Source organism: Kitasatospora sp. NPDC048298, from assembly GCF_043201465.1.
In the GTDB taxonomy this organism is placed as follows: domain Bacteria; phylum Actinomycetota; class Actinomycetes; order Streptomycetales; family Streptomycetaceae; genus Kitasatospora.
Map to the genome: position 1 here is coordinate 1 of NZ_JBICYZ010000061.1, position 55972 is coordinate 55972.

The window sequence follows — 55972 nt, forward strand, 5'->3', positions numbered from 1 at the left end:
AGCTTCACAGGCCCCTGGGCCGTCCGGTCCTTGCGGATCTCGAAGTCCAATGCATCCCCTGAACTGGGGTGTTGCAACGACTCCTAGAACCCAAGCCCCCGGAGCGGGCCCTTCGCGTTTCCCCGGGGCGCCCCGAGGTGTTGTTCTGGAGGTGAGAATAACCTGTGGCGCGCGGGCGCGGCGGTCCCGTAGCGTCGCCGCCATGAGCAGCAGACTGCACGAAGTGGCACGGGTGAACGAGGGGATCGCCGAGCGGGGGAGCTACCGGACGACCGGGGGCGAACTCGTTCAGGTGGGGGATGAGTTGGCGGCGGCGAAGGCCGGCACGGTGTCGTACGCGCCGGAGGGCCTGGCGGCGCTGCTGGCCGCGGGGGGCGCCGGCCCCGGGCCGGCGGCCGGGCGGATCGAGGTGACGGCCGAGGGGAGCATCCAGGCCGCCCGCCGGCTGGTCGCGGCCGGGGCGGGGCCGGTCGGGGTGCTGAACTTCGCCTCCGCGCGCAACCCCGGCGGCGGCTACCTGCGCGGCGCCCGCGCCCAGGAGGAGGACCTGTGCCGCGGCGCGCTGCTGTACAGCTGCCTGCTGGAGGCGCCGGACTACTACGAGGCGCACCGGGCCTCGACCGACCTCCGGTACAGCCACCGGGTGATCGTCTCACCGGCGGTGCCGGTGATCCGGGACGGGCGTGGCGAGCTGCTGGCACAGCCGTACCCGGTCACCTTCCTGACCTCGCCCGCGCCCAACGCCGGTCAGCTGGAACGACGTTCGCCGGGTGCGGACGTCCGGGACGTGCTCGCCGAGCGGGCCGTGCGGGTGCTCGCGGCGGCCGCCCGGCACGAGGTGCGCACGCTGGTGCTCGGCGCGTGGGGCTGCGGGGTGTTCCGCAACGACCCGGTGCAGGTCGCCGAGGCCTTCGAGGGGGCGCTGGCCCGGTACGGGGCGGCCTTCGAGCAGGTGGTGTTCGCGGTCTGGGACCGCTCGCCGGTCTCCGCGAACCGGGCCGCCTTCGAGGCCCGGTTCGGCGCGGCGGTCCGGTAGCCGGCCGCGCCCGCGGGCCGGGCCGGCCACCCCCGGCGGCGGCCTGCTTCCGGCGGGCTACTTCCGGCCGGCTGCTTCCGGAAGGTTGCTTCCGGTGGGCTACTTCCGGCGGGCCGAGAGCGCCGTCGCGGCCGTGGAGGCCGCCGCGACCACGCCGGTCACGGCGAAGACGGACGGCCAGGCGCCGATCCGCTTGGCCAGCGGGTGCGAGCCGCCGAAGGCGGCCACGTACAGGCCGGTCAGCGCCGCCGCGGTGCCCGTGCCCGAGCTGCGGCGCCACTGCGCGGCCGCCCCGGCGCCGGCCACCGCCAGCACCGCGCCGCCCAGTTCGCGCCGGCCGCTCCAGCGGGCGACGCCGTAACCGCCGACCAGACCGCTCGCCGCGGTCAGCGCGGCGGGCGCGGCCGCCGCGAGAACGTTCGGGACCTTCGCCATCGTCGACTCCACTCGTAGGGGCTGTGTCGGTTTCCGACCATAACCCGGTGGACCGTCGGGGCCGTCGGGGCCTCCTACCGGAACGCCTCGGCGGGCGTCTGCCCCGGCACCGTGGCGGCCAGCCGGCGGGCGGCCTCCGCCGGGTCGAGCACCCGCTCCAGCCGCAGGTCGCCCGGGACCTCCTGGATGAACCGCCCGGCCGACCAGCTCCGCTCGTACGGCAGCGGCTCCAGCACCAGGGTGCGCACGCCGTCCACCACCGGGACGTCGCTCGGCGTCCCCTCGTTCCAGATCCAGGAGCCGTCCGGCGCGACCAGGTTGAAGGCGCCGGTGGCGATCACCCGGCGGCCGTCCAGGAACGCCGTCCGGGCCAGCGCCACCACCTCCCGGTCCTGCGGGGCGCCGGGCAGGTGGCCGCCGCCGATCAGGACGTCGGCGAGCAGGGTGTGCAGCTGGAAGGTGTCGCTCAGGCCGCTCATCCGCAGCAGGTAGCCGGTGCCGGTGGGGCGGTCGAGGACCAGCAGCGGCTCGTCGTCCAGCATCAGCGCCAGGTGGACCAGGCCCTTGAAGTCGTGCTGCTCGCCCCGGTAGCGGTCGAACAGCTCCAGGAGCACCTCGGTCACGCCCGAGGCGCGGGCCTCGGCCCGGACCTCCGCGTGCGCGTACACCGCCCAGGCCGCCTGCTGCCACAGGTGCAGCGTCCACCAGGCGACCACGGCCAGGTGCGCGTGCCACTCGTCCAGGTGTGCCGGGTCGGCGATCCGCTCGTGCGCCTCGGCCGGATCGTCCTGCTCCGCGTCGGGCAGCGGGCCGCCGCCGGTGGAGACCCACCGCCGCACCAGCAGTTGGGCGCCGGTCAGCGCCCCGCGCAGGCCGGCCAGCACCGGGCCGGAGCAGGCGACCGGGTCGGCGCCGTGCTCGACGCAGGCGCCCACCACCATCGCCAGGTGGGCGCGGGGGAACGGCGGGGCGTCCGGCAGCAGCACGGCCAGCCGGGGGCCGGCCGTCACCCGCTCCGCCGGGTCGGCCGCGCCGAACAGCCCGCCGACCAGCCCGAGGGCGGGCCCGAACCGCTCGTCGTCCCCGGCCGCGACCACGGCCTCCAGGGCGGCCACGGCTTCGGCGAAGGTGGGCTGTTGACGGTGCGACGGTATCTGCTCGGTGGACATTCGCCGCAGCATAGGGGGCGCGGCCGGTCCGGTGGAAACTCCTCCGCTTCCCCGGCCGTACGGGGTCTGTCGGCGCCCGGTGGCAGACTGCGGGCGTGACGGACTCCGAGATCACCGACGGCAGCTACCTCGTCCGCAACGTCGGCAGCGGCCTGCTGCTGCAGGTCGCCGGCGCCTCCCGGCGCGGCGGTGCCCGGATCGTCCTCGGCGCGGACGACGGCGGCGACGCCCAGCTCTGGCGCCTCACCGCCGTCCACCCGGGCGGCGCGCTGTTCCACATCGAGAACGTCCACAGCGGCAAGCGCCTGGACGTCACCGGAGCCTCGACGCAGGACGGCGTCCGGATCCAGCAGTGGTGGGCCAACGCCTTCGGCGCCCAGGAGTGGCTGCTGGAGGCCCACGTCGACGCCCCCGGCACCTACACGGTCAGCAGCTTCATCAGTGGCAAGTCCCTGACGGCGGGCGACACCCCGGACGCCGACGTCCACCAGCACGAGGACGTCGACGCCCCGACCCAGTGGTGGCGCTTCGAGCGCCGGGCGGGCTGAGTCCCGGTCAGTCCGACAGGTGGGCGCGGACGGCGTCGAGTTCGGCGTCCGTCGTGCCGTGGTGGCGGAGGTAGTCGGGGACGGTGCCGTGGCGGTCGTGGATCCAGGCCAGGGAGGAGGCCAGGAGTTCGGCGCCGACCGGGCGGGAGAGGCGCTCGGTGCCGGTCTCGTCGAAGTACGGGATGGGGCCCTTGTCGAGGCCGAGGCCGACGTTGGAGAGCAGGAAGTCGGCGGTGATCTCGGCCTCGGAGGCGCCCAGCAGGGACTGGAGCACGGCGATGGTGACCCCGGTGCGGTCCTTGCCGACGGCGCAGTGGACGACGGCGGCCAGCGTGTCCGGCGTGGCCAGGCGGCGCACGACGGCGGCGATCGAGGGGCCGGCCGTCTCGGCCATGAAGGGGTAGAGGGCGGCCTGGTCCTCGGGCCAGGGTCGGTCGCCGTTCCTGGGATGCGGGGGCAGGGACGGCAGGTTGAGGGCGCCGTGGTCGAGGCCGTGCCGCTGGTCCGGCCAGGCCTCCAGCTCGTATGCGCTGCGCAGGTCGAACACCGTCCGCAGGCCGAGGGCTTCGAGCCGCCGGGCGCCCTCCTCGGTGAGGGTGTGGAAGGACCCGGAGCGGTACAGCACGCCCCGGCGGAGAGCGCCGATCCCGCCCGCGTCACGGAAGTTGCGCACCCCGGGGATGTCGATGAAGGCGTCGGTCATGGCCACCACCGTACGGGCGGGGGCGTACCGGGGGAAGGAAACCGGAGCGGGCCGTCCGGTGGCGGGACGACGTCGGCCGAAACCGTTCCCGGCCGGGGCGGAGCGGGCTGCTCAGCGCCCGCCCGAGACCTCCAGGAACGCCCCCGTGGTGTACGAGGCCGCCGGGGAGAGCAGGAAGAGGATCGCCTCGGCGACCTCCTCCGGCTGCCCGCCGCGGCGCATCGGCAGGTTCGGCGCGACCCGGTCGACCCGGCCGGGCTCGCCGCCGAGCGCGTGGATGCCGGTGTGGATCAGTCCCGGCCGCACCGCGTTGACCCGGATGCCCTCGGCGGCGACCTCCAGGGCCAGGCCGCGGGTCATCGAGTCCACCGCGCCCTTGGCGGCCGCGTAGTCGACGTACTCGTTCGGCGAGCCGATCCGGGAGGCGGCCGAGCCGACGTTGACGATGGCGCCGCCGCGCCCGCCGTGCCGGGTGGACATCCGGCGGACGGCCTGCGCCGCGCACAGGAACGGGCCGGTGATGTTGGCGGCCCAGATCCGGTTCAGCCGGTCCTCGTCGATCTCCTCCAGCCGGCACTGCTTCTCCAGCGTGCCGGCGTTGTTCACCAGCCCGGTGAGCGGGCCGAGTTCGTCGTCGACGGTGGTGAACAGCCGCTCCACCTCGGCGGTGCGGGAGACGTCGGCGCGGACCGCGAGGGCGGTGCCGCCCTCGGCCCGGATCGCGTCCACGACGGCGGCCGCCGAGGCCTCGTCCGTACGGTAGTTGACGCAGACCCGGTAGCCGCGGCGGGCGGCCAGCAGGGCGGTGGCGGCACCGATGCCGCGGCTCGCGCCGGTGACGATCAGGACCTCGTCGGTCTGGGTGGTCGGCATGGCCCGTACGCTACCCGGCGGCCGCGCCCCGGACACCCGCGGTCGGGTTTCGGACACCCGCCCCCGGGTCCTGGACACGCGCGGCCGGGCCCCGGGCGCCGGGGGCCCGCGCGGCCGCCTCCCGCAGGGCCGCGATCTTCGGGGCCCGGCTCTTCGGCGAGTCGAGGCTGAAGCCGCGGGCGTCGCCCAGGTCGTCCCGGACGAAGGCCTCGGTGCGGGCGGCCGCCTCCCGCAGGGCGTCGTCGAGCGGGACGAAGGGCAGCAGGACCAGCTCGGAGCGCTCGGTGTCGTACTCCCAGAGGCCGACGATCCGGCCGCGGTCGAGCACCACGTGGGTCTGCGGGTCCGCCTCGGTGCCGAAGACCCGCCCGGCCCGGCCGGCGGGCAGCGGGCGGGCGGCGTCGGCGGGGTCGAGCAGCCGGGGCAGGTCGCGGTGCAGCAGGTGGATGCCGTCGATGCCGGCGAGCAGGGTGTAGTGCGGCTCGTCCGGCACCTCGAACCCGGCGAACTCCTCGGCGAGTCCGGGCGGCAGCAGGAGTTCCGAGCCGGGCCCGAGCGGTACCAGGCCGGCCTCGGCGACGGCCCGGCGGGCGGTGGCGGCGGTGAAGCCGGAGAACCAGCGGAAGTGCCGCAGGGTGGCCGGGCCGGCCCAGGAGAAGTAGCGGTGGGCGAGGTCGACGGCGTCCCCGGCGACCGGCTGGTCCCAGCCGACGTAGCCGTAACGCTGCTGGTCCAGACGGCCGTTGACGGGCACCCGGCGGATCCGCCCGCGGGACTGCATCAGCCCGAGGGCGAGCGGCAGGGTGCTGGTGAGGCCGCGCCTGCGCCCTGCCTCGCCGAGCGGTCGGACGGCGTCGCCGACCGCCTCCCGGATCGCCGCGGGGGCCAGCGGCCGGTGCTCGGACAGCACCCGCTCGACGGCCAGGCAGAGCTTCTCCACCTCGTCCCGGCCGATCCCCAGGTGCTTCTCCGCCGCCGCCAGTTCGCCCGCCGGCGCGGCCGCCCCGGCGGCCAGTCCGAGCGCGAAGTCGGCGGCCGGCAGCACGTAGGTGCAGCCGCGCGCGGACGGCAGCTCGTGCACCTCCAGCCGGGCCACCGCCGCGTCCACCGCCGCCCGTCCGAGCCCGGCCCGGGCGAACAGGCCCAGGTACGGCGCCGCGCCGCCCACCGAGCGGGCCCAGCCGGTGGCGGCCAGCACCTCGGCGACACCGGCGCCGGTGTGCGGGCGGTCCAGCCACTGCCGGTGCGACCACCAGGCGCGCAGCTTGGCGGTTCCGGCGGCTTCCGGGGGCCCTTCGGTGAGCGGGTCGTGCTTCATGGGCCCCAGTATCGGCGGCCGGACCGGCCCCGGACGGGAATTCGTTTCCCGGGCGCGGCCCGCTGCGGCGAGGATGCCGGAACGAGGATGCGGTGCCCGCCCGTCCGTCCGAGAGGAGCCCGCCGATGCCCACTGTCCCCGCTTTCCCCGCTTTCCCCGCCGTCCCCGCCGTCCCCGCCGTCCCCGCCGTCCCCGGCACGGTGCTGCTCTCCGGCATCGTCGGTTCCACCGCGTACGGCTTCGCCCACGCCGGCTCCGACATCGACCGGCTGGGCCTGTTCGCCACCCCCACCGAGGAGTTGCACGGCCTGGAGCGCCCCGCCGAGTCGCACGTCGGCACCGCGCCCGACCTCACCCTGCACGAGGCCGCCAAGTGGTGCCGGCTGGCGCTGAGCTGCAACCCGACCGCCTCCGAACTGGTCTGGCTGTCGCAGGAGCTGTACGAGGTCCGCACCCCGCTCGGCGACGAACTGGTCGGCCTGCGTACGGCGTTCCTCAGCGCGCCCGCCGTGCGGAAGGCCTACCTCGGCTACGCCGACCAGCAGTTCCGCAAACTGCTGACCCGCGACACCACCGACCCGGCCACCCGCCGCCGGGCCGCCAAGCACGCCCGGCACCTGGTCCGGCTGGTCGAGCAGGCCGTCCGCCTGCACGAGACCGGCCGCAACCTGATCCGGCTGCCCGACCCCGAACGCGTCCGCGAACTCGGCGAACGCATCGCCGACCGTCCCACCCTCGCGGAGGGTCTGCTCGCCGGGGCCGCCGACCGCCTCGCCCGTCCCGGCGTGCTGCCCGCCGCGCCCGACCCGCGTCCCGCCGAGTCCTGGCTCCGCCGGGTCCGCGCCGCCCACTACACCCCGCCCCGGGAACCACTCCGCAACCCCGGCACGCCCGTGCAATCCACTGGCGGAGCCCTGGGCCCCACCGGGTAGGATCGCCGTGGTCCTCCCGTCCGGAACTCCGGGTGCGCAAGGGCCGCGGGCCACTAGCTCAATTGGCAGAGCTGCGGACTTTTAATCCGTAGGTTCAGGGTTCGAGCCCCTGGTGGCCCACCACGTGCGAGGCCGGATCGGGCGATCTCCGATCCGGCCTCCTCCGTTCTCCGGCGCGGGTCTCTCCGCGGGGCCCGTGCCCAACTCCCTTGCCTCGCCGCGGCCTTGCGGATCCCGGTGCGCCGTGGGCCGCTCCGGCGCCGCCGCGGGCGGGACGGGGTCCGCGGCGGGTGCCGCCGCCACGACGCCCACGGGGCGTGCCGGTGGCCGGATTTCGGTGTCGGCCCGGTGCCGGTGGAGTGGCATGGGTCACGTCGCAATAGGGCGTTTTCGGCCGTTCTGTACGGATGTTGCCTACCGGCCGATGGGGTTGTTCGAGGGGCGAGCGTCGGTGATCGTGTCGGGCCTAAATATGATCGGAAGCCACGATCGTCGGTTAGTGGTGACGGTCGTATGTGCAACCTGGGAACGGTCCGGACCGTCTCTCTGTGTGCGGTGCGCCGGATCGTCAGGGGCGTCGCTTCCGTCGGTGAAAGGTACGCGCATGTCAGGTCGGAGGGGCGAGAGCCCGGCTCGGGGTGGGGACGTGCCCAAGACCGAAGACGCCACGGGCTCCGTACCCGGACCGCGCGGCGGCCGGGCGGAAGCCCGCCGTGCCGCCCAGGGCAAGGGTGGTGCTTCGGCGGCCGCGGGCGGAGGCCGGGCCGCGGCGCGCAAGAGCGCCAAGCCCAAGAAGAACGTGAAGAAGATCGTCGCCTGGTCGACGGCGGGCGTGCTGGTGGTCATAGCCGGTGTCGGCGGCGCGATCTACTTCAAGCTGAACGCCAACATCAAGTCCTTCGACGCCGACGCGATAGCCCGCAACCGCCCGCCGGAGGCACAGGCCGACGCGGACGGCAACAAGCCGGTCAACGTGCTGCTGATCGGCTCCGACAGCCGCGGCAAGAACAACTCCGACCTCGGCGGCGGCGAGGACGGCGGCGCCCGCTCCGACACCACGATCCTGCTGCACGTCTACGCCGACCACAAGCACGCCGTGGGCATCTCGATCCCGCGCAACGCCAAGGTCGAGCTGCCCTCCTGCAAGCTGCCCAACGGCAAGTGGACCAAGGGCGGCAACGTCGACCTGTTCAACGCCGCGTTCTCGATGGGCGGCAGTGACGACGGCAACCCGGCCTGCACCCAGAACACGGTGGAGAAGCTCACCGGCATCCGGGTCGACCACACGATGGTGGTCGACTTCAACGGATTCGCCGCGATGACCTCGGCCGTCAACGGCGTGGACATATGCCTGCCGCAGCCGATCTACGAGGGGGACATCAACCCCAAGCTGCCCAAGAAGGGCGCGCTCGTGCTGCCGCAGGGCAAGCAGACGGTGGACGGGCAGAAGGCGCTCGACTACGTCCGGCTGCGGCACGGCATCGGCGACGGCTCGGACATCGGCCGGATGAAGCGCCAGCAGGCGTTCCTGAGCTCGCTCGCCGGCAAGATCAAGAAGGAGGGGATGAACCCCACCACCCTCCTGCCGCTGGCCGACGCCGCCACCAAGTCGCTGGTCGTCGACCCGGGGCTGGACTCGGCCGACAAGCTGCTCTCCTTCGGTCTGTCGTTGAAGAACATCGACATGCACGACCTCAAGTTCGTGACGGCGCCCTGGCGCTACCGCACTCAGGACAAGGACCTCGACCTCGTCCAGCCGGACGCCAACAAGCTCTGGGAGACCCTCAAGGCCGACCAGACCATCGATGGCCAGAACGCCACCGGCCAGCAGCCGGACGCCGCCCCGACCGGCGGCGCCAGCCCGGCCCCGCAGCAGCCCGCGCCGGCCACCACCCCGGCCGCCCCGGCCGGGGACGCCGGCAACTCGGCGATCCGGGTGGCGGTCTACAACGGCACGCTCGTCAACGGCCTGGCCGGCAAGGCGACCGAGCAGCTGAAGGGCGCCAAGTTCATCGCCAGCACCGCGGGCCAGGCGGCGAGCACCAAGTACAAGACCACCACGATCGAGTACGGCTCCGGGCAGAAGGCCAACGCCGAGAAGGTCGCCGAGCTGTTCCCGGGCGCCGGCCTGGAGCCCAGCGGCGCACGGGGCATCTCGGTGATCGTCGGCCAGGACTTCGCGGCCGCCGCGGGGATGGCGTCCGGCGCGCCCGCCGGCGGCGCGGCGCCGTCCGCGGCCCCCGGCGTCCCGGCGCCCCCGCAGCCGCTGCCGACCACCATCACCAACGAGGCCCGTTCCGCGGACGACGACATCTGCGCGAACACCAGTTTCGGCAGCGGCGGCTGACCGGGCCGACCTGATCACCGGAGCACGGGGACGACCCCCGGGCCGGCGCCCTCCGGGGCGCGCGGGCCCGGGGGTCGTGCCATGGTGGGCCCCAGGGCGGGAACCCAGCGGTCACCGCGAAAGGCGGACCCCATGCCCGAGATCGCCCTCCAGCTCGACATCGCCGCGCCCCGGGACGTGGTGCTCGCCGCGCTCACCACGCACGACGGGCTGACCGCCTGGTGGACCACCGGGGCGGACCGGGACGGCGACGTCCTGCTGTTCGACTTCCCCGACGTCCCCGAGCCGTTCCGGCTGCGGGTGGAGCGCGCCGACCGGGACCGGGTGGTGTGGACCAACGCCGGCTCCTTCCCACCGCACTGGGCCGGCACCTGGATCAGCTGGGAGCTGTCCGACCAGCCCGCCACGCCCGACCAGCCCGCCACGCCCGACCGGCCCGCCGCGCCCGACCGGCCCGCCGCGCCCGACCGGCCCGCCGCACCCGAGGGGCAGCCCACCGCCCCCGAGCGCACCCGGCTGCTGTTCCGGCACGGCGGCTGGCAGCCGGGCAGCGAGGACGGCGTCCCGGCGGTGGCCGGCACCTGGGCCGAACTGCTGGTCCGGCTCAAGGACTACGCGCAGAGCGGCAAGGTGCAGCCCTACTTCGTCACCGCGCACCGCCACGACGCCCCGTGAACACCCCGCGGACGCCCTGTGACGGTCCGGCCGCCGGTCGCCCGCCAGGGCGCCGTCCGGTGGCGGGATCGCGGCGGCGGGCCGAAGGTGGCGGTGTACCGCCGTCCTCCCGGCCGGGCCGCACCCCCACCCGGCCCGGCCGGGACGGCGGCCCGACCACCCCGACAGCCCAGACGGCCGGACGGCTCAGGCCACCCCGACCGCCCCGACCACCACAGCCGGCCACCACCGCCTCCGGGAGGCCCAGCAATGCCCGTAGTCACCGATCCGTACATGCCCGGCACCCCGTGCTGGGTCGACCTGATGGCGAGCGACCAGCAGGCCGCGCTCGACTTCTACCGCGACCTGTTCGGCTGGCAGGGCGAGGTCGGCCCGGCCGAGTTCGGCGGCTACGCCGTGTGCATGCTCAACGGCCGGCCGGTCGCCGGGATCATGGCGCAGATGGCGCCCGAGGGGCAGCCGGTGCCGCCCGTCGCCTGGACCACCTACCTCGCCTCGGACGACGCCGACGCGGCCAGGACGTCCATCGCCGCGGCCGGCGGCACGGTCCTGTACGACCCGATGGACGTCGGCACGGTCGGCCGGATGCTGGTCGCCGCCGACCCGACCGGCGCGGTGTTCGGCGTCTGGCAGGCGATGGACTTCATCGGCGCGGGCGTGGTCAACGAGCCCGGCGCGCTGGTCTGGAACGAGCTCAACACCGCCGACACCGGCGCGGCCGGCCGCTTCTACCAGCCGGCCCTCGGGCTGCGCCCGGCCACCATCCAGGGCATGGACGGCTACTTCTCGCTCAACGTCGGCGACCGCACGGTGGGCGGCATGCAGGGGATCCCCGACTACCTGGCGCCCGGCACGCCCTCGCACTGGATGACCTACTTCTCGGTGGACAGCACCGACTCCACGGTGGACGCCCTGGTCAAGGCCGGCGGCTCGGTGATCCAGCCGGCCTTCGACATGCAGTCCGGGCGGATGGCGGTGGTCCAGGATCCGCAGGGCGCGGCCTTCGCGGTCATCGAGTCGCCCGAGGCCCAGATGCCCGACTCCCCGTAACGGCCGCCGTGGCCCGCCCCGCCCCGGCCGGTCGATCGACCCGGGCCCGCCGACCGACGGGCCCGCGGCCGGAAGCCGCCCTTCCCGCGACGCGCCGCCGGGAAATGGGCGGTTTCCCCCGCGTTCCCGGGTAAGACTGCACCCATGCTGGGGCTACCGGACGACATCCGTGCTTTCCTCTTCGACCTCGACGGGGTGCTCACCCAGACCGCGAAGGTGCACGCCGCGGCCTGGAAGGACACCTTCGACGCCTTCCTGCGCGCCGAAGCCGCCCGCAGCGGCGGGCAGTTCGTCCCCTTCGACGTCGTCACCGACTACGACACCTACGTGGACGGCCGCCCACGCCTGGACGGCACCCGCGCGTTCCTGCTCAGCCGGGGGATCGAACTGCCCGAGGGCACCCCGGAGGATCCGCCCAACTCCCGTACCGTGCAAGGGATCAGCCGGGCCAAGAACGACACCGTGCTGCGGCTGATCAGGGAGCGGGGCGTCCGGCCGTACCAGGGCTCGGTCGACTACGTGCACCGGCTGCGCGCGGCCGGGCTGCCCAGCGCCGTGGTCTCCTCCAGCGCCAACTGCCGCGACGTGCTGCGGGCGGCCGGCATCGAGGATCTGTTCGAGGTGATCGTCGACGGCAACGTCGCCAAGGCCGAGGGCCTGCCCGGCAAGCCCGCCCCCGACACCTACCTGTACGCCGCCCGCGCCCTCGGCGTCGAACCCGCCCACGCCGCGGTCTTCGAGGACGCGCTCGCCGGGGTCGCCTCCGGCCGGGCCGGCGGCTTCGGCGCGGTGGTCGGGGTGGACCGCACCGGCCAGGCCGCCGAACTGCGCCGGGACGGCGCCACCGTGGTCGTCCAGGACCTCTCCGAACTCCTGGGAGGCGAATCGTGAGCGAGCGGTGGGAGTACCCCCGGCCGGAGGCTGGGGGAGAGGGAGCCATCAAGAGGTGCGTGTGGGCGAATGCCCCTGCCGAGCGCAGCGAGGTGGGCGCGTGAGCCCGGAGGCCAACTTCACGATCGATCCCTGGCAGATCACCGAACAGGGCCTGGACCTGGCCTCGATGGCCCGCGCCGAGTCCGTCTTCGCGCTCTCCAACGGGCACATCGGCCTGCGCGCCAACCTGGACGAGGGCGAGCCGCACGGCCTGCCCGGCACCTACCTCAACGGCGTCTTCGAACTGCGCCCGCTGCCGTACGGCGAGGGCGGCTACGGCTACCCGGAGTCCAGCCAGAGCGTCATCAACGTGACCAACGGCAAGATCATCCGGCTGCTGGTGGACGACGAGCCCTTCGACCTGCGCTACGGCGAACTGATCAGCCACAAACGCTGGTTGGACTTCCGGGAGGGCCTGCTGCACCGCGAGGCCGAGTGGACCTCCCCGGCCGGGCGGACGATCAGGGTGCGCTCCTCCCGGCTGGTCTCGCTCACCCAGCGGGCCGTCGCCGCCGTCGAGTACAGCGTCGAGGCGGTGGACGGCCCGGTGCGGATCGTGCTCCAGTCCGAGCTGGTCGCCAACGAGCAGCTGCCCGGCGGCCCCGAGGGGGACCCACGGGCCGCCGCCGTGCTGGAGGCGCCGCTGCAACCCGAGGCGCACCACGCCAGCGCCACCAAGGCCGTCCTGGTGCACCGCACCCGCTACAGCGGCATCCGGGTCGCGGCCGGGATGGACCACGTCATCGAGGGCCCGGAGAAGTCCGACACCGTCGCCGAGGCCGAGGCCGACCACTGCCGGATCAGCGTCACCACCGTGCTCGAGCCAGGACAGCGGCTGCGGCTGGCCAAGTTCATCTCCTACGGCTGGTCCGGCACCCGCTCGCTGCCCGCCCTCCGGGACCAGGTGGAGGCCGCCCTGACCGCCGCCCGGTACACCGGCTGGGACGGGCTGGTCGCCGAACAGGCCGAGTTCCTCAAGGAGTTCTGGGAGACCAGCGACATCGAGATCGAGGGCGACGTCGAACTCCAGCAGGCCGTCCGGTTCGCCGTCTTCCACGTCCTGCAGGCCGGCGCCCGCAGCGAGGAGCGGGCCATCCCGGCCAAGGGGCTGACCGGCCCCGGCTACGACGGGCACAGCTTCTGGGACACCGAGACCTTCGTCCTGCCGGTGCTCACCTACTGCCTGCCCGCCGCCGTCAACCAGGCCCTGCGCTGGCGGCACACCACCCTGCCGCTGGCCCGTGAGCGGGCGATCCAACTCGGCCTGTCCGGCGCGGTGTTCCCGTGGCGGACGATCCGCGGCGAGGAGTGCTCCGGGTACTGGCCGGCCGGCACCGCGGCCTTCCACATCGGCGCCGACATCGCCGCCGCCGTCGCCCGTTACGTCCGGGCCACCGGGGACGCGGAGTTCGAGCGCGAGTACGGGCTCGAACTGCTCGTCGAGACCGCCCGGATGTGGCGCTCGCTCGGCCACCACGACGTGGCCGGGAGGTTCCGCATCGAGGGCGTCACCGGCCCCGACGAGTACAGCGCCGTCGCGGACAACAACGTCTTCACCAACCTGATGGCGCAGAGCAACCTGCGCGCCGCCGCCGAGGCCGCCGTCCGCCACTCGCACGAGGCGGCCCTGCTCGGCGTGGACACCGAGGAGACCGCCGCCTGGCGCGACGCAGCCGCCGCGATGTACATCCCGTACGACGAGGACCGCGGCGTCCACCCGCAGGCCGACGGCTTCACCCACCACCAGGTCTGGGACTTCGAGCACACCCCGCCGGAGAACTACCCGCTGCTGCTGCACTACCCGTACTTCGACCTGTACCGCAAGCAGGTGGTCAAGCAGGCCGACCTGGTGCTCGCCATGCAGGTCCGCGGCGACGCCTTCACCGACGAGCAGAAGGCCCGCAACTTCGCCTACTACGAGCGGCTGACCGTCCGGGACTCCTCGCTCTCCGCCTGCACCCAGGCGGTCATCGCCGCCGAGGTCGGCCAGCTCGACCTCGCCTACGACTACACCGCCGAAGCCGCCCTGATGGACCTGCACGACCTCGGCGGCAACACCCGCGACGGCCTGCACATGGCCTCGCTCGCCGGGGCCTGCATCGCCCTGGTGGCCGGCTTCGGCGGACTGCGCGACCACGACGACACGCTCTCGTTCCGGCCCCGGCTGCCCTCCGGGCTGATGCGGCTGAGCTTCTCGCTGCTGGTGCGCGGCCGCCTGCTCGGCATCGAGATCACCCACGAGCGGACGACGTACACCCTGCGCCGCGGCGAGGTCCTCCACCTGCGGCACGACGGCGAGGCGGTGCAGGTCAAGACCGGCGCCCCGGTCACCGTGCCGACCACCGTCCCGCCCGCCCAGGAGCGGGTCGCCCAGCCCCCGGGCCGGGAACCCGCCCGCCGCCAGCCCCAGGCCGGCCTCGTGGTGGGCAAACTCGGCCAACAGGACCACCTGGCGGCCGAGTAGCCCGCGCCCCGGCCGTCCCTTCCACCTCCGTCACTCCTTCGGCCCGCCCCGGCTGCGCCCCCGACCTCCCCGGCGGAGGGTGCAGGTGTCCCGTGGCGACCGAAGGAGTGCAGCCGTGCCCAGCGTGGCCGAACAGATGGTGGAGGTGCTCCGGCAGGCCGGGGTGGAGCGGGTCTACGGGGTCGTCGGCGACAGCCTCAACCCCGTGGTGGACGCGATCCGCCGGGCCGACGGCATCGGCTGGGTGCACGTGCGCAACGAGGAGGCCGGCGCCTTCGCGGCCGCCGCCGAGGCCGAGCTCTCCGGCCGGCTCGCGGTCTGCGCCGGCTCCTGCGGCCCCGGCAACACCCACCTCGTCCAGGGCCTCTACGACGCCCAGCGCAGCGGCCTGCCCGTGCTGGCGCTCGCCTCGCACATCCCGTCCGGGCAGATCGGCACCGGCTTCTTCCAGGAGACCCACCCCGAGCGGGTGTTCACCGACTGCAGCACCTGGTGCGAGATGCTCTCCACCCCCGCCCAGCTGCCCCGCCTGCTGCGGGTCGCCATCCAGCACGCGCTCGGCTCGCACGGCGTCTCGGTGCTCTCCTTCCCCGGGGACGTCGCCGCGCTCCCCGCCGCCGCGCCCACCGGCACCAGCCACTTCCTCACCGAGCAGGCCGTCGCCGCGCCGCCCTGGTCCCAGGTGCAGGAACTGGCCCGGCTGCTCAACGCGGCCCGCAAGGTGGTCCTGTTCTGCGGCGCCGGGGTGCGCGACGCGCACGCCGAGGTGACGGCGGCCGCGCAGGCCCTGAACGCGCCGATCGGCCACTCCCTGCGCGGCAAGGAGTGGATCCAGTTCGACAACCCGTACGACGTCGGCATGAGCGGCCTGCTCGGCTACGGGGCCTGCCACGAGGCGCTGCACTCCGCCGACCTGGTGGTGCTGCTCGGCACCGACTTCCCGTACGACTCCTTCCTGCCGCAGGCGCACACCGTCCAGGTCGACCACGACGCCACCCGGCTCGGCCGCCGCACCGCCCTCGACCTGGCCGTCCACGGCGACGTGGCCGCCACCCTGCGGGCCGTGCTGCCGCTGCTGGACGCCAAGTCCGACCGCGCCTTCCTGGACGGGATGCTGCGCAAGCACGTCCGGGCGCTGGAGGGCGTGATCGGGGCGTACACCCGGGACATCGAGAAGCACCTGCCGATCCACCCCGAGTACGTCGCCTCGGTGCTCGACGAGGTGGCCGCCGAGGACGCCGTGTTCACCGTGGACACCGGCATGAACAACGTCTGGGCCGCCCGCTACCTCCAGCCCAACGGCCGCCGCCGGGTGATCGGCTCCTTCCTGCACGGCTCGATGGCCAACGCCCTCCCGCACGCGATCGGCGCCCAGCTCGCTTGCCCCGGGCGGCAGGTGGTCGCGATGGCGGGCGACGGCGGGATCGGCATGCTGCTCGGCGAGCTGCTCACGGTGGCCAAGCACCGGCTGCCGGTGAAGACGGTGGTCTTCAACAACGGGGCGCTCGGCATGATCAAGCTGGAGATGCTGGTCTCCGGCTACCCGGAGTCCGAGATCGACAACGGGGACGTGGACTACGCCGGGATCGCCCGGGCGATGGGCATCCAGGCCAAGCGGGTCACCGAGCCGGCCCGGGTCCGGGAGGCGCTGGTGGAGGCGCTGGAACGGCCGGGCCCCGCCCTGGTGGACGTGGTCACCGACCCCAACGCGCTGTCCATCCCGCCGCACATCACCGCCGCCCAGCTGAAGGGCTTCGCGCTGGCGGCGAGCAGGACGGTGCTCTCGGGCGGCGTCGGGCGCATGATCGACCTGGCGCGGAGCAACCTGCGGAACATCCCGCGGCCGTGAGCGCGGGGCCGCCGGGACGGTTTGCCTCTGGGGCAAATTTCTTGCCCGTGCGGCACGGCGGGTGTCCACTGGACACATGACCAGCAGCTCCACCGGTGCCGCCGCCACGGGCGAACAGCTCGACGACCAGGAGGTCGCCGGCCTCGCCGCCCGCCTTCGTGAGCACCGGCTCAGCAGCCGGCTCACCCTGGAGGTGGCCGCCGGGAGGGTCGGACTCTCCCCAGCCTATCTGTCCCGGCTGGAGACCGGCCGTCGGCAGCCCTCGCTGCCCGTCCTCCTCGGCCTCGCCCGCGCGTACGGGACCTCGGTCTCCGGCCTGCTCGGCGAGACGCTGGCGGAGCCCGACCCGATCGTCCGCGGCGGCGCCATCGAGCCCGGCCGGGCCGGAGGCTGGGGCTACCGCCGGGCCGGCGCCCCCGGCCGCGCCATGCAGGCCCTGCGGGTGCACGTCCCGCCGGGCGTGCAGGACACCGTGGTCCGGGTCCACCCCGGCGAGGAGTGGCTGTACGTCCTCAAGGGCGCGCTCCGGGTCACCCTCGGGGACCGCGTCCACCACCTCGCGGTGGGCGACTCGGCCCACTACGACTCGCTGACCCCGCACTGCATCGCCGCGGAGTCGGACAGCGGCGTCGAACTGCTCTTCGTCCACACCCTGCTGCAGAGCCCCGGCGGCGAACTCTGCCTCGGCGGCGGTCCCGCCGCCCTGCACTGACCCGCCGTCAGAACACCCCGGAGGAGATCACCATGGCCGATCCCACCACCACCGCCGCCCCCGACACCGCCGCCGGCCCGAAGACCATGGACGCCGGCAAGTGGGCCAACAAGCGGATCTACCTCCGCCTGCTGATCTACACCGCCGGCGGCCACCTCTTCGCCGGCTTCATCATCCTCCTGTTCGAACTCGGCAGCCGCAACAAGTAGTTCCGCCCCCGGCGTCCGCCCCCCCCCCCCCCCGAGGGAGGCGGGCGGACCGCCGTTCCCGAGCCGGCCCCGCCGACCGACCCCGGCGGCGTTCCCCCTACGCCCCGCGCAGCAGCTCGCAGAGGGCCCGGACCGCTGCTGGGAAGGCGTGCTCCGGCGGGGTTCCGTAGCCGATGACCAGGGCGGGTGGGGCCTCGGTGGCGGACGGGGTGGCGCGGTGCCAGGTGAGGCCGTTGAGGGAGAGGCCGGCCTGCCGGGCGCGGGCGAGGAGTTCGGGTTCGGGCGTGGAGCCGGGCGGCAGCTGGAGGACGGCGTGCAGGCCGGCCGCGATGCCGGTGACCCGGACGTGCGGGGCGTGTTCGGCGAGCGCCGCGACCAGGTGGTCGCGTCGGCGCCGGTAGTGCAGCCGGCAGCGCCGCACGTGGCGGTCGTACGTGCCGGAGGTGATCAGCTCCGCCAGTGTCAGCTGGTCCAGCACCGGGGACATCGTGTCGGCCAGCGCCTTCAGCCGGGCGACCGGTTCGACCAGCGCGTCCGGCAGGGCCAGCCAGGCGATGCGCAGGCCCGGCGCGAGGCTCTTGGCGGTCGTCCCGGCGTACACCACCCGCTCCGGGTCCAGCGCCTGCATCGCGCCGAGCGGCTGCCGGTCGTAGCGGAACTCGCCGTCGTAGTCGTCCTCGATGACGTACCGGTCCTGCTCCCGCGCCCACCGCACCGCCTCCGCCCGCCGGTCGGCGGACAGTGCCGCGCCGGTGGGGTACTGGTGGGCGGGGGTGAGCAGGGCGGCGCCGGCCCGGGCGTCGAGCCGGTCGACCAGGGCGCCGTCCCGGTCCAACGGCACCGGGGCGGTGGTGAGTCCGGCGGCCCGGACGGTCGCGTGCTGCGGCGGCAGCCCGTACTCCTCGACGGCCAGCGTGCGGGCGCCGCGCTCCCGCAGGGCGGCGCAGAGCAGGGCGAGGCCCTGGGTGACGCCGGTGCAGACGAGCAGGTGGTCGGGGTCGGTGCGCACGCCGCGCACGCGGGCCAGGTAGTGGGTGAGTGCCTGCCGCAGTTCGATCCGGCCGAGCGGGCTGCCGTAGTCGAGGGCCTCGTGCGGTGCGGTGGCCAGGGCGCGGCGGGCGGCGGCGAGCCAGGCGGTGCGGGGGAAGAGCGAGAGGTCGGGCCGTCCGGACATCAGGTCGTGGCGGGCGGTGGGCCGTTGCTGTGCCGACCGGGTGGCGGGCCGCCGGCCGGGGGCCGGTTCGGGCACCGTCTGCTGGGCGACGGTGGTGCCGGAGCCCTGCCGGGAGCTGAGCCAGCCCTCCGCGGTGAGCTGTCCGTACGCCTCGACGACGGTGTTGCGGGCGATGCCGAGGTCCTCGCCGAGCGCCCGGGAGGACGGCAGCCGGGTGCCGGGGGCGAGCCGTCCGTCCTGGACGGCCTCGCGCAGCGCGTCCTCCAGGGCGGCCCGCAGTCCGGTACCGGCGGCCCGCCGTTCGGTGAGGTCCAGGTGCAGGTCGCCGCCGAAGGTGGTCCAGGAGGTGGTCCGGGAGGTGCTCACGGCCCCATTCTCGCCCGGCCGTCCGGAGGCCTCGGCATCACGGAGTCCGGGGCCGCCGTCGGGGCCACTCGACGGCCCGGGGCGGTCGTCACACTTCCTCCACGGGGTGTTTCCCGGTGCGTCCGGGGCCGCTGTCGCACCCGCGCGCTACCGTGCCGCCCATGGCGAACTATGTGCTGGTGGCGGGGGCCTGGCTCGGGGCCTGGGCGTGGGACGGGGTCGTGGCGGAGCTGCGCGCGGCCGGGCACGGGGCGTACCCGCTGACGCTCTCCGGGCTCGCCGAGAGGCGCGGCACGCCCGCCGGGCAGCAGGCGCACGTGGCGGACGTCGTCGCCGAGGTGGAGCGGCTGGACCTGCGCGACGTGGTGCTGGTCGGGCACAGCTACTCGGGCATCCCGGTGGGCCAGGCCGCCGAACGGATCGGAGACCGGCTGGCCGGGCTGGTCCTGGTGGACGCCAACGTGCCGGTGGCGGGGGAGTCCTTCGCCGACCAGATGCCGGAGCCGGCCGCGCTGCGGGCGGACCTCGCCGCGCACGGGGGCTGGTGGCCGCCGCTGCCGCCGGCCGAGTTCGCCGGGCAGGGGCTGACGGTCGGGCAGATCAACCGGATGGCCGCCGGGGCGACCCCGCACCCGGGCCCTTCGCTGACCGAACCCGCCGTCCTGGCGGGCCCGTTGAGCGCGCTCCCGACGGTGTACGTGAAGTGCCTGCTGGACTGGCCGGAGCCGCCGCCGGTGGCCGCCGAGCTGATCGCGGCGGGCCACTGGCGGCTGGTGGAACTGGACACCGGGCACTGGCCGATGTTCTCCCGTCCGGCCGAACTCGCGCGGATCCTGGCCGGGGCCGGGAGCCGGGCTCAGAGCGACAGGTAGACCGCGCTGCCGACGCCCGCCACGAAGCAGTAGAGCGCGAACGGCGTCAGGCTGCGGGTCTCGAAGTACCTGGTGAGGAACCGCACCGAGACGTAGCCGGCCGCGAAGGCGGCGACGCTGCCCGCGAGGACCGGGCCGAGCACGCCGGAGTTCTCCGGCCTGAACAGCTCGGGCACCTTCAGCACCGAGGCGGCCAGGATGACCGGGGTGGCGAGCAGGAAGGAGAACCGGGCGGCGTCCTCGTGGTGCAGTCCGCGCAGGATGCCGGCGCTCATGGTGACGCCGGAGCGGCTGATGCCCGGGAACAGCGCGAGGATCTGCGCGGCGCCGATCCAGGCGCCCTGTCCGTAGCCCAGCCTGGTCAGCCGGTGGTCGGAGGCGATCGCCGGGTCCGCGCCCGGCTCGTCGGCGGGTGCCGCGTGCCCGGCCCGGCGGCGGCCGGTGCCGCCGCGCTTGAGCCGCTCGGCGCCGAGCAGCACGAGCCCGTTGAGGGCGAGGAAGACCGCGGCCGGGACGGGCTTGCCGAGCGCGTTGCGCAGCGCCTTCTCCAGCGCGAGGCCGGCCACGCCGACCGGGATGGTGGAGAGGACGAGCAGCCAGGCGAGCTTCTCGTTGCGGGTCTCCACCCGGCGGTGCCGGATCGAGCCGACCATCCCCTCGAAGACCCGCACCCAGTCCTTGCGGAAGTAGACCACCAGTGCGAGCGCGGTGGCCAGGTGCAGGGCGACCAGGGCGGCGAGGTACGAGGATCCCTCGGCGGTCATGTCGAGGTCGTGCTGGATCCTCCCGCCGACCAGGGCGGGCAACAGGATGCTGTGGCCGAGGCTGGAGACCGGGAAGAGTTCCGTCACGCCCTGGAGCAGGCCGACGCCTATCGCTTCCGGGTAGGTCAGGGTCGACATCGCGCACCTTCGCTCGGGGGTCGGTGGCCGGCCGGATCCGGGGCCCTCGCGAAGCTACTACGCGCATGTAGACGTTCGCCAACCCCGCCGTCGGAAGTTCACCGACCGTACGGCTGCGGGACACCGTGGCCGAGGTGTCCGAGCAACACCGCTGCCACGGTGGCCAGGACGGTGGCGGACGGGACGGCCCGGTGCGCCGCGTCGCCGAGCAGCACGACGGCGGTGACCGCGGCCGGTGTGCCCGCCAGCGGCAGGGCGACGGTGAGTACGGCGAGCAGGCGGCGGGGGCGGTGCGGGCGGCGGTCCGGACGGGTCACGGCGGGGCTCCTTCGGGCTCGACCCGCGCCACGATGCCGCCTACCGCGACGTCAGGTTCAAGTCCTTTTCTCCGCGGACGCGCGCCCTCGGCCCGCCACCACCCGCCGTCAGCCCGCCGCGACCCGCCGCCAGCCCGGCCCGTCCGCGCTCACCGGCGCGGCCGCGAAGTCGTAGCGCAGCAGGTCCGGTCCGAGTGCGAGCAGCGAGATCGACGAGGAGCCCCAGATCCGCCCGTCGCCGAAGTCCCGCCGCTGGATCAGCGCGGCGTCCGCGTCCGGCGCCAGCCCGTCCCCGGCGACGACCGGCAGCCAGCCGCCCCAGGCCGTCGCGGCCGGCCCGTCGGCGGTCGGCTCCGGCCGGGGCTCGGCGGTGAGGCGGGCGCGGAAGTGGGCGGCCCGCGCGGCCATCAGGGCGCGGATCCGCGCGGAGGTGGTCCGGCCGGCGGCCAGGCCCTCCAGCCCGTCGTTGAGCACCACGCTCAGGCCGGTCGGCAGTTCGCGCTCCTCCATCCGTCCGCCGTCCCAGCTGAACACCCGGGCGCCGTCGGCCCGGACCAGGACGAGGTGGAACGGGTCGTACGGGGTGAGGTCGAGGTGGCCGATCCCGTTCTCCCGCACGGCGGTGAGCGGCAGCCGGCCGCGGGTGCGACGGGCGTCGGCGGGGGCGAGCGGGCCGAAGCCGTTCAGCAGGCAGCCGGCGGTGCGCCGGTCGGGGTCGACGGCCAGCCAGGTGCCGCCGGCCGCGAGGTCCAGGCCGCCGAGCAGTTCGGGCCGGTCCGGCCAGTGGTGGTCCGGTGGCAGCCAGGCCCGGCCCAGGTACTCGTCCCGGACGGACAGCAGCAGCACCGGGACGGCCGCTTCCGGCTCGATGCTGACGAACGCCGTGCACACGGTCGTGCCCCCTGACCTCGTCCTGTCGGCGATCTCCTGCCAGCGATCCTCGCACGGCCGTTCGTACGCCGGAAGTGGCCCAAGGAACGGATGGCCGATCGCACCAGGACGGCGGGCCGCCGCGCTCCTAGGCTGGCGGCCATGACGACGAACGAGACGACGGACGAGACGACGCGTACGAACCAGGGCCCGGTGCCCGCCCCCGAGCAGCGGCTGGAGATGTTCAAGGTGGCCCCCGCCTACTACCAGGCGATGATCGCCGTGGAGCGGGCCTCCCGGCAGGGCCTCGACCCGCTGCTCGCCCACCTGGTCAAGGTGCACGCCTCGATGATCAACGGCTGCGCGTTCTGCATCGACATGCACTCCACCGAGGCCGAGAAGGTCGGCGAGCTGGACCACCGTCTGCTCTCCCTCCCGGCCTGGCGCGAGGCCCCGTGGTTCACCGCCCGCGAGCGCGCCGCCCTGGCCCTCACCGAGTCGATCACCCTGGTGGCCCAGACCCACGTGCCGGACGACGTCTACGCCGAGGCCGCCGCGCAGTTCGACGAGACCGAGCTGGCCCAGCTGATCGCGCTGATCGCCACGATCAACGTCTGGAACCGGCTCAGCATCGCCACCCGCATGAGCCCGGCGGCGAAGTGAGCGCCGTCGATCGGAGCGTCCGGCGGGAGAAGGCCGGGCTGCTGCGCGAGCTGCACCGCCCGGGCGAGCCGCTGGTGCTGGCGAACGCCTGGGACGTGCCGAGCGCCCGGCTGGTGGCCGGCACCGGGGCGCGCGCGGTGGCGACGGCCAGCGCGAGCGTGTCCTGGTCGCTCGGCAGCGCGGACGGCGGCGGCGCGGACCGCGAGCAGGTGCTGGCCCGGACGGCCCAGATCGTCCGGGCGGTCGACCTGCCGGTCACCGCGGACCTGGAGGGCGGCTACGCGGACAGCGCCGCCGGGGTCGGCGAGACGGTCGCCGGGCTGCTCGCCACCGGCGCGGTCGGGGTGAACCTGGAGGACGAGGGCCGCCCGCTGGAGGAGGCCGCCGAACGGATCGCGGCCGCCCGGGCCGCGGCGGACGCGGCCGGTGTGCCGCTCTTCGTCAACGCGCGTACCGACGTGTTCCTGCGCGGGATCGGCGCCCCGGAGGGCCGGCTGGACGAGGCGGTCCGCCGGTTGCGGGCGTACGTCGCGGCGGGTGCGGACGGGGTGTTCGCCCCCGGGGTGTCCGACCCGGAGACCATCGCCGCCCTGGTCGGGGCCGTCCCGGCGCCGCTGAACGTGCTGGCCGGTCCCGGCGCCTCGGCGGTCGCCGAGCTGGCGAAGCTCGGGGTGGCCCGGATCAGCCTGGGCCCCGGCCTCGCCGAGGTGGCGTACGCGGCGGTCCGCCGGGCCGCCGAGGAGGTGTACCGGAGCGGCACGTTCACCGTGCTCGCCGAGGGGCTGAGCTACCCGGAGCTCAACCGGCTGTCCGCGAGCTGATCGCCGACCGCCGGGTGCCGACCGCCGCGGGGGCTCGGCACCGTGGGCCGACGGAAGCGGGCCGACGGAAGCGGGCCGACGGAAGCGGCCCGACGGCCGTGGGCGGCCGGCCGTTCGGGGGTCGGCCGGCCGCCCACGGGTCGAGCACCCGAGCGGCCGTCAGTTCAGGACGTGCCCGCTGAGCCCCGGGTGTTCCATCTGGTTGTCCCCGATCGCCTCGATCTCGTTGGCGGCCTTTCCGACCACCGGGAGCTTGCCGGCGGTCCTCAGGGCGAGGTCGGCCGGGGAGAGGGTGAGCCCGTCGGTGAGCCCGCCGGTGACGTCCGGCGAGGCGGCGGTCTGGGTCGTGGCGGAGGCCGCCGGGACGGCGAGGGCGAGGCCCGCCATGGTGAGGGCGGCCAGGGTGGCGAGTTTCTTCATGCCCTGCCGAACGACCCGGACCGCCCTCAGGTAACCGGCGGGATCAGACCGTCACCCACAGGGTGTGCACGCTGTTGCTGACGAACGAGGCGATCGGCTCGTCGGTCCTGCCCTCCGCCGGGGCCAGCCCCGGGAAGCGGGCGAACAGGTGCCGCAGCGCCGTCTCGGCCTCCAGGCGGGCGAGCCCGGAGCCGAGGCAGAAGTGCGGGCCGTGGCCGAGCGACAGGTGCCTGGCGGGCTGCCGGGTGAGGTCGAAGCGGTCCGCGTCCGGGTGGTGCCCGGAGTCCCGCCCGGCCGCCGCGTACGAGGCCAGCAGCGCCTCGCCGCGCCGGATCACCACGTCGCCGACCTCGATGTCCTCGATCGCGTAGCGAAGCGGGAACTGCCCGACCGGGGAGTCGTAGCGCAGCGTCTCCTCGACCACCGCCGACCACGGCTGCTCCCCGTCCAGGACGAGCCGCAGCTGGTCCGGGTGCGCGAGCAGGGCGCGGACGGCGTTGGTGATCAGGTTGAGCGTCGTCTCGTGCCCGGCGACCAGCATCAGCAGCAGGGTGCCGACCAGCTCGGCCTCGCTGAGGCGGTCGCCCTCCTCCCGGACGGCGATCAGGTCGGAGGTCAGGTCGTCGCCGGGCTCGGCCCGCTTGGCCGCCACGACCTTGGCCAGCAGCGCGTTCAGGCCCCGCTGCGCGGCGACGGCCGCCGCCGGGGTGGCCGAGCTGGAGACCATGGTGTCGGACAGCTCGTGCAGCTCGTCCTGCTGCTCCAGCGCGAGGCCGAGCAGCTCGCCGATCACCTGCATCGGCAGCGGGTAGGCGAAGTGCCGCCGCAGGTCGAACTCGCCCTCCAGCTTTGCGACCTCGTCCAGCAGCGCGATCGTCCGGGCCTCGACGGCGGGGGCCAGGTCGGCTATCCGGCGCGGGGTGAAGGCCTGGGAGACCAGTCCGCGCAGCCGCCGGTGGTCCTCGCCGTCGGCGGTGACCATGCCGGGGACGGTGACGAAGTTGAGCAGCGGCCAGCCCTCCGGCAGCCGTCCCTCCCGGAAGGTGTTCCAGAGCCGGGCGTCCTTGCCGACCCTGGGGTCGGCCAGCAGCGCCTGGAGGGTGTCGTGGTGGGTTACCGCCCAGACCACCACCCCGCCAGGGAGCTCCACCAGGACCGCGGGGCCGGCCGCCCGGAGCCGGGCGTTCTCGCCGTGCTGGTCGCGGCCGAAGGGGTCGAGCTTGACGGGCTCGGCGCGGGTTCCGTCGTCGGTGGTGTCCATGCGGGCCTCTCGGGGGCTGGCGGACGGGGTGGGGTGAAGGCGCTGTAGAGCACCGGAAGGGCGTTCAGGGCCCGCGCCCACGGGGACGGGCGCCAGGTCAGGTCGCCGGCCGGTACGGCCAGTTGGAGGTCGGGGAGGCGGTGCAGCAGGGTCTCGACGGCGGTCTCGACGATGATCCTGGCCGGCTGCTGGGCCGGGCAGACGTGCTTGCCCGCGCCCCAGGCGAGGTGGGCCCGGTTGCCGCCCAGCGAACCCTGCGCGGCGGCCGAGACGCCCTGTGCGGCCGGGTCGGCGTTGGCCGCGGCCAGGCCGAGCACGAGCAGGTCGCCGGCGCTGATGTACTGGCCGCCGAGGACGGTGTCGCCGGTGGCCCAGCGGCCGGGGAAGTTCTGCGTCGGCGGGTCGCGCCAGAGCACCTCCTCCAGCGCGTCGGAGACGGTCAGCCGCCCGCCGGTGAGGGTGGCCCGGAAGCGCCGGTCGGTGAGCAGCAGCCGCAGCGTGTTGCCGGTCCAGCCGATGGTGGTCTCGTTCCCGGCGACCATCATCACCACCAGGTGGTGCACCGCCTCCTCGTCGGTCAGCGCGGCCGGGTGGGCCAGCAGCCAGGAGGTGAGGTCGGCGCTGGGCTCGGCCCGGCGGCGGCGCACCAGGTCGACCAGGATCGCGTGGAACTCCTCGTTGGCGCGCACCGATTCGGCGCCGCTGTCGGAGATGTCGTTGATCAGCCGGATCAGGTGCGGACCGGCGTCGGTGGGCAGGCCGAGCAGCTGGGTGAAGACCAGCAGCGGCAGCCGGTTCGCGTACTGGGTGACCAGGTCGGCGGTGCCGTCCGGGCCCCAGCTGTCGATCAGCCCGTTGGCGGCGGCCTCGGTGGTGCCGCGCAGTTGCCGGTGGTCGATCTGGGCGAGGGTGTCGGCGACGGCGGTGCGCAGCCGCTGGTGCTCGGCGCCGTCCAGGTTGAGCACGGTGGGGCGCCAGGAGGTCATCGGCTGGAGCCGGGAGTCGGGGGCCAGCCGGCCCTCGGCGGGCACCCGCCAGCGCCGCGAGTCCTTGGAGAACAGCGCCTCGTTGCGGGTGAGTTCGAGCAGCTCGGGGTAGCCGAGGACGAGCCAGGCCTCGACCCCGGGCTCCAGCTCGATCGGCGCGACCGGCCCGTAGCGCTCGCGCAGCCGGGCGTACAGGCCGTGCGGGTCCTCGGCGAGGGCCGGGCCGTACAGCGGGGTCAGCGGCACGCCCACGGGCAGCCCGCCGGGCAGGCTGCCGCCGTGGGCGACGGGGCACCCGCCGGAGGCGCCGGGGGTCACGGGGTGTTCGGGAGCGGTCATCGCTGGAGCTCCAGGATCGAGCTGCGGTGCAGGTGGTCGACGAAGTCGATCAGCAGGTCGTAGGACTGCCGGCGGTCGCGCGCGTCGCAGTGCAGGATCGGCACCTCCGGCAGCAGGTCCAGCGCGGAGCGCAGCTCCTCCTCCGGGTAACTCGGCGTGTTCGGGAAGGTGTTGACCGCGACCGCGAACGGGATGCGCTGCTCCTCCAGCCGGCCGAGCACGTCGAAGCTCTCGTCCGGGCGGCGCAGGTCGACCATGGCGATGGCGCCGAGCGCGCCGCGCGACAGGTCGTCCCAGAGCGGCCAGAACCGCTGCTGCCCGGGCGTGCCGAACAGGTACAGCGCGAGCCGGGAGTTGAGCGTGATCCGGCCGAAGTCCAGCGCCACCGTGGTGGTGGTCTTGCCGGGGCGCCCGGTGAGGTCGTCCACGCCGGCGCTGGCGGCGGTCATGGTCTCCTCGGTGCGCAGCGGGGTGATCTCGCTCAGCGAACCGACCAGGGTGGTCTTGCCGACCCCGAACGGACCGGTGACCAGGATCTTGACCGCGCCCTGCACCGAGGAGGGCAGGTACTGCGGCCCGTCGGCGGACCCGGCGGACCCGGCGGACCCGGGGACGGCTTCAGCGGAGTTGGCGGAGGCCAACGAGCACCTCTTCCAGGAGGGTTGCGGGCAGGCGTTCGGCCTGCGGGACGGGAGGGAGCACCTGCACGGCACCGAGGTCCCACAGGTCCCCGACCAGCACCTTGACGACGCCGAGCGGCAGCCCCAGGTGGGCCGCCACCTCGGCGATGGACAGCAGGCTGTGGCAGAGGTCGAGGATGCGCCGGTGTTCGCGGTTCAGCAGCTCGTGCTCGGGCAGGTCCGGTGGTTCGGGTGACGCGCTGACCAGGCTCTCCACGGCCAGCTCGGCCCGGGTGGGGCGGCTGCGGCCACCGGTGATGACGTACGGCCGGACCGGGCCGCTCACCGGTGGCCCCCCGCCGCGTGGTCGACGCGCGGCGGGCTGGTGAGGTGGGTGCCGATCCGTTCGACCAGGACCTGCATCTGGTAGGCGACCAGGCCGGCGTCGACCGCCTCGCTGGTCACCACGGCCAGGTGCGCGCCGGCCCCGGCGGCGACGACGAAGAGGTAGCCGCCGCCGTACTCGATGATGATCTGTCGGGTGGCGCTGCCCGGTCCGCCGAAGCCCGTCGCGACGCCGCGGGCCAGCGACTGCAGTCCGGAGCAGGCGGCGGCGAGCCGTTCGGCGTCGTCGCGCCCGATGCCCTCGCTGCGGCCGATCTCCAGGCCGTCGTTGGAGACGACGACGGCGTGCTGGACCTGCGGGACGGCGATGATGTCGGCGAGCAGCCAGCCGAGATCAGGGGTGGTGGTCATGGAACTCTCCGGAGCGCTGGGGAAGTCGGGGGGAAGCGGGCAGGGAAGGGTCGAACTGGGCCTGGGCCCGGGCGGCGGACCGGCCGCTGGCGGTTCCGGCCTGGAACATCGCCATGAACGCCTGCGCGTCCCGGGCCGAGCGGTAGGGCGGCGCGGGCGGCGGAGGGGGAGCGGCGTGCTGGGCCGGGCGGCTGTTGCGGTCGCGCCGGTGGCTCCGGCGGGGCAGCGGGGGAGGGGTGCCGTCGGCGGCGTGCCGGCCGGTCGGTGGGGTCTCCACCAGGGGGTGGCCGGCGGGAGAGGCCGGCGGGGGGCCGGGGTTGAACGCGCGGTCGTCCGGCCCGAGGCCGGGGACGGTGGGCGGCAGCGGCTCGGTGAGCAGCGCGTTCGGGAGCAGCAGGACGACGCGCACGCCGCCGTACGGCGAGGGCGCCGAGCTGAGCGTGACCCGGAAGCCGTACTGCTCGGCGAGCCGGCCGACCGCGGCCAGGCCCAGCTGCGGCACCTCGCCGAGCCGGGAGACCTCCAGGGTGCTGCCGCCGGCCAGTGCGGCGGCGGCCTTGGCGACGGCCTGTTCCGGCATGCCGACGCCGCCGTCGTCGATCTCGATGACGGCGCCGTTGTGCACGGGCATCAGGGTGACGAACACCTGGGTGCTGGGCGGGGAGTAGCGGGTGGCGTTGTCCAGCAGCTCGGCGATCGCGTGGATCAGCGCCTCGGCGGCGGCGCCGACCACCGCGGTCTCGATCCGGCTGCGCACCACCACGCGCTGGAACGGCAGGATGCGCGACTGGGCGCCGCGGACGACGTCCTCCAGGGAGACGGGTTCCGGCCAGTGCCGGCCGGCCCGGGCGCCGCACAGCACGGCCAGGGTCTGGGCCAGCCGGGCCTGTTGGGCGGCCGCGTGGTCGGCCTTGAGCAGGCCCTCCAGCAGCGCCGGGTCGTCGTGGGTGCGCTCCATCTCGTCCAGCAGCGCCTGCTGGTCGTGGGCCATCACCAGGATCCGGCGGGCGACGCTGAGGAAGGCCCGCTGGGTGGAGGCGGTGTGCTCCTGCTCCTGCTGGACGGCGGCGAGGTCGGCGCCGCGGCGGGAGAGCTCGGCGGCCAGCTGTTCCTGGGCGGCGGCGAGTTCGCCGTGCAGCCGGTCGGCGCGGCCGCGCTGGGTGACGGACACGGCGCGGTACCGCGCGGCGGCCACGAGGGCGAGGACGGCGAGTACGCCGGTTGCCGTTACGGACCACTGAGTCATCGTCACGCGGCGAATTCTAGGGTGATGATCCTACGAAGGTGTGAACGGATCTCGCCAAGTGACCGGATCTCGTCAATATCGAGTCAATTCGGCGGCAATCGGCACTCGTTCGACCCCGATCCCACCGCCTGACGAGGGGGCCGACCGGCCTGACCGGCACCGGCGGGCAGCGTCGGAATCGAGCCGGGTGGCCGGATCGCGTTCCACGATGTGTGGGGTCTGTGCGCACGGTGTTCGGAAGGGGCGCGTCCGGGTGCGGAACACCGGCGCCGGGCCGCGCCGGCGCCGGTCCGCTACGCGGGCCAGGCGCGCAGGCCGGTGGTGAGGGTGGCGATGAGGCGGTCCTGGGTGGTGGTGAGGTCCTCGGCGAGCTGGAAGGCGCCGGCGGTGGTGAGCGAGGCGAAGCCGTGGGCGAGGGAGCGGACGGTGCGGGCGGCGTGGATCGCCTCGGAGCCGTCGAGGCCGTACTCCCGCAGGACGGCGACGATCACTCCGACCAGCCGGGCGGCCGCGCGGGCCAGGTCGTCGTCCGGCTGCGGGGCCTGGGGGAGGGCGTTGTAGCGGTGCGGGTGCTCGGTGGCGTACGCGTGGTAGGCGCGCAGCACGGCGGCGACGGCGTCGTCCCCGCTGCGTCCGACGGCCGCCTCGGCCAGCCGGTCGGCCAGTTCCCCGGTGACCCGGACGGCGATCAGCCGCCGCAGTTCGGCGAGGCCGCCGCTGACGTGCTTGTACAGCGAGGGGGTGGCGACCCCGGCCCGGGCGGCGACGGAGGCCAGGGTGAGGGCCTCGGCGCCCTGCTCGTCGATGAGGGCGAGGGCGTGGTCGACGACCTGGTCGGGGGTCAGTCCTACGCGGGGCATGGGCTCGGGCTCTCCGTACGGGTCGAAGTCGGGTGACGTCGGGCGCTGCCGGACGCTGCCGGGCGGGTGCCGGTGACGTCGGCGGGTCGGGCAGGGTCGGACGGGATCGGGCAGGGCTGGGCGGCGTTCAGCCGAGCTCGGCGAGGAACGGCAGCAGGGCGTCCGCGGTGGCCGCCGGGTTGTCGGCCATCGGGTAGTGCCCGGACCCCTCGATCATCGCCTTCCGCCCGCCGAGCGCGGCGGCCTGCCGGTCGGCGACGAGCTCCGGCTTCGGGAAGTCGGGGTCCTTGTCGCCCATGACCACCAGCGCCGGGCACCGCACCGCGGCCGTCCAGCCGACCGGCGCCGAGTCGCCGTGGACGTACCCGCGGGTGGCGGTCTTCCGTCCCGGGGTGCGCAGCGCGGCGACCAGCCCGTCCACGTACGCGTCGAAGTCGGCGGGCGTGGCGCCGGGGAAGGCCATCCGGCGCAGGTAGAAGCCCCAGGAGGCCGGCCAGTGGACGAGGGCGGTGCCCATCAGGGCCATGACGCCGCGCATCAGGGCGCCCGGCGGCGGGCTCTCGACGAAGGCGTCGATCAGGACGATCCCGGCGACCCGCTCGGGCGCGTCCCCGGCGGCCTTCACGACCGTCGCCCCGGTGTACGAGTTGCCGGCGAGGACGGCGCGCTCGATGCCGAGGTGGTCGAGCAGTGCGAGGACGTCGTCGGCGATGGCGGCCGGGCCGTAGTCGTCCCAGCTGATCGAGGATTCGCCGAAGCCCCGCAGGTCCATGGTGACGACCCGGTGGCCGGCGGCGACCAGCAGCGGGCGCAGGTGCCGGTACGCGGCCCGGCTGTCGAGCATGCCCGGGAGCAGGACGACGGGGGTGCCGTCGCCCTGCCGGGTGTCGTCGAAGGCGATCCGGCCGCCGGGAACGGTCAGGTACTGGGTGCTCGGGGTGATGGTGCCGTTCACGGGGTCCTCCTCGGGCCGCGGGTGCGGGGCATCGGCGGTACTGCCGATAGCCACAAAGCTAAGGCTAATAGCCTTAGCCGTCAAGCGGTCGGCGGGCCGGGGGAAACGGGCCGAGGGAAGGGGGCACGGTCGGACGGGTGCGGTCAGACCCCTTCCACCTTGAACGGGTCGTGCTCGCTGAGCAGCTTCTCCAGTCGGGCCTGGTCCACCCGGGTGACCATCTCGCTGGACTCCTGCCGGTCCCGGACCACCTTCGCCAGCGTGAACGCGGAGGTGACGGTGTAGAGGAGGCCGATCCCGAGGAAGGCCCGGGTCCACCCGCCGACCGGCAGGTAGGCGATCCCGGCGGCGAGGGCGATGCCCGACAGGGCGAAGGAGAGGATGGCCTGGATGTGGTACGCGGCCGTGGTGCGGGTCTGCATCGGTGCGCTCATGGCGTCAGGATGCGGCCGCCCGGCAGGGCCGCACATGAGTAGGGGTACTCAGATGGGGCCGTGCGTGGGGGGCCGTTCGTTGACGTCCGTTCACCTGCCATCGGGCGGCCCGAAACGGATGGCTTGGAATCAGAGCCTCCTAGGATTAACGTTTGATAACGCAGCGCGGTTGTCAACGCCGTACCCAGACGGCACCGTGCGCCGTCGCCTAATCCCGCCGACCCGCCCCCGGGCAGGTCAGGGAGCCGGGGAACCACGTTCCTTGGGGTGAATCGGCGGGGCTCCGGCCCGGCCGTAGGAGACCTTCCTGCTCCGAACCCGTCAGCTAACCCGGTAGGCGCGAAGGAAGGAAAGGAGCGCGCCTCCGTGGCGTCGACGCACACCCCGGCACACCCGGCCGGCCCCGCAGCCGGTACCCAGCTCCTCGACCACCCCGGCCCGGACGGCCCCGAGGCCTTCGGCCCGGAGGCGTTCGCCGCGGAGGCCGACACCAACCGCCACCGGATGCCGCGTCAGACCCGCGGGGCCTCCCCGCTGCTCGGCGTCACCGCCGTCGCCGCCACGCTGGGCGCCACCGGCTTCGCCTCGGCGACCCCGGCCGCAGCCCCCGCCGTCGAGGTCCCGGACGAGACCCCGGTCGCCCTCGCCGCCGACCCCGGCCTCGCGCTCGCCGCCCGCATCCAGCACCAGGCCGACAGCCAGCGCACCGCCGCCGAGGAGACCGCCCGGCTGCAGGCCGCCCAGGAGGCGGAGGCCAAGGCCGCCGCCAAGGAGGCGGAGGCCAAGCGCGCCGCCGAGGAGGCCGAGCGGGCCAAGGCCGCCGCCCTCACCCTCCCGGTGGACGACTACCGGCTCTCCGCCCACTACGGCCAGAGCGCCCGCTACTGGGCGAACCTGCACACCGGCCTGGACTTCGCCGCCGACACCGGCACCCCCGTCCACGCGCTCGGCCAGGGCACCATCACCTCGGCCGGCTGGGCCGGCTCGTACGGCTACCGGATCGTCGAGACCCTGCCCGACGGCACCGAGATCTGGTACTGCCACCTCTCCTCGATCACCAAGGGCTCCGGCAACGTCGCCGCCGGCCAGCAGATCGGCAAGGTCGGCGCGACCGGCAACGTCACCGGCCCCCACCTGCACATGGAGGTCCGCCCCGGTGGCGGCGCCCCGGTCGACCCGGAGCCCTGGCTCCAGCAGCGCGGCCTCAACCCCTGACACACGCGCACCGACGCACCCGCGGGAGGCCCCCGGGCCGGGGGCCTCCCGCGCCGCGTCTCACTCCTCGACGGGCAGCTGCGCCAGGTACGCGTCGATCTCCTCCGGGCCCGGCTCCGGCGCCAGCTCCGGGAACTCCGTCACCAGCAGCCGCGGCAGCCCCGGCACCGTCCAGTCGCCGAACAGGTCGAGCGCCGCGTCCACCGCCGCCTCCTCGAACCTCCCGAAGTCCCCGGTCAGCTCGTCCGGCATCGGCCGTCCCAGCGCGGTCAGCTGCGCCAGGTTGCGGTAGCTGCGCCGCATCAGGCCCTGCTCCAGCAGCCGACGCGCGCCGTCCGTGGCCATGCCCACCGAGAGCACCCGGGCCGGGCCCCAGCCCCGCTCGTCCGGCTCGTCCAGCCAGCCGGCCGACGCCAGCGCCTCGAACGCCGCCAGCCGCTCCTCCTCGGTGAACTCCCCGAAGCCGGCCAGCCACTCCCGCACCGCCTCCGGGTCCGTGACGTCCGCCCCGTGCGCGTGCAGCAGCAGCGCGTACAGCCGGGGCCAGGTCACCAGGTCGGCGCGGCGCAGCAGCCCGGTCGCGACCTCGCCCTGCCACTCGGCCTCCTCGTGCAGCCGCTCCTGGCGCTTGGCGTTCAGCCGGCGGGCCGCCCGCTGGTGGTCGACCAGCAGCCGGACGGCGTCGCCGTAGGCGAGCGGGTCCTCCTCGGGCGCGGGTTGGACGTACAGGTGGAGCCGCTCGTGGAGCAGGTGCTCCACCGCGTCGGAGGTCAGTTCGGGCCAGCCGTCGTGCATCCTGCCCTCGCCCAGCTCCAGCAGCGCCAGCACCGCGCGCAGCGGCCCCTCGGCCACCGGCGCGCGGCCCTGCTCGGCCGCCCAGGCGAGCAGGTCGGCGGCCTTGGTGCGCGGGGCGAGCCGCAGGTCTTCGTCGTTCATAGTCCGAACGGTAGCCGCCGGGCGGGGATAGGGTCGGCAGCCATGGTCCCCGTACGACTCACCGGCCCGCGACTGGCCGTCCGCGAGTACCACCACACCGAGGGCGACGTGGACGCGCTGCACGCGCTGTTCGGCGACCCGGAGGTCACCCGGTACCTGCCCTTCGGGCCGAGCGACCGGGAGGACTGCGCCGACCAGGTCGAGCTCTACCTGGAGGAGGCGATGGCCGAGGAGCGGGACACCTACCGGCTCGCCGTCACCAGGCTCGCCGACGCCGAGGAGCCGGACGACGCGATGCCGATCGGGCAGGCCTCGCTCACCCTCGAAGGGCACCGCGCCGGCTGGCTCGGGTGCGTGCTGGCCCGCGAGTCCTGGGGCCGCGGCTACGCGGGCGAGATCACCGACCTGCTCTGCGGCCTCGCCTTCGGTCTCCTGGACCTGCACCGGTTGGCCGCCCGGGTCGCGGTGGACAACGCGGCCTCCGTCAAGGTGCTCACCGGGCTGGGGTTCCGGCGGGAGGGGCGGTTGCGGCACGACGGGTTCAAGGACGGCGTCTGGTCCGACTCGTACGTCTACTCGCTGCTCGCCGACGAGTGGCCGGGCCCGGCCGTCCGGGCGGAGGGGGGTTAACCCCACCCCGGATCCGCCGGGCCTCCGGATCCCCGCCGGCCGGCGCGTCCACCAGACTGGACCTCGTCAGCGGGACGAACGACCGACAGTACGAGGGGCCGGGGGCCGGGAGCATGAGCAGCAGCCGCAGCATGGAGGACCGGGAGTGGGACGTCCTGGGCGGTCACGGTGACGACCAGCGCCCCGCCCGGGCCCGCCGGACCGCGCGGCGGCCGGCGCTGTGGCGGGCGCCGTTCTCCGCCTACTACTACCGCGAGGTCGGCTTCGCGCTCAGCGGCCTGCCGGTGGCGATCGCCGGGTTCGCCTCCTCGATCATCCTGTTCTGCCTCGGCCTCGGCACCTTCATCACCGTCATCGGCCTGCCCGTGCTGGGCGCCCTGACCGGCCTCGCCCGCGGCTTCGGCCGGCTGGAGCGGGCCCGGGTGCGCGGCATGCTGGCCCTGGACGTCCCCGGCCCGGAGCCGGTGCGCCAGGTCCGCCCGGGCGGCTGGGGCGCCGTCACCGCGCGGCTGGCGGACGGGGCCGGCTGGAAGGCCGTGCTGTACCAGGTGGTGATGTTCCCCTGGGCGCTGTTCAGCTTCGTGGTGACGCTGGTGTTCCTGGTGCTCGGCTGGGTCCTGACGCTCTACCCGCTGTACCACTGGGTCTTCCCGACCTACACCCCCTGGAACGGGTACCGGGTGTTCGACTTCACCGACGACGAGGGCATCCGGCACGTGTACGACGTCCAGGCGCCGTGGCAGATCGCCGGACTCGCGGTCCTCGGACTGGTGCTGGTCTTCCTCACCACCCAGCTGGTCCGCGGCCTGACCAACGTCAACCGGGCCGCCGCCCAGGGCCTGCTCGGCCGCTGACCGCCCGTTCTCCCACTTCGGCCCCACCTGCATCCGGACCGTACTCCGGATGCGGGCGGGGCCGCCGCGTGTTCGGATGGCCGGGTGGCCGCCGGCATCCCCCTCGTCCCCCCGGACGTCCTGGTCACCTCCCGTCCGCTGGACGAGTACTGCGCCCTGTTCGGCCTCACCCGGGCCCGGCTCGCCGCCCTGCCCGGGCCGCTGCTGGACTGCCCCGGCGGCGCGGCCGGCCTGGCCGCCGAGGCGCGCGAGCTGGGCTGCCGGGTGATCGCCGTCGACCCGGCGTACGCGCTGCCGCTGCCGGTGGTCGCGGACCGCGCCCTGGCGGCCCGGGCGGCGATGGCCGCCGCGATGGCCGCCCGCCCGCACCTCTACCCCTCGCCCCGCCCGTACCGGTCCGAGCGCTACCTGCGCAGCTGGGACCGCGCCCGCCGGCTGTTCGCCGCCGACTCGGCCGCCCACCCGCAGCGGTACGTGGCCGCCGAGCTGCCCCGGCTGCCCTTCGCGGACGGTGCCTTCGCTCTCACCCTGAGCGGATACCTGCTCTTCGCCTATCCCGAACGCTTCGGCCTGGAGCGGCAGCTGGCCGCGCTGGTGGAGCTGGTCCGGGTCACCGCCGTGGACGGCGAGGTCCGGGTCCAGCCACTGTGCGACGGGTACGGCCACCGCTGCGGCCACCTCGACCCGCTGCGGTACGCGCTCGGCGAGCACCGGATAGCCAGCGAGGTCCGCCGGCTGCCCGGCGCGGTGGACGGCCGCACCCATCGAGTCCTGGTGCTGCGGGCAGCCGACCGTCGTCGCCGGGCCGCGCTCCCCGTGAGCATGTAATAGTCAGTGTGGGGGTGCGCTCCTATACTCACCGGCATGAACGAGACCATGATCCGGCGCGCCGACGAGACCGACGCCGACCTGCTCACCGACCTGGTCCAGGCGTCCTCCGCCTACCACGGCCAGTACGCCCCGATGCTTGAGGGCTACCGGGTGACGCCCGAGTACATCGCCCGTCACGAGGTGTTCCTCGCAACCGATGAGGCCACCGGGCAGCTGCTCGGCTTCTACGGCCTGATCCGCGAACCGGCCGAACTGGACCTGATGTTCGTCGCCGACGAGGCCCAGGGGCGCGGCACCGGCCGCGAGTTGATCGCGCACATGCTGGAGCTGGCCCGCAGCGCCGGCATCGCCGAGGTGCGGGTCGTCTCCAACCCGCCCGCCGAGCAGTTCTACCTGCGGGTGGGCGCCGAACGCGTCGGCACCTTCCCGGCCGCCGGGCGGATCACCTGGGACCGCCCCGAACTGCGCTTCACCGTCCGGGTCGGTTAGGCGTACACGGGTGAGGGCGGGGCGCTGTTCCGCCTGAGTGCGTCTCTGGCCTGGGCGGCATGGCGGTGGACGGCGGCCGGGGGGAGCGTGCCGGGGCGGGGCGGCGGGGGTGCCGGGGTGCCTCGGCAGGCGCGGCAGAGGCCGCCGAGGAGGGCTTGGGGACGGCAGGGGGTGCGGCAGGCCGTGCACTCGGGGATGCGGGTGAGCTGTTGGGGCGGGTGGGGGCGTTCCGGAGGGAGCTTGTCGAGGAGGCGGCGGCGGGTGAAGGCAGCCGGGCTGTGGACGTCGGGCGGGAGGCCGTTGGTGAGGGCGACGGTGAAGAGAGCGGGCGTGGCGCCCCGGGCGAACCACTCGGCGGCGAGCGGTTCGAGGGCGGTGCAGTCGGCGGCGGAGAGGGCGAGACGGGGGTCGGCGAGGCCGAGGCCGGCGAGGGCGGCGTAGGCGGCCGAGGGGAGGGGCGTGTGGTTGCGGACGGCCGTTCGCTCGTCCGGGGGATCGGGGTCGGCGGGCGTTGACGTGCCGCCCGTGTCGCCGCTGCCGCCGGTGGCGAGGAAGCGGTTCCACCAGGCGTCGGAGCGGGGCGTGCGGGAGAAGTAGGTGTGGAACACCCAGCGGCAGTCCTTGGAGCTGAGGCGCTCGCGGACGCGGCGCAGGTGACCTGCGGTGGAGAGCCTGTTGAGGGCCGTGCGGCAGGCTGCCTGCCCGTAGTGGGGCTGGAGGACGGCGAGGGACTTGATGTCCATGGCGGCGCCGTCGGGGAGGTGGTCGATGAGCGAGGCGAGGTAGGCCTCGCGGACCGGGAGGTGGGCGAAGTCGCTCGCGGAGCGGGGGAGTTGCTCCGGCGCGGACTGCTTGCCGTACCCGGGGACGGCCATGGCGGTAGAGTTGTGGGCAGCCACAGGATCGATTCCTTAGAGTCCGTCGATCGTGCCGGTCAGACCCCCGTTCGGTGCTGCTAACACCGGCGGGGGTTGTTTCGTTGCTGCGCACGCTACATGGCCGAACTGCCCGTGGAAAAGTCGTGACGATAAGTCATATCTGCTGCTCGCAGGGGTGGTTGGAAGGTGGTTTACCCCACCGTTCCATTGAGGGTCACTCGGCCCGTGCGGCTTGAGCTTCGGCGGCGAACGAGACGAAGGCGGACCAGGCCTCGGGGGAGAAGGCGAGGGTCGGGCCGGCCTTGTCCTTGGAGTCGCGGACGTGGATGGTGGAAGGGCAGGCGGCGACCTCGACGCAGTCGCCGCCTTGCGAGTCGCTGTAGCTGGACTTCACCCAGGCGACAGCGACTTCGACGCAGTTGCCGCCCCCGGTCCCGCTGTAGCTGGACTTCACCCAGGTCAGGTTGGTGCTCATAGCTCCTCCGCCAACTTGCTGATGAAACGAGCTGACTCCTCAGGGCTGAGAGCCTGCCGCTGAATCATTGCATGGCGCTGCCACAGTCCATTGACCTTCTCCGGCTCGGAGTAGAGGAGGCCCATGGCCTGACCTTCCTCGTAGGCGAGGCGCTCGTGCTGGGGGGTCTCCAGCAGGACGAATGCGCCGTTGACTCCCGGGTGGAGTGCGGCGCCGGGCACGACCTGGATGTCGATGTGCCGGGGCTTGCCGACCTCAAGGAGGTGCTCCAGTTGCTTCTTGTGCTCGGCGCTGGTGCCGATCCGGCGCAGAAGGGCGAACTCGTCGATGAGGAAGTTGAACGACTTGATCTGGTTGCCGAGGATCTCCTGGCGGGCCAATCGGGCAACGAGCCGCGCCTCCAGGGTTTCGTCGTCCAGCGGCGGCCAGTGCACGTTCAGCAGGGAGCGGACAGTGGGCTCGGACTGAAGCAGACCGGGGATGAGCTGACTTTCGTAAGAGCTCAAGACGGCAGCCTCGCGCTCGTGCTCCATGAAGTCCTGCGAGTAGGGCAGAAACTTCTCCGGGACCATGAATGCGGCTGCCGCGACCAGCATCCCGTTCGCGTCACACAACTCATCAGCAGCTTGGAGCAGTTGAAGTGTCGGCTTTCGCCGCCCCGCTTCCATCGACCGCACGCTCTCGATGTCGTAGTGGGAGGCCCCGGCCAACTGTTCCCGTGTCACGCCCGCCCGTTGGCGAGAACGCTTGACCTGATCGCCGCCGTACTTCCAAGCCATCGGGTACTGCTTCGGCGTGCTCACGGCTCCGCGCCCCCTCCTGCCCTGGTCGCAGGGCGGTCAAGCTCTCGCTGCAACTGCGCTGTTGCTCCCGAGGCTATGCCTGCCTGTCGGCGCTTGATGAGTGAAATGGCCGAACTCAGCCCTTCAGAGTGAAGCGGACCGTCCGCATCTCCCTAGGAGTTGCCCCCGGCGTCCGGCTGCACCGGCACTCCCGCCGCCGGCTGCTCCGGCAGGACGGCCGCCGCCGGGAGCCGGGAGAGGATCTTCTCCGCCAGCCAGCTGCGGTCCGACCCGTACGGAATGCCCCGCGGGTCGACCAGCTGCCGCGCCACCGCGTCCCGCAGCCGCTGTGCCCCGTCGGCGGGCAGCCGGTACAGCAGCCCCCGGGCGGCCAGCAGCGCGTGGTACTGCTCGAAGTCGGAGCGCGGGTGCTCGATCGCGTCCAGCACGCTCGACAGGTCCGCCAGCGCCGGATCGCCCTGCATCAGCGCGAGCGCCTGGATCCGCCGGCCCTCGGAGCCGTCCGTGAAGAGGGCCCGCACCTGTTCGGCGGTCAGCGCCGAGCGCCGAGCGGTCGAGCGGACCTCCGCCACCACGCCCTCCGGCCCGGCCGGCGCGCCGGAGGAGGGCGGCAGCTGCCCGGCCAGCGCGGCCGGGCGCTCCGCGGTGCCGCCCAGCAGCCCGAGCTGCTGCATCGCGCGGACCCGGAGGTCGTCCGCGCCCACCTTGTCGCCGTGCCGGTCGCGGTCCTGCCCGGCGAGGAAGAGGTCCAGCGCCTGGTCGGTCTCGGTCAGCGCCTGCGGCAGCGCCAGCCGGGTCACCAGCCAGCCGGCCAGGAAGCCGAAGACCAGGAAGTACAGCACCAGCGCCGCCGCGAACGGCACCGCCGCCTCGCCCCCGCCGAGCACGGGCGCCAGCGCCGTACCGAGGTCGTGCAGCCGTTCGCCGAGCGAGCCGAGCTGGGTCAGCCCGACGCCCAGCAGCACCTTGGTCAGCCAGTCCGAGACCTGCTCCAGATTGGTGTTCGGCGCGTACGAGCCCGGCGGGTCGTCGGAGCCGGCGCCGCCGCGCACCCGGGGCACCCCGAACAGGAAGCCCAGCCCGCCGCCCAGCACCACCGAGGCCCCGACCACCACCAGCCCGCCGCCGAGCGCCTGCCAGACGTGCTCCCGGCCGAGCGCGAACAGCAGCAGCCCGACCAGCCCCGTCCCGGCCAGTGCCCCGGCGGCGCCCCACCGCGCCGTCCGCAGCACGGTCGCCCCGCCGCCCAGCCGTCGCGCCTTCGCCATCGCCTACCCCCTGTGTCCGCGCCGCTCCGCTCCGCCCCGGAACCCGCGCCGACTCTAGCGCCGCGGCGCCGCGGCCGCGGCCACGCCCCGGGCTGACCCCGGACACGCCGCGGGGAGCCTCCGGAACCTGCCGGAAGCTCCCCGGGAACGCAGACGGCCCGCGGGCTGCTCCTCCGCGCCGGCCCGTGCACTGGCCAGGCGCCGAGGCACCGGGGATGTACCGGTGAGCCCGCGGGCCGGGTGACTGCTTGGATTTCGCCTGCCGGAGGCCGAGGGCCTCACCCTGCGCAGGCAGGGGCGGCTCTAGCGAGCAGCCACCTCACGCATCCTGATGTAACTCAACTCAGGATCACCTCCCTTCAGTGTGCTGCCAGCGTAGGCAGCGCACCGGTCGGAGGGCAACGGATTTATTGCGTGGTTGCCGCGTCCGTCGCTCAGGCGCTCTTGATCTGGTCCTTGAACTTGGTGAAGTCGATCGTGTTGTCGGGCGACGGGACCTGGATGGTCAGCGGCTTGTCGAAGTCGGAGAAGTCCATCTTGCCGTTGCCGTCCTCGCCGCCGGAGTGCTCGACCCGCACCGGGTAGGGCTTGCCCTCGGTGGCGATCTGCATGGTCGAGACCCCGCCCTTGGGGTCGGTGGACTTCAGGCTGAAGGTCTTCACGCCGTTGACCTCGCCGGCGGAGCCCTTCTCGGCCTTCTCCTTGGCGCTGCTCTTGTCCTCGGTGATCTTCTTGCTGAACTCGGCCAGGTTGCAGATGCTGGTGAGGGAGCCCATCGTCGGGTCGTTCTCGAAGCCGGTCAGGTAGCGGCCCTTGAACAGCTCGGCGGCCTTGGCGCCGTTCGGGCCGCCCACGTTGGTCCAGAAGGCGGTGTCCGGCTTGACGTAGGAGGTCTTGCCGTCGCTGATGATCTCGAACTTGCCCATGCCCGGCATCGCCATGGTGCCGGTGCACTGGCTCTTGTTGTCCATCGACAGGTTCATCTCCATCTTGCCCTCGCCGGCGTCGACGGTGCCGGCCATCTTGAGGGAGGTCGCGGAGGCCAGGGCCTCCTTGGCCTGCTTCATGATGTCCTGGGCGCTGAGCTTGTCGGTGTCGAGCTTCTTCGAGGCGCCCGCCTTGGCGTCGCCGGCCTTCCCGTCGCTCTTCTCGGTGCCGCACGCGGCGGTGCCGGCGGCCAGGACGAGGCAGATCGCGGCGGTGCTGACCAGTCGCTTCGACAGCATGAGGTGATTCCTGTCCGGGGCGGCCCGAACAGCCCGCCCCAAATGTGATGAATTTTTCATCAGTATGGTTCAGGCCCCCGACAGTGGATCACCGGACCGGCTGCTGTTACAGCTTCGTGGCAGGACCGTGTTCTGCCCGTACCCGGAAACGCGAAAGGCCCGGAGGACGAATCCTCCGGGCCTTTCGGCTACTGAGTAGCGGGGACAGGATTTGAACCTGCGACCTCTGGGTTATGAGCCCAGCGAGCTACCGAGCTGCTCCACCCCGCGTCGGTGAACACAACAATACGGGGAAGTCGCCCAGATGGGAAATCGGTTCCTCAGGACACCCCGGTGCCCGGCACCCGGCCGGGCACCGGATGCCGGGCCGTACGGCATCTCGCCCAGGCCGCGAAGCAGACCAGCGCGGCGAAGCAGGGCACCATCAGGGCCCCGTACACCACCAGGAAGCCGTCCGTGCCGAGGTCGGCGGCGGCGTTCCAGGTGCCGTGCAGCGCCATCGCCAGCAGCAGCCCGGCCGGCGCCGCCAACCGGGCCAGCCAGCGCCGCGCGGTCGTGAGGGCGACGGCCAGGCCGATGCCGGTCAGCGCGGTGAACAGCGGGTGGGCGAAGGGGGAGAGCAGGGCGCGCAGCACGAAGGTCTGCACGGTGCTGTCGAAGTCGCGAAGGCTGGGCGGGTCGCCGAGGCCGATGCTGTCCAGCCGCTGGCGCTGGTCGCTGGTGAAGGCCCGGCCCAGGTAGAGGGCGTTCTCGGTGAAGGCGAAGCCGCAGGCGGTCATCCCGCCGAGCACCACCCCGGCGGCCAGGGTGCGCGGCCGGGAGCGGTGGTGCGGCGCGCCGGAGGGCGGGGCCGGGCGCAGGTAGGGCAGCGGCCGCAGGTACGGGCGCAGCCGCAGCCGGCCGCGGGCGTGCGGCCCGACCGGGTGGCGCGGGTACGGGCGCGGGCTCCGGGGCGCGGGCGACCGGCGCAGCAGCGGCGCGCAGGGGCGCCCGGTGTGGCGGCCGCGGCAGCGCAGCCGCTGGCCGAGCGGGAGCAGGAGCACCAGCAGGGCGGTGGCCTTGGCGGTCTCCTCGATCACCGGGGTGGCGATCCCGGCGCCGAGCAGCTCCCCGAACGGGCCCCGGTGCCGGGTCAGGTAGCTCGCCGTCCAGTTGTTGGCGAGGATCGCGACGGTGGTGGCCGCGCAGGCGCCCCAGCCGAGGCAGAAGACGGTGTGCCGCAGCGGCACCCGGGCGGTCAGGTTGAGCCAGGCCAGGCCGCCGAGGACGAACGGCAGCGGCACCATCGCCAGGCCCAGGCCGACCAGCAGGCCGACCGTGCCGGTCTGCCGCTGGACCAGGTGGAGGATCAGCACCCCGCAGCCGATCAGGGTCAGCACGGTGGTCGCGGTGACGGAGGAGAGCGCCATCGAGCGGCCGCGGCCCGGCGGGGCCCCGGCCGGCTCCTGGCGCCGTTCCCCCGGGCCGACGGCCGGGACCGGTCCGGCGGCGGTACCCGGCCGGGACAGCAGGCGGTGGGCCCGGCGCCTCCGGGGCCCCGGGATGGTCCGGGTGCCGCCGGTGCTCGGGACCGTCTCCGGTGCGTCGGCGGCGGCGCCGGCCGTCGTCCGGCCGTTCGTCCGGAACCCGCCGCCGGACGGGCTGCCCATGCGGCACAGGGTAGGCCACGGTGGCGGCCCGTCGGGAGGAATCGGGCCGGACCGGCCGTCCCCGGCCGGCCCGAACGGCCGCCGCGCGGGCGTCCGTTCGAACGGTGCCGGTGGGTCAGCGGCGGCGGAACAGCAGGTCGTGGACGACGTGGCCCTTGGCGATCCCGGCCCGTTCGAACTTGGTGACCGGGCGCCAGTCCGGCCGCGGGGCGTAGCCGGGGATGCTGCCGTCCGGGTGGTCCGCGGGCTCCAGCCAGCCGGTCCCGTCACCCTCGGGGTGCAGGTTCTCCAGCTCCGGGGAGTCGGACAGCACGGCCAGCATCTGCTCGGCGTACGGCTCCCAGTCGGTGGCGCAGTGCACCAGGGCGCCCGGGGCGAGCCGGGGCAGCACCAGGTCGAGGAAGGCGGGCTGGACCAGTCGGCGCTTGTGGTGCTTCGGCTTGGGCCACGGGTCGGCGAAGTAGACCCGCAGACCGGCCAGCGAGGCGTCCGGGAGCATGTCGCGCAGCAGGATCACCGCGTCGCCGGCGGCCGTCCGGACGTTCCGGGAGCCGTCGCGCTCCAGCAGGCCGAGCAGGTTGCCGTGGCCGGGGGTGTGCACGTCGGCGGCGAGGATGCCCGTGTCCGGGTCGGCGGCGGCCATCGCGGCGGTGGTCTCGCCCATGCCGAAGCCGATCTCCAGGGTCACCGGCAGGCCGCCGAACAGCTCCGGCAGGTCCAGCGGGGTGCCGTCGATGGGTATGCCGTACGTCTCCCAGCTCCGGTCCAGGGCGCTCGCCTGGGCGTTGGTCATCCGGCCCCGGCGCGGCTGGAAGCTGCGGATGCGACGCTCGCGGTGCTGGGCCTCGGTGGCCTTGTGCGGGTACATCGGCGCGGGGTAGGCGGCCGGCGCGGCGGACAGCCGGGCGGACGGCGAGGGCTGGGGGATCGGGGCGGTGGCAGTCACAATCACCCGAGTCTACGGGGCTGTCGAGACGCTCCGGCGGGGCCTGTGACCGGGCTCATCCGCCCGGCCGCCGGGGGCGGACGCGGGGGAGGGGAGAGGGGAGGGAGCCGTTCCCTTCGGTGGCTCCCTTCCCTCTCCCCGGCGCCGTCCCGGCGTTCCGCTACTCCTCCCAGGGCCAGTGGGCGTTCGCCCCGGCCTCCAGGAGGGGGATCAGCCGGAAGGCCGCGTCGCTCAGGCCGCCGAAGGTGTGCCGGTGGGCGCCGCCGCTGGGGCCGTGGCCGGTGGCGTAGCCGGCCAGGTTCCAGGTGTAGACGGGCACGTGGGCCGGGACGGCGGCGAGCGGGTCGCCGCCCCAGTGGTTCGGGCCGGTCTGCTCGTCGGTGACGATCACCACCCGGTCGTGGCCGCGGTAGTGGGTGCGGACGGCGTCGGCGGTGTTGGTGCCGCCGAGGTCGGAGAAACGGTCCAGCACCCGCAGCACCGCCTCACCCCGGCCGACCTCGACCACCCGGCTGGTGGTGCCGAACTCGACCAGGTCCGCCTCGGCGGCCCGGACCTTCAGCGCGGTGCCGAAGATCGCCGCCGAGTCGGCCCGGTTGAGCTCGGTCGGCCCGCCGGAACGGTCGAACATCGATCCGGAGCGGTCCACCAGGACCAGCGTCCGGCCGGGCAGTTCGGGCACGTTGGACAGCGAGTGGCCGAGCGCGGTCTCCAGCGCGTGCCCCCAGCGCAGTGAGGTCACGTTGCGGTGCGCGGCCAGGTAGCGGAACGGGAACTGGCGCGAGCGCCGCACCTCGCCCCGGTCGGAGATCCGCCGGGCCACCTCGGCCGCGACGGCGTCCGAGACCCCGGCCCGGTCGAAGTTGCGCAGGTTCCGCACCAGCGCCATCGGTCCCATGGAGGGGATGACCGCCTCCCAGGCCGCGGCGTCCAGCGGCCCCTGCAGCCAGCCCGCCAGCGCCTCCCAGGTCAGCCCGGCGGCGGCCAACCGCTCGGCGCCGCCCTCGGCGGTCACCGCCGCCCGGCGTTCCTCGACGGGCAGCGCGAGCAGCGCCCGGTTGGTGGTCAGCATCCGGTCGGCGGCCGGCGGGACGGCCTCCTCCGGGCGGTGGCGGCGGTCCAGCGCGTACGCGAACAGGGCGCCCTGCCACTCCTTCCCGGGGGCCGGCGAGGGGTGGGTCAGCTCGATCACGTCGCCGAAGCGGTAGCCCTTGCCCGCGGTGTCGTACTTGAGCAGCGAGCGGGCGTCGTACAGGTGCCGGACGGCGTCCGCGACGCCGCGCTTGAGCGGCTTGGGCAGTGCCCGGCCGTAGCGCGAGGTCCAGTAGGCGAGCAGCTCGCCGGGCTCGTCGGCGCGCCGCAGCACCGCCGCGACGGCCTGCCGGGAGTGGCCGTGGGTGCCCGCGTCCAGCCTGGCCCGGGTGAACTCGGCGGCGCCGACCAGGGCGGCGGTGCGCATCTGGGCGCCGTGGCGCAGCCAGCGCAGCAGCCCGAGGGTCCACTCCGGCTCGGCGACGGCGAGTTCGCGCACCAGCGCGGTGTAGCGGTCGTCGCGCTCGCCGCCGCGCTCGTGGAAGGTGTCCTGGCCGACCATGTTGGCCACCGCGAGCAGGAAGAGCTCGGACTTGCGGTCCCGGACGAATCCGGTGCCGCCGTTGTGGTTGACGGTGCGCCGGCCGGTGGTGGCCACCGGCGAGCTCGGACTCGCCTTGGTCTTGCGGAAGTTGAACCTGGACATGTGGCGGCCCCCCTCGGCCTGCTGGTGTCGGTGGGGAGGGAGGCATGCCGCGGCCTGGGGTGCCCGAGATCGTGCCGGCCGCGGGGCGGCCGACGTCGGTGGAGGTGTATGCCTTGTGCTCTACCGGATTGAGCTAGCGGCCGCGCTCGCGCACGGCACGCCCGGGACTTGAACCCGGAACAGCAAGATCCGAAGTAACCCCCGCCTGCGCACCGGGCACTCCGGGGCGCGTTGCCTCCCGAGATCAAGGATGGCGGCGGTGTTTCGCGGGCTCGAACCGCAGCGTCCTACGGACGCCTCACCAAGAAGTAACCGCTGCCGTCGCACCGGGAGGTGCGGAATCTATTCACGTGTGGGTGTCCAGAGATCGAAGGCGGCTGAGGTGACGAAGCTGCTCTGGCCGACTGAGCTACACCGGCACGGAGCACCGATGACGGGATTCGAACCCGCGACCTGCCCATTTGGAGTGGAAGTAACCTCTGCCTGCGCACCTGGACGGGAGAAACCCTAGCCAGGCCCCTCCCGCCGCCGCACGCCATTTATCGGCGGGATTCACCGGCGGGCCCGGATCGTGGCCCCGGGCCCGCCGGCCGGGCGCGTACGCCGCTCACGCCGGAGCGACGATCACCGCCCGGGCCCGCTCGGTCAACTCCCGTACCCGGCGTTCACCCTGGAAGGGCTCCAGCCGCCGCAGCATCTCCACCACGTACTCCCGGCTGCGCTGCGAGGAGATCCGGCCGGCCACCTCGACGGCGCGTTCGCCGGCGGCGACCGCGGCGTCCAGGTTGCCCGCCTCCGCCTCGGCCATCGCCGAGACCACCAGCCGCAGGCCGTGCGAGCGGACGAAGCCCTCGGTGGGCGTGGCCAGCGCCTCGCGGGTGAACTGCCGGACCTTGGAGGGCACTCCGAGGTCGCGGAAGCACTCGGCGGCGTCGGCGGCGAGCCGGTCGTAGGCGTAGAAGTCGATCCACGCCGGATCGGGATCCCCGGCGCGTGCCCGTTCGAGAGCGCTCTCCGCCGCGCCGAGCGCCGTCGCACACGCCGCCGCGTTGCGCGCCTTGGCCTGGGCCCTGGCCTCCACCAGGTGGAAGAAGCTCATGGTGCGGGCGGTGGCCAGGCCCCGGTTGCGCTCCAGCGCGGCCTGGGCGAGGTCCACCGCCTCCTCGGCGAAACCCCGGTAGCCCGCCTGGAGGCTCATCGAGGCCAGCACGTAGCCGCCGAGCGGCACGTCGGCGGCGGCCCGGGCGAGCCGCAGCGCCTGGATGTAGTAGCGCTGGGCGGCCTCGTGCTGCCCGGTGTCGAAGGCCATCCAGCCGGCCAGTCTGGTCAGTTCGGCGGTCGCGCCGAACAGCGCCCGGCCGACGGCGTCGCTGTACGAGGCGAGCAGCAGCGGCGCCGCCTCCACCCGCAGGCACTCCGGCACCATCGACGAACGCCAGTCCCCGCCACCGTACTTGGAGTCCCAGCGGCGGGCCTCCTGGGCGGCTTCGCGGAGCTTGGCGGCGTCCGAGTGGCCGACCCGGTAGGAGGAGGTGTCGGTGGGGGAGCGCGGGACCTCGCGGGCCACCGAGCCGTCCGCCGGGTTGATCAGCCAGCGGGATACGGGGGTCGCGTAGGCGGCGACCGAGAAGGTGCCGGCCAGGCTGTCGCTCCAGCGGCCGCCGCCGGGGCCCCGGCGCAGGTCGAGGTCGATCCGCCACAGGTCGGTCGCGGAGCGGACCGCGTCGGCGACCTCGCGCGGGAAGGCCAGGCCGAGTTCGGGCGCCGGGTCGGTGTCGCCCAGGCCGATCTCCTCCAGCGGGACGGGCCGGCCGAGCTTGCCGCCGATCGCGGTGGCGATCAGGTGCGGGACGGGCCCCTGCGGCACCATGCCCTTGCTGACCCAGCGGGCCACCGAGGTCTTGTCGTACCGCAGGGTCAACCCGCGTTGGGCGCCGAGGTCGTTGACCCTGCGGGCCAGCCCGGCGTTGCTGATCTGGGCGAGGGTCAGGAGCGTGCCGAGCCGTTCGTTCGGTCCACGTGGGCTGACGGTCATGGTGGCGGCTGCACCTCCTGCGGCCTTGTGCGCGGGGCCCGGGCGGCACCGGGTCGTAGCTGCAGTACCTAGCGTAGTCGGACGCGTTCCGACGGTTAAGAGGTCGCATTCCGGATGGCGGGATCGCGCACTCGGCGGTGCCGCGCCGGAGTTGGTCCGGACCACTCGGATCCGGCCGACCGCGCGGCGCTCCGGAGCCTCGTGCTCCGGTCCCGTGTTCACATGCGCCCGGCCGTGCTCCCTGGCCCGACCGGCAGGTCGGCGATTCGCTGGTGGTCGTGGGTCGGCCTGCCGTCGAGGACCCGGCGGGCCGGGGGAAGCCGCCGCCTCAATCCCCGCGGGCGGTGGTGAAGTCCGGGAGGGCATGCGGATGCCCTCCCGGGCCGGGCGACGCCTTTCGGCCATCTCGCGATGCCCATGTCAAAGGTGTTCGCGGGTGGTTCCGGGCCGGGGAGGGGGAGGCCCGGCCCGCCCGTCCCCCGGGGCGCCGGGCGGATCGAACTCGCCTCCGGCGCGCGGAACTTGCCCACCCGGAGTGATCGAGGGGGCGAAGGGGCCCCGCCCCGGAGCGGTCGGGGAGAGCCCGCTGCCCGCCGCCGTCGTGGCCGCGGCGGCCGTCGAACGGCCGGTCCGAACGGAAACGGAACCCGGAACACCGACCACGGCGGCGCCCCGCGGTGGCACGATGTCTCCTGACGGCGCGTCGAGCTTCGGGGGCACGCCGGGACGCGCGGGCCGGTCCGGCACCCCACCCGGCCGCCCGGCGGGGGCGAACGCGTCGTACGGATGCAGGTCCTCGTCCGGTGGAGGCGCGATGCGGTGGCTGACGGGCTGGTGCACGGGCGTGCCGAGCGTGGGCACCCCGGCGCACGAGATGCTCGGCATGGTCGAGCCGATCGCCGCGCGCCCCCTGTGGGCCGGGCCCGACCCGCTCTGGGCCGTCGGCGACTGGCGCCCCGGGGAGATCCGCCTGGTCACCCTCCGCCCCGGCGCCCCCGCCGTGGTCAGTACCGGCCCCACCGTCCCCGACCAGGTCGAGGACACCCCCGCCACCTCCCGGCTCGCCGTCCTCGGCCACTGCGGCGCCACCGACGCCGAACTCGCCGCCGGCCTCGCCGCCGCCCGCGGCGGCGCCGTCCGCCACCTGACCGCCTGGCCCGGCAGCTACACCGTCGTGCTGCGCTCCGGCACCCGCTCCACCCTGCTGCTCACCGACCTCGCCGACGCCCGGCCCGTCTTCCACACCCCGTGGGCCGGCGGCACCGCGTACGCCACCGCCGCCCTGCCGCTCGCCGACCTGGTCGGCGCCCCGCTGGACACCGGCCACCTCGCCGCCCGGCTCGCCTGCCCCGAGTCCCCCGAGGCGCTCGGCACCGGCACCCCGTACCTGGGCGTCCAGCGGGTGCCGCCCGGCCACGTGCTCGGCATCCGCGGCGGCCGCCCGTACCTGTCCGGCTACGACGACCCGGCCGGCGCCGAGCAGCCGCGCGACGAGGCGCCCGCCGTCCGCGAACTCACCCGCGCCCTGCTGGAGTCCGTCCGCTCCCGGGTCCGCACCACCACCCCGGCCCTCGATCCGGTCGGGCGGGCCCGGCTCGGCGTCGACCTCTCGTACGGGACGGCCTCCGCGACCGTCGCGCTGCTCGCCGCCGCCGTCCCGCTGCCGCCGGTGCCGACGGCCGCCGCGTCCACGGCGTCCGTCCCGGCGGCCCGGGCCGCCACCGCCGGGGCCAGGAGCGGCGCGGTCAAGGGCTCCTGGGCCCGCGCCACCGCCCGGGAACCCGCCGCCCCCGAGCAGTTGGCCGCCGTCACCCTCGGCGAGACCGAGCCCCCGGCCGGCCTCGCGCTCGCCCCCGACAGCCCGCGGCTGCGGCACACCGTGCTCGACCCCGGCCCGGACACCCTCCCGTACGCCGGGCTGGACGCCGACCCGCAGTCCGGCCGGCTCACCGACGAGCCGGGGCCCGAACTCGTCGCCGCCGCCCGGGCCGAGGCCCGCTTCGACGCCGGCGGCACCGACCACCTCACCGGCTACGGCGCCCGCCAGGTCCTGGACGGGCACCCGGCCCGGCTCGCCGACCTGATCCGGGCCGGCCGGCCACGCGAACTCCTGTCCCCGGTCGTCGCGCTGGCCGGCGCCGACCGGGAGGCCGCGGGCGTCCTCACCGGCACGCTGCGCACCCCGCTCACCGTGCTCCGGGCCGCCCACCGGCTCTCCCGGGTCCGCTACGCGGACGCACTGGACGAGGCGGCCGCCAGACTGACCGCCCGCCACGTCCCGGACGGCGACGGCACGGCGGGGGCCCGCTCGGCCGTCGACCTCGCCTGGTGCGTGCCCGGCCCGGCCGCCCGCTGGCTCTCCGACGAGGCGCTCTCCTCGGTCGCGCTGCGGCTGCGCCTGGCGGCGCGCAGACCGGCGCCCGAGGAACATCCCGGCGCGCACCGGGCCCGGCACGCCCTCTACCGGCAGGCGCGCTCCTTCCGCACCCTCGTGCACGCCGCCGAACAGCCCGGCCAGCGGCTGCACGCGCCCTTCCTCGACAACCAGGTGGTGCGCGCCGCCCGGCTGCTGCCCGACGACGTCCGCCTCCAGCCCGGCGCCCGGCACGCCCTCCTGCACGCCGTCCTCACCGGCGCCGGCCGCACCGACCTGCCCCCCGACTGGGGCCGGAGCCCCCGCCCCGACCGCACCGCCCCCACCCGCGCCGGCCTGCGCCTCGCCGCCGACGGACTCGCCGAACTCTTCGACGCCCCGCTGCTCGCCGAAGCCGGCCTGATCGACCTCCCGGCCGTCCGGGCCGACCTCGCCCGCTCCGCCGACCCCGCCACCCCGCTCTCCCCGGCCGCCCTCGCCGGCCTCGCGGACCTCGTCTCCACCGAGCTGTGGCTGCGCCGCGTCCGCGCCCGCCGCCACGGCGCCTGCTGGACCGGCCTGCCCACCCCCCACCAACCCGCGCTCACGTCCTGAACGCCGTCACGCTCCCCCCTCGCCCCGGTGTCCGGCGAGCTGTGGTCGCGTCGCGTCCGCGCCGCCGCCACGGTGGCTGCTGGACCGGCCCCCCGGCAGCCACACCCCACCTCCTGTCTGCCGATCACTGCTCGGGTGCCTGCTCCCGCCCCGACCGGTCCGCCCTCGGGCGGGCGACGGGCGCGATGGCGACCGTGCTCCCGGCAGACGCCGCGGCCGGGCGGGAGTGGGCCCCCGCTTGCGGTCCCGGCCCGCCGTCCGGGCGCCGGTCGGATGCCCAGCCGTCCGGCCGACGCCCTGGCGCGCCCGTCGGCGGGGAGCCGCCGACCGCTTCGGCCCCGGCCGAGCAGCCGCCGGTGCTTTGCCTCTCCCGGTCGTGCCTCCCGTCCCCCGGCCCTCCCGTCCCCCGGCCCTCCCGTACGTCGGCCCCGGTCTGCGGCGCGGTTGCCGGGCCCGGGTGGGCGGGGCGGTGATGATGGCGGGGGTGTGGGTCCGGGGCGAGGAGGATGTGCGGTGGCCGGTGGGAGCACGGGGCGGGAGGTGCCGGTCGTGCTGTCGGTGCTGGGGCGTCCGCCGTCGGGGCGGCCGCCGGGGGTGTTGGCGGCGTGTGACGGGTCGGACGGGTCGCTGTGGGCGCTGGACCGGGCGATGACGGAGGCCGAGCTGTTCGGGCTGCCGCTGTACGTGCTCGCCGTGGTCAACCCGGCGCCGGCCGGCTACCCGCCGGGCATGGCGGAGCTGGTGCAGGAGAGCGTGGAGACGCTGGTCGAGAGCATGGCGGACGGGCTGCGCCGCTCGGTGGCCGCCGTGCAGCGCCAGCGCCCCGCGCCGTACGCGGGGGAGCTGTCGCTGCACGTGGTGCTGGGCAACGTGATCGAGGTGCTGCTGGAGGCGGCGACCCGGCAGCACACGCTGGTGGTCGGCACCCGGGGCAACGGCGGCTTCGCCCGGCTGCTGATGGGCTCGGTGAGTTCGGCGGTCGTGCACCACGCGGCCTGCCCGGTGCTGGTGGTCCCGGCGCCGCCCGCGGCCTGATCGACGGGGTGCCGGGAATGTACCGAGATGGTTCACCGTTCACCCATCTTGTCCATACCTGACAAGACGCCCCCTGGAGCCCCCCGCATGAAGGTCGAGATCTGGTCCGACATCGCCTGTCCCTGGTGCTACATCGGCAAGCGCCGTTTCGAGCAGGCCCTGGCGGACTTCCCGGGCCGGGAGCAGGTCGAGGTCGTCTACCGCCCGTACCAGCTGGTCCCGGACGCCCCCGAGACCGCGAGCCCGCACCGCGCCTGGCTGGCCGAGCGCTACGGCCCGCAGTCGGTGGCGATGGACGCGCGGGTGGCCGAGCTGGGCCTCGCCGAGGGCATCACGTACGACTTCGACGCCGCGCTGCACGCCAACACCTTCCTGGGCCACCGCCTGCTGCACCTCGCCGAGGTCGAGTACGGCCCGGCCGTCCAGGGCCGGCTGAAGGAGGCGCTGCTGAAGGCGCACTTCACCGACGGTGTCGACGTCGGCGACCGCGCCGCGCTGACCGACGTCGCCGTCTCGGCCGGCCTGGACCGCGACCGGGTGGCCGCCTACCTGGCGGGCGACGAGGGCACCGCCGAGGTCGACGCCCAGCTGGCCGAGGGCCGGGAGCTGGGCATCAGCGCCGTGCCGACCTTCGTCTTCGAGGGCAAGTGGGCCGTCCAGGGCGGCCAGGACGCGGCGACCTTCCGCAAGGTGTTGGAGCAGGTCGCCACCGAGATCGGCGAGCGCCGTCCCGCCCCGGTGCAGGTCGCCCCGGCCGGGGAGGCCTGCGCGGACGGCTCCTGCGCCATCTGACGGTCGACGCCACCCGACACGGTCACCGTCGCCCCGAGGCCCGTTCCAGGACGCCCTGGAGCGGGCCTCGGGTCATGACCGCCCGGACCGCGTCCGGGTCACGAGCACCGGAAGCGGGCCTGGGCCCAGTCCGCGACGTTCAGCGCCGACCAGATCCCGTTCACCGGCGTGACCGTCAGCTTGACCGACTTCTGCCCGGCCAGCGGCACGTGCACCGGCACCGCGTCGTCGCCGACGGCCAGCGGACGGGAGCGCCACAGGGTGCTGCCGTCGGAACCCTGGACGGTGAAGACGACCCGGCCCGGCGAGATCGTCGCGTCGTCCACCCCGGCCACCGCGTCGAAGGACGTGCAGGTGCGGTTGAGGTCGATCACGGTGCTCGCCGGGGCGTGCACGGTGATCGCGTGCGGCTGGTAGTCGCCGCCGATCCAGCCGCCGTCACGCTGCCAGAAGTTGTCGCTGCCCTTCTGCCGGATGCTCGGCTCGGGCGGCGGCACCCGGTTGTTGCCGGGCTTCAGCACGGGCAGCGAGTCGCCCCAGAAGTCGCTGAGCACCGGCGGCGTCGGCGTGCTGACGGTCGGGGTCGGCACCGGCGGCAGGGTCGGCGTCGGGACGACCGGCACGTCGGGCGTGGGCAGCGGCGGCAGGGTCGGCACGGTGACGACCGGGGGGGTGAAGCTCGGCGCCGGCGGTTTCGGGCCGCCGGGTGCGGGCGTTCCGGACTGCGGCGCCTGGTCGGTGGCGGCCGGCGGAACCGGCGTGGACTTGGTGGTCGGCTTGGCCTCGGGGCTCGCCGCGGGCTCTTCCGGGGCCGCGGCGGCGGCGCTGGACGCCGGGGCCGGAGCCGCCGTGGGCGCGGGTTCGGGCGCGGGCGGGGCCGCGGGCGTCCCGGGTGCGGCGGCGGCCGGCGCGCTGGGGGCCGGGGGAGCGGCCGCCGGGGGCCTCGGCTCGGGCGAGCCGGTGAACGCGTACGCGGCGACGGCGGCCGCGGCCACCGCGACGGCGGCGACGATCCCGGCCTTGGCCGCGGTGCCCAGGCCCTCGCCGACCGCGGCGGCACCGGCCCCGCCGGAGGCCGCCCCGGTCGAGCCGGCGGCAGCCGTACCGGCGGCCGCACCGGCCGCCGCCCCCGAGGACCCGGAGGCCGCGGCGGCCGTCCCGGCCGCCGCCGCACCGCCGACGGCGGCGGCACCGCCCACGGCGGCCGCGGCGGCGCCGAACCCGCCGACGCCGATCCAGACGAGCACCCCGCCGGGCAGCAGGGCGCGCAGCCCGGTGTTGATCTCGGTCAGTTCGAGGCAGGCCGCCGTGCAGCGGTCGCACTCCTGGAGGTGCCGGCCGACCTCCGCCGAGGCCCGCTTGCGCAGCGAGCCGCGCGCGTACGCCCCGAGCCGGTTGGCGTACGCCTCGCACGCCCGGTCCTGGCTGCCCGAGACGTGCGCCTGGAGGAACGCGGCGGCGAGCCGGTCCCGGGCCCGGTGGGCCTGGACGGCGGTGGCGTTGGCGGTCTTGCCGAGCATCACCGCGACGGTCTTCGGGGATTCCCGCTCGACCTCGGTGTGCCAGAGCACCACCCGGTCGTCCTCGGGCAGTTCGGCGTAGGCCTGCATGACCATCCGCTGGTCGGCCATCGCCATCGCCCAGGCGTCGGCGCCCGGGTCGGCGAGGTCGAGGTCGACCACGGCGGCCGAGGTCTGTGCGAACACGGCGAAGTCGTCGACGAGTTGCTCGCGCCGCTCGCTGCGGTGCCAGGCGGCGGCGACGTTGCGTACGGCGGTCAGCAGGTACGCGCGGACGGCGAACTCGGGGCCCTTGCCCGCCCGCAGCGCCTGCAGGGTGCGGGCGAACACCTCGCCCGCGAGGTCCTCGGCGGTGAAGCTGTCCCGGCAGCAGGTGCGCGCGTAGCGGCGCACCGAGTCGGCGTGCCGGCGGTAGATCTCCTCGTACGCGGTGTCGTCGCCGGCCCGCACCCGGGCGGTCAACTCGGCGTCGGAGGCGGGGCGCTCGCCGTCCACCGGATCGGCGGGGGCGGGCACGGTCGGCCGGGCGGTCCGGCCGTCGCCGGTGAACGGTTCGCCGACGAACGCCTCGGGGGAGACACCGCCGCGGCCCGCCGGGGCCTGCCCGGGCACCCGGCCCGGGGGCAGCGCGGCGGCGGAGGCGGAGAGCGTCTCACGGCTGGGCATCCCGGCCTGGTCGGGGACGTGTCCCGCTGCCGTACCCGGTGCGGAGCCCGGCACTTGGGCCGCCCCGCCGGTCTTGCCGAGACTGCAGGGGCCCGTGACGGACCCCTCGGCGCCGTCACCGGAGAGGCCTCCGAAGTCGAGCCCGTACCCGTAGTCGTTCTGTTCCTCGGCGCTCACAACGGACCCCAGATTCCACGACAGCCCCCGTAGTGTGGCAGGGCGCGCGGGCGTGCGCGGGCGCACGGTTCCCCGGCGTACGGCGCCGACGGCGCGCGAACGGCGCGCATCGGGACATTGGCTCCAACCACGGGCAAAGGATGGCATAGCGCAGGGGCGGGCGGTAGCCGGAGCGACCGCCTTCCACCCCTCCGACGGGCCGTCGCGGGAGCGTTCGCCCAGCGTGCGGCGGTGGGGTGTGCGACTCCCACACCCGGCGCGCGCACCCGGGCCGCGCGCCGGTCCTTCCTCCAACTCCCGTGCCCGCCGGGCGTGGCGGACCGGCCGACCGGCGGGCGTCAGCGCTCCCGCAGGCCGTCCAGCAGGATCTGCAGCAGCCGGTCCGAGGGCCCGGCCGCCGGTTGACCGTCCGTCTGCGGAGAAGTCGGCGAGAAACCGCCGGCCGCCGGCGCGGAGAGCGACGGACGGACCGCGTGCACCGGCACCGAGGCGGTCAGCACCAGTACCACGTCCGACACCGTGACGCCCGGCCGCAGTTCGCCCGCGGCACCGGCCCGCGCCACCAGGGCGGCCAGCAGCTGGAGCAGCAGCCGGGGGTCGGCGTCGGCCGCCGACGGCTCGACCACCCCGCCGGAGCGGGCCTCCTCGCCCCGCAGATCGAAGCGGACCGCCGCGGGCTGTTCCGCCGTCCGCTGCTCGGGCACCCGGCCCAGCTCCTCCGCGTAACGGAACGCCTCCGGCGGCAGCAGCCGCCCGGCGCCGCTGCTCACCGCGCGGGCCAGGTAGCCGGCCAGCGCGTCCCAGGCGCCGTCACCGCCGTACAGCGACTCCCGCGCCTGCGCGGTCAGCCACGCCACCTCCTCGGCGGCGATCCGCTGGACCAGCACCTCCTTGCTCGGGAAGCGCCGGTAGACGGTGCCGACCCCGACCCCGGCCCGGCGCGCGACCTCCTCCATCGGCGCGCCGTAGCCGAACTCGCCGAACACCTCGCGAGCCGCCCGCAGCACGCTCTCCAGGTTCCGCCGGGCGTCCACCCGCAGCCTGGCCCCGGGCACCGCCGCGGCGGCCGCCGCCGACTCGGCCCGGTACGGGACGGCCGCCTGGACCATGCCGACCTGCGCGAGCCCGCTCTGCGACGGCGGCTCCACCGGGCCACGTTGCTCGGGGACCATGCCCGGCCCGGCCTGCGGTGCGACCGTCCGCCCCAACACCTGCTCCTGATCCATCATCCCAACTCTCCCCCGCAGGCGTCCGAAACCGGACCCTGTCGTCGCCCGCCCCTGCACCCCCCGGTGCAGCTCAGCCCGTCAGAAATGACCCGATGACCCATTGCTCGTGCCGTCCGTCCCGATCCGGTGACCACGGTTCGTGCCGCCGTGCCGGGTCCACGTCCGGCTCGGCGCGTCGGCACCGTCCGGGGCCCTGTCCGGGAACTACCCTTCCCCGGATGACTGGCCCCCAGTCGGGTTTACACGCCAACGCTGGAACTGGCCGTAGTGGCCGCTCCACGGTGCGTCGCCGCCGATTGTCATGGCGACGGCCGCTCCGGTACACAATCCGACCATAGTTCACCAGTCTCCGAGGCCGAAAGTGCGTCAGAAAGTCGCCCAGTAGGCACAACTGGCCACGGTGGTCACTCGTGTCGCAACCAGCCCCGTACGGACTGTGGACAAGACCGCCTCCGCCGGTCCTTCATAGGGGGCGTGATGGGGGGACACACCCGGCC

51 protein-coding genes, 3 tRNA genes, 1 pseudogene and 1 riboswitch are annotated in these 55972 nt (G+C 74.7%); of the genes and pseudogenes, 23 read left to right on the top strand and 32 right to left on the bottom strand.

Annotated features, from left to right (window positions below; all coding sequences use genetic code 11):
- The first annotated feature begins 202 nt into the window (after positions 1–202).
- Positions 203–1036 carry a TIGR02452 family protein gene (locus ACGF0D_RS33225; RefSeq protein ID WP_392922614.1) on the top strand — a complete coding sequence of 278 codons (834 nt, stop codon included), beginning with the start codon at positions 203–205 and terminating at the stop codon, positions 1034–1036.
- 99 nt (positions 1037–1135) lie between these two features.
- Here ACGF0D_RS33225 and ACGF0D_RS33230 read toward each other — a convergent pair whose 3' ends face one another.
- Positions 1136–1471 (bottom strand): hypothetical protein, encoded by a 336-nt coding sequence (locus tag ACGF0D_RS33230; RefSeq protein WP_392881812.1) that lies wholly within the window; start codon positions 1469–1471, stop codon positions 1136–1138.
- A 74-nt stretch (positions 1472–1545) separates the two neighbouring features.
- Positions 1546–2640 (bottom strand): hypothetical protein, encoded by a 1095-nt coding sequence (locus tag ACGF0D_RS33235; protein ID WP_392922616.1) that lies wholly within the window; start codon positions 2638–2640, stop codon positions 1546–1548.
- 89 nt (positions 2641–2729) lie between these two features.
- Here ACGF0D_RS33235 and ACGF0D_RS33240 point away from each other — a divergent pair.
- Positions 2730–3188: pseudogene (locus tag ACGF0D_RS33240) on the top strand (RICIN domain-containing protein); the annotation flags it as partial.
- 7 nt (positions 3189–3195) lie between these two features.
- Here ACGF0D_RS33240 and ACGF0D_RS33245 read toward each other — a convergent pair.
- From ACGF0D_RS33245 to ACGF0D_RS33255, 3 genes are all read right to left on the bottom strand, one after another.
- On the bottom strand, positions 3196–3891 hold the full coding sequence (locus ACGF0D_RS33245; RefSeq protein ID WP_392922618.1) for a tyrosine-protein phosphatase: 696 nt from the start codon (positions 3889–3891) through the stop codon (positions 3196–3198).
- A 111-nt stretch (positions 3892–4002) separates the two neighbouring features.
- On the bottom strand, positions 4003–4764 hold the full coding sequence (locus ACGF0D_RS33250; RefSeq protein ID WP_392922621.1) for an SDR family oxidoreductase: 762 nt from the start codon (positions 4762–4764) through the stop codon (positions 4003–4005).
- A gap of 10 nt (positions 4765–4774) precedes the next feature.
- Positions 4775–6082, bottom strand: a complete 1308-nt coding sequence (locus tag ACGF0D_RS33255; protein WP_392922624.1) for a DNA glycosylase AlkZ-like family protein — start codon at positions 6080–6082, stop codon at positions 4775–4777.
- A gap of 125 nt (positions 6083–6207) precedes the next feature.
- Between ACGF0D_RS33255 and ACGF0D_RS33260 the strand changes: the two genes are divergently transcribed.
- The 10 genes from ACGF0D_RS33260 to ACGF0D_RS33305 all read left to right on the top strand — a co-directional run bounded on the left by ACGF0D_RS33260 (position 6208) and on the right by ACGF0D_RS33305 (position 17253).
- Entirely contained in the window at positions 6208–7014 is an 807-nt protein-coding gene (locus tag ACGF0D_RS33260) for a DNA polymerase beta superfamily protein (protein WP_392922627.1), read from the top strand.
- A gap of 47 nt (positions 7015–7061) precedes the next feature.
- A tRNA-Lys gene (locus tag ACGF0D_RS33265) sits at positions 7062–7137 on the top strand.
- 523 nt (positions 7138–7660) lie between these two features.
- Positions 7661–9361 carry an LCP family protein gene (locus tag ACGF0D_RS33270; protein WP_392922629.1) on the top strand — a complete coding sequence of 567 codons (1701 nt, stop codon included), beginning with the start codon at positions 7661–7663 and terminating at the stop codon, positions 9359–9361.
- A 132-nt stretch (positions 9362–9493) separates the two neighbouring features.
- On the top strand, positions 9494–10036 hold the full coding sequence (locus tag ACGF0D_RS33275; RefSeq protein ID WP_392922632.1) for an SRPBCC domain-containing protein: 543 nt from the start codon (positions 9494–9496) through the stop codon (positions 10034–10036).
- A 249-nt stretch (positions 10037–10285) separates the two neighbouring features.
- Entirely contained in the window at positions 10286–11086 is an 801-nt protein-coding gene (locus ACGF0D_RS33280) for a VOC family protein (RefSeq protein WP_392881831.1), read from the top strand.
- A gap of 144 nt (positions 11087–11230) precedes the next feature.
- Complete coding sequence (locus ACGF0D_RS33285) at positions 11231–11977, top strand: HAD family hydrolase (protein WP_392881834.1); 747 nt, start codon at positions 11231–11233, stop codon at positions 11975–11977.
- Between the two features lie 100 nt (positions 11978–12077).
- Positions 12078–14483, top strand: coding sequence for a glycoside hydrolase family 65 protein (locus ACGF0D_RS33290; protein WP_392922634.1), 2406 nt, complete (start codon positions 12078–12080; stop codon positions 14481–14483).
- A gap of 136 nt (positions 14484–14619) precedes the next feature.
- Positions 14620–16332, top strand: coding sequence for a pyruvate dehydrogenase (locus ACGF0D_RS33295; RefSeq protein WP_392922688.1), 1713 nt, complete (start codon positions 14620–14622; stop codon positions 16330–16332).
- Positions 16333–16408: 76 nt separating this feature from the next.
- Positions 16409–17044, top strand: coding sequence for a helix-turn-helix domain-containing protein (locus tag ACGF0D_RS33300; RefSeq protein WP_392881838.1), 636 nt, complete (start codon positions 16409–16411; stop codon positions 17042–17044).
- A gap of 32 nt (positions 17045–17076) precedes the next feature.
- Complete coding sequence (locus ACGF0D_RS33305; RefSeq protein ID WP_392881840.1) at positions 17077–17253, top strand: DUF6126 family protein; 177 nt, start codon at positions 17077–17079, stop codon at positions 17251–17253.
- A gap of 97 nt (positions 17254–17350) precedes the next feature.
- Here ACGF0D_RS33305 and ACGF0D_RS33310 read toward each other — a convergent pair whose 3' ends face one another.
- On the bottom strand, positions 17351–18793 hold the full coding sequence (locus ACGF0D_RS33310) for a PLP-dependent aminotransferase family protein (RefSeq protein ID WP_392922637.1): 1443 nt from the start codon (positions 18791–18793) through the stop codon (positions 17351–17353).
- A 161-nt stretch (positions 18794–18954) separates the two neighbouring features.
- Between ACGF0D_RS33310 and ACGF0D_RS33315 the strand changes: the two genes are divergently transcribed.
- Complete coding sequence (locus ACGF0D_RS33315; RefSeq protein ID WP_392881846.1) at positions 18955–19665, top strand: alpha/beta fold hydrolase; 711 nt, start codon at positions 18955–18957, stop codon at positions 19663–19665.
- Here the strand turns inward: ACGF0D_RS33315 and ACGF0D_RS33320 are convergent.
- The 3 genes from ACGF0D_RS33320 to ACGF0D_RS33330 form a co-directional block, all read right to left on the bottom strand.
- The gene (locus ACGF0D_RS33320; RefSeq protein WP_392922640.1) at positions 19650–20567 is read right to left on the bottom strand and encodes an undecaprenyl-diphosphate phosphatase; all 918 of its coding nucleotides are present in this window, start codon (positions 20565–20567) and stop codon (positions 19650–19652) included. The two genes, ACGF0D_RS33315 and ACGF0D_RS33320, sit on opposite strands and share 16 nt — an antisense overlap.
- A gap of 98 nt (positions 20568–20665) precedes the next feature.
- Positions 20666–20884, bottom strand: coding sequence for a hypothetical protein (locus tag ACGF0D_RS33325; RefSeq protein ID WP_392881850.1), 219 nt, complete (start codon positions 20882–20884; stop codon positions 20666–20668).
- A gap of 108 nt (positions 20885–20992) precedes the next feature.
- On the bottom strand, positions 20993–21775 hold the full coding sequence (locus ACGF0D_RS33330; RefSeq protein WP_392922643.1) for an NRDE family protein: 783 nt from the start codon (positions 21773–21775) through the stop codon (positions 20993–20995).
- 141 nt (positions 21776–21916) lie between these two features.
- Here ACGF0D_RS33330 and ACGF0D_RS33335 point away from each other — a divergent pair, with 141 nt between their 5' ends.
- Both ACGF0D_RS33335 and ACGF0D_RS33340 read left to right on the top strand, forming a co-directional pair.
- Complete coding sequence (locus ACGF0D_RS33335) at positions 21917–22417, top strand: carboxymuconolactone decarboxylase family protein (protein ID WP_392922645.1); 501 nt, start codon at positions 21917–21919, stop codon at positions 22415–22417.
- On the top strand, positions 22414–23238 hold the full coding sequence (locus ACGF0D_RS33340; protein WP_392922648.1) for an isocitrate lyase/phosphoenolpyruvate mutase family protein: 825 nt from the start codon (positions 22414–22416) through the stop codon (positions 23236–23238). Before ACGF0D_RS33335 ends, ACGF0D_RS33340 begins: the two co-directional genes overlap by 4 nt.
- Positions 23239–23397: 159 nt before the next feature.
- Here ACGF0D_RS33340 and ACGF0D_RS33345 read toward each other — a convergent pair whose 3' ends face one another.
- From ACGF0D_RS33345 to ACGF0D_RS33385, 9 genes are all read right to left on the bottom strand, one after another.
- Positions 23398–23658 carry a hypothetical protein gene (locus tag ACGF0D_RS33345; protein ID WP_392881861.1) on the bottom strand — a complete coding sequence of 87 codons (261 nt, stop codon included), beginning with the start codon at positions 23656–23658 and terminating at the stop codon, positions 23398–23400.
- Between the two features lie 43 nt (positions 23659–23701).
- On the bottom strand, positions 23702–24919 hold the full coding sequence (locus ACGF0D_RS33350; RefSeq protein WP_392881862.1) for a cytochrome P450: 1218 nt from the start codon (positions 24917–24919) through the stop codon (positions 23702–23704).
- 1321 nt (positions 24920–26240) lie between these two features.
- Entirely contained in the window at positions 26241–26885 is a 645-nt protein-coding gene (locus ACGF0D_RS33355) for an ATP/GTP-binding protein (RefSeq protein WP_392922651.1), read from the bottom strand.
- Entirely contained in the window at positions 26863–27210 is a 348-nt protein-coding gene (locus ACGF0D_RS33360; RefSeq protein WP_392881867.1) for a DUF742 domain-containing protein, read from the bottom strand. The genes ACGF0D_RS33355 and ACGF0D_RS33360 overlap by 23 nt, the downstream gene beginning before the upstream one ends.
- Entirely contained in the window at positions 27207–27620 is a 414-nt protein-coding gene (locus ACGF0D_RS33365) for a roadblock/LC7 domain-containing protein (protein ID WP_392881869.1), read from the bottom strand. Before ACGF0D_RS33365 ends, ACGF0D_RS33360 begins: the two co-directional genes overlap by 4 nt.
- The gene (locus tag ACGF0D_RS33370) at positions 27604–28866 is read right to left on the bottom strand and encodes a sensor histidine kinase (protein ID WP_392922691.1); all 1263 of its coding nucleotides are present in this window, start codon (positions 28864–28866) and stop codon (positions 27604–27606) included. The genes ACGF0D_RS33365 and ACGF0D_RS33370 overlap by 17 nt, the downstream gene beginning before the upstream one ends.
- Before the next feature lie 293 nt (positions 28867–29159).
- Entirely contained in the window at positions 29160–29726 is a 567-nt protein-coding gene (locus ACGF0D_RS33375) for a TetR/AcrR family transcriptional regulator (RefSeq protein ID WP_392922653.1), read from the bottom strand.
- Between the two features lie 127 nt (positions 29727–29853).
- A complete protein-coding gene (locus ACGF0D_RS33380) occupies positions 29854–30681 on the bottom strand; it encodes an alpha/beta fold hydrolase (protein WP_392922655.1) in 828 nt (275 codons plus the stop codon).
- A gap of 143 nt (positions 30682–30824) precedes the next feature.
- Entirely contained in the window at positions 30825–31115 is a 291-nt protein-coding gene (locus ACGF0D_RS33385) for a YiaA/YiaB family inner membrane protein (protein WP_392922658.1), read from the bottom strand.
- A 195-nt stretch (positions 31116–31310) separates the two neighbouring features.
- Positions 31311–31469: riboswitch (cyclic di-AMP (ydaO/yuaA leader) on the top strand.
- Between the two features lie 12 nt (positions 31470–31481).
- Between ACGF0D_RS33385 and ACGF0D_RS33390 the strand changes: the two genes are divergently transcribed.
- The gene (locus ACGF0D_RS33390; protein WP_392881878.1) at positions 31482–32330 is read left to right on the top strand and encodes a M23 family metallopeptidase; all 849 of its coding nucleotides are present in this window, start codon (positions 31482–31484) and stop codon (positions 32328–32330) included.
- Positions 32331–32390: 60 nt separating this feature from the next.
- On the opposite strand, the gene ACGF0D_RS33395 is transcribed toward ACGF0D_RS33390, so the two are convergent.
- Positions 32391–33266: a hypothetical protein gene (locus tag ACGF0D_RS33395; RefSeq protein ID WP_392881880.1), complete on the bottom strand. Its 876-nt coding sequence runs from the start codon at positions 33264–33266 to the stop codon at positions 32391–32393.
- Between the two features lie 42 nt (positions 33267–33308).
- On the opposite strand from ACGF0D_RS33395, the gene ACGF0D_RS33400 reads away from it, so the two are divergent.
- The 4 genes from ACGF0D_RS33400 to ACGF0D_RS33415 all read left to right on the top strand — a co-directional run bounded on the left by ACGF0D_RS33400 (position 33309) and on the right by ACGF0D_RS33415 (position 36070).
- On the top strand, positions 33309–33896 hold the full coding sequence (locus tag ACGF0D_RS33400) for a GNAT family N-acetyltransferase (protein ID WP_392922661.1): 588 nt from the start codon (positions 33309–33311) through the stop codon (positions 33894–33896).
- A gap of 113 nt (positions 33897–34009) precedes the next feature.
- A complete protein-coding gene (locus tag ACGF0D_RS33405) occupies positions 34010–34750 on the top strand; it encodes a sensor domain-containing protein (protein ID WP_392881886.1) in 741 nt (246 codons plus the stop codon).
- 84 nt (positions 34751–34834) lie between these two features.
- Positions 34835–35578 carry a hypothetical protein gene (locus ACGF0D_RS33410; protein ID WP_392922664.1) on the top strand — a complete coding sequence of 248 codons (744 nt, stop codon included), beginning with the start codon at positions 34835–34837 and terminating at the stop codon, positions 35576–35578.
- A 36-nt stretch (positions 35579–35614) separates the two neighbouring features.
- Positions 35615–36070, top strand: a complete 456-nt coding sequence (locus ACGF0D_RS33415) for a GNAT family N-acetyltransferase (protein WP_392881889.1) — start codon at positions 35615–35617, stop codon at positions 36068–36070.
- On the opposite strand, the gene ACGF0D_RS33420 is transcribed toward ACGF0D_RS33415, so the two are convergent.
- From ACGF0D_RS33420 to ACGF0D_RS33470, 11 genes are all read right to left on the bottom strand, one after another.
- Complete coding sequence (locus tag ACGF0D_RS33420; RefSeq protein WP_392922666.1) at positions 36067–36969, bottom strand: hypothetical protein; 903 nt, start codon at positions 36967–36969, stop codon at positions 36067–36069. The two genes, ACGF0D_RS33415 and ACGF0D_RS33420, sit on opposite strands and share 4 nt — an antisense overlap.
- Before the next feature lie 193 nt (positions 36970–37162).
- The gene (locus ACGF0D_RS33425) at positions 37163–37423 is read right to left on the bottom strand and encodes a DUF397 domain-containing protein (RefSeq protein ID WP_392922669.1); all 261 of its coding nucleotides are present in this window, start codon (positions 37421–37423) and stop codon (positions 37163–37165) included.
- Positions 37420–38226, bottom strand: a complete 807-nt coding sequence (locus ACGF0D_RS33430) for a helix-turn-helix domain-containing protein (protein WP_392922672.1) — start codon at positions 38224–38226, stop codon at positions 37420–37422. The genes ACGF0D_RS33425 and ACGF0D_RS33430 overlap by 4 nt, the downstream gene beginning before the upstream one ends.
- Positions 38227–38378: 152 nt before the next feature.
- The gene (locus ACGF0D_RS33435; protein WP_392922674.1) at positions 38379–39494 is read right to left on the bottom strand and encodes a hypothetical protein; all 1116 of its coding nucleotides are present in this window, start codon (positions 39492–39494) and stop codon (positions 38379–38381) included.
- A 434-nt stretch (positions 39495–39928) separates the two neighbouring features.
- Positions 39929–40720: a hypothetical protein gene (locus tag ACGF0D_RS33440; RefSeq protein ID WP_392922675.1), complete on the bottom strand. Its 792-nt coding sequence runs from the start codon at positions 40718–40720 to the stop codon at positions 39929–39931.
- A gap of 196 nt (positions 40721–40916) precedes the next feature.
- Positions 40917–40990 (bottom strand) — tRNA-Met (locus ACGF0D_RS33445).
- Between the two features lie 50 nt (positions 40991–41040).
- Positions 41041–42369, bottom strand: coding sequence for a PrsW family intramembrane metalloprotease (locus tag ACGF0D_RS33450; RefSeq protein ID WP_392881901.1), 1329 nt, complete (start codon positions 42367–42369; stop codon positions 41041–41043).
- A gap of 115 nt (positions 42370–42484) precedes the next feature.
- Positions 42485–43315, bottom strand: a complete 831-nt coding sequence (gene trmB, locus ACGF0D_RS33455; protein ID WP_392881903.1) for a tRNA (guanosine(46)-N7)-methyltransferase TrmB — start codon at positions 43313–43315, stop codon at positions 42485–42487.
- A gap of 160 nt (positions 43316–43475) precedes the next feature.
- Entirely contained in the window at positions 43476–45053 is a 1578-nt protein-coding gene (locus ACGF0D_RS33460) for a TROVE domain-containing protein (protein ID WP_392922678.1), read from the bottom strand.
- Positions 45054–45481: 428 nt separating this feature from the next.
- Positions 45482–45545 (bottom strand) — tRNA-OTHER (locus tag ACGF0D_RS33465).
- Between the two features lie 115 nt (positions 45546–45660).
- On the bottom strand, positions 45661–47088 hold the full coding sequence (locus tag ACGF0D_RS33470; RefSeq protein WP_392881909.1) for an MFS transporter: 1428 nt from the start codon (positions 47086–47088) through the stop codon (positions 45661–45663).
- A gap of 814 nt (positions 47089–47902) precedes the next feature.
- Here ACGF0D_RS33470 and ACGF0D_RS33475 point away from each other — a divergent pair.
- The 3 genes from ACGF0D_RS33475 (at position 47903) to ACGF0D_RS33485 (ending at position 51883) form a co-directional block, all read left to right on the top strand.
- Positions 47903–50056 (top strand): asparagine synthase-related protein, encoded by a 2154-nt coding sequence (locus ACGF0D_RS33475; RefSeq protein WP_392922680.1) that lies wholly within the window; start codon positions 47903–47905, stop codon positions 50054–50056.
- 513 nt (positions 50057–50569) lie between these two features.
- Complete coding sequence (locus ACGF0D_RS33480) at positions 50570–51091, top strand: universal stress protein (RefSeq protein WP_392881914.1); 522 nt, start codon at positions 50570–50572, stop codon at positions 51089–51091.
- Positions 51092–51178: 87 nt separating this feature from the next.
- Complete coding sequence (locus tag ACGF0D_RS33485) at positions 51179–51883, top strand: DsbA family oxidoreductase (protein ID WP_392881916.1); 705 nt, start codon at positions 51179–51181, stop codon at positions 51881–51883.
- A 98-nt stretch (positions 51884–51981) separates the two neighbouring features.
- Here the strand turns inward: ACGF0D_RS33485 and ACGF0D_RS33490 are convergent, their stop codons facing one another.
- Both ACGF0D_RS33490 and ACGF0D_RS33495 read right to left on the bottom strand, forming a co-directional pair.
- Positions 51982–54246: a sigma-70 family RNA polymerase sigma factor gene (locus ACGF0D_RS33490; RefSeq protein ID WP_392922683.1), complete on the bottom strand. Its 2265-nt coding sequence runs from the start codon at positions 54244–54246 to the stop codon at positions 51982–51984.
- Between the two features lie 338 nt (positions 54247–54584).
- Entirely contained in the window at positions 54585–55475 is an 891-nt protein-coding gene (locus ACGF0D_RS33495) for a TetR/AcrR family transcriptional regulator (protein WP_392922686.1), read from the bottom strand.
- Between the last annotated feature and the right edge of the window lie 497 nt (positions 55476–55972).

Coding starts and splice junctions, on each gene's coding strand:
- ACGF0D_RS33350 (WP_392881862.1), bottom strand. CDS start 24,919: ATGGACACCACCGACGACGGAACCCGCGCCGAGCCCGTCAAGCTCGAC.
- ACGF0D_RS33485 (WP_392881916.1), top strand. CDS start 51,179: ATGAAGGTCGAGATCTGGTCCGACATCGCCTGTCCCTGGTGCTACATC.
- ACGF0D_RS33295 (WP_392922688.1), top strand. CDS start 14,620: ATGGTGGAGGTGCTCCGGCAGGCCGGGGTGGAGCGGGTCTACGGGGTC.
- ACGF0D_RS33400 (WP_392922661.1), top strand. CDS start 33,309: ATGGTCCCCGTACGACTCACCGGCCCGCGACTGGCCGTCCGCGAGTAC.
- ACGF0D_RS33230 (WP_392881812.1), bottom strand. CDS start 1,471: ATGGCGAAGGTCCCGAACGTTCTCGCGGCGGCCGCGCCCGCCGCGCTG.
- ACGF0D_RS33450 (WP_392881901.1), bottom strand. CDS start 42,369: ATGGGCAGCCCGTCCGGCGGCGGGTTCCGGACGAACGGCCGGACGACG.
- ACGF0D_RS33315 (WP_392881846.1), top strand. CDS start 18,955: ATGGCGAACTATGTGCTGGTGGCGGGGGCCTGGCTCGGGGCCTGGGCG.
- ACGF0D_RS33320 (WP_392922640.1), bottom strand. CDS start 20,567: ATGTCGACCCTGACCTACCCGGAAGCGATAGGCGTCGGCCTGCTCCAG.
- ACGF0D_RS33305 (WP_392881840.1), top strand. CDS start 17,077: ATGGCCGATCCCACCACCACCGCCGCCCCCGACACCGCCGCCGGCCCG.
- ACGF0D_RS33250 (WP_392922621.1), bottom strand. CDS start 4,764: ATGCCGACCACCCAGACCGACGAGGTCCTGATCGTCACCGGCGCGAGC.
- ACGF0D_RS33370 (WP_392922691.1), bottom strand. CDS start 28,866: ATGACTCAGTGGTCCGTAACGGCAACCGGCGTACTCGCCGTCCTCGCC.
- ACGF0D_RS33460 (WP_392922678.1), bottom strand. CDS start 45,053: ATGTCCAGGTTCAACTTCCGCAAGACCAAGGCGAGTCCGAGCTCGCCG.
- ACGF0D_RS33385 (WP_392922658.1), bottom strand. CDS start 31,115: ATGAGCGCACCGATGCAGACCCGCACCACGGCCGCGTACCACATCCAG.
- ACGF0D_RS33275 (WP_392922632.1), top strand. CDS start 9,494: ATGCCCGAGATCGCCCTCCAGCTCGACATCGCCGCGCCCCGGGACGTG.
- ACGF0D_RS33435 (WP_392922674.1), bottom strand. CDS start 39,494: ATGGCGAAGGCGCGACGGCTGGGCGGCGGGGCGACCGTGCTGCGGACG.
- ACGF0D_RS33345 (WP_392881861.1), bottom strand. CDS start 23,658: ATGAAGAAACTCGCCACCCTGGCCGCCCTCACCATGGCGGGCCTCGCC.
- ACGF0D_RS33225 (WP_392922614.1), top strand. CDS start 203: ATGAGCAGCAGACTGCACGAAGTGGCACGGGTGAACGAGGGGATCGCC.
- ACGF0D_RS33235 (WP_392922616.1), bottom strand. CDS start 2,640: ATGTCCACCGAGCAGATACCGTCGCACCGTCAACAGCCCACCTTCGCC.
- ACGF0D_RS33395 (WP_392881880.1), bottom strand. CDS start 33,266: ATGAACGACGAAGACCTGCGGCTCGCCCCGCGCACCAAGGCCGCCGAC.
- ACGF0D_RS33405 (WP_392881886.1), top strand. CDS start 34,010: ATGAGCAGCAGCCGCAGCATGGAGGACCGGGAGTGGGACGTCCTGGGC.
- ACGF0D_RS33285 (WP_392881834.1), top strand. CDS start 11,231: ATGCTGGGGCTACCGGACGACATCCGTGCTTTCCTCTTCGACCTCGAC.
- ACGF0D_RS33260 (WP_392922627.1), top strand. CDS start 6,208: ATGCCCACTGTCCCCGCTTTCCCCGCTTTCCCCGCCGTCCCCGCCGTC.
- ACGF0D_RS33300 (WP_392881838.1), top strand. CDS start 16,409: ATGACCAGCAGCTCCACCGGTGCCGCCGCCACGGGCGAACAGCTCGAC.
- ACGF0D_RS33255 (WP_392922624.1), bottom strand. CDS start 6,082: ATGAAGCACGACCCGCTCACCGAAGGGCCCCCGGAAGCCGCCGGAACC.
- ACGF0D_RS33425 (WP_392922669.1), bottom strand. CDS start 37,423: ATGAGCACCAACCTGACCTGGGTGAAGTCCAGCTACAGCGGGACCGGG.
- ACGF0D_RS33280 (WP_392881831.1), top strand. CDS start 10,286: ATGCCCGTAGTCACCGATCCGTACATGCCCGGCACCCCGTGCTGGGTC.
- ACGF0D_RS33335 (WP_392922645.1), top strand. CDS start 21,917: ATGACGACGAACGAGACGACGGACGAGACGACGCGTACGAACCAGGGC.
- ACGF0D_RS33475 (WP_392922680.1), top strand. CDS start 47,903: ATGCGGTGGCTGACGGGCTGGTGCACGGGCGTGCCGAGCGTGGGCACC.
- ACGF0D_RS33495 (WP_392922686.1), bottom strand. CDS start 55,475: ATGATGGATCAGGAGCAGGTGTTGGGGCGGACGGTCGCACCGCAGGCC.
- ACGF0D_RS33470 (WP_392881909.1), bottom strand. CDS start 47,088: ATGACCGTCAGCCCACGTGGACCGAACGAACGGCTCGGCACGCTCCTG.
- ACGF0D_RS33415 (WP_392881889.1), top strand. CDS start 35,615: ATGAACGAGACCATGATCCGGCGCGCCGACGAGACCGACGCCGACCTG.
- ACGF0D_RS33365 (WP_392881869.1), bottom strand. CDS start 27,620: ATGACCACCACCCCTGATCTCGGCTGGCTGCTCGCCGACATCATCGCC.
- ACGF0D_RS33375 (WP_392922653.1), bottom strand. CDS start 29,726: ATGCCCCGCGTAGGACTGACCCCCGACCAGGTCGTCGACCACGCCCTC.
- ACGF0D_RS33245 (WP_392922618.1), bottom strand. CDS start 3,891: ATGACCGACGCCTTCATCGACATCCCCGGGGTGCGCAACTTCCGTGAC.
- ACGF0D_RS33440 (WP_392922675.1), bottom strand. CDS start 40,720: ATGCTGTCGAAGCGACTGGTCAGCACCGCCGCGATCTGCCTCGTCCTG.